This is a genomic window from Leeuwenhoekiella blandensis MED217, assembly GCF_000152985.1.
Lineage (GTDB): Bacteria > Bacteroidota > Bacteroidia > Flavobacteriales > Flavobacteriaceae > Leeuwenhoekiella > Leeuwenhoekiella blandensis.
Window position 1 is genome coordinate 2,299,605 of sequence record NZ_CH672395.1, and the last position, 57,671, is coordinate 2,357,275.

Annotated in this window: 52 protein-coding genes, 1 tRNA gene and 2 pseudogenes (2 of these 55 cut by a window edge); 24 read left to right on the forward strand and 31 right to left on the reverse strand. The window is 37.3% G+C overall.

Annotation, left to right across the window (positions count from 1 at the left end):
• The 9 genes and pseudogenes from MED217_RS09865 to MED217_RS09900 form a co-directional block, all read right to left on the reverse strand.
• Nucleotides 1–797 carry the 5' portion of a glycoside hydrolase family 140 protein gene (locus MED217_RS09865; protein ID WP_009780367.1) on the reverse strand. 607 nt of this gene lie to the left of the window's left edge, so the window shows 797 of its 1,404 coding nt (coding positions 1–797); the start codon lies at nucleotides 795–797; its stop codon lies off the left edge, out of view.
• 103 nt (nucleotides 798–900) lie between these two features.
• Nucleotides 901–1,245, reverse strand: coding sequence for a hypothetical protein (locus MED217_RS09870; RefSeq protein ID WP_009780368.1), 345 nt, complete (start codon nucleotides 1,243–1,245; stop codon nucleotides 901–903).
• Between the two features lie 194 nt (nucleotides 1,246–1,439).
• Nucleotides 1,440–1,982: an NADPH-dependent FMN reductase gene (locus MED217_RS09875; protein ID WP_009780370.1), complete on the reverse strand. Its 543-nt coding sequence runs from the start codon at nucleotides 1,980–1,982 to the stop codon at nucleotides 1,440–1,442.
• 45 nt (nucleotides 1,983–2,027) lie between these two features.
• Nucleotides 2,028–2,678: an adenylate/guanylate cyclase domain-containing protein gene (locus MED217_RS09880; protein WP_230199257.1), complete on the reverse strand. Its 651-nt coding sequence runs from the start codon at nucleotides 2,676–2,678 to the stop codon at nucleotides 2,028–2,030.
• 39 nt (nucleotides 2,679–2,717) lie between these two features.
• Nucleotides 2,718–2,969 (reverse strand): annotated as a pseudogene (locus MED217_RS19370) (2Fe-2S iron-sulfur cluster-binding protein); the annotation flags it as partial.
• A gap of 33 nt (nucleotides 2,970–3,002) precedes the next feature.
• A complete protein-coding gene (locus tag MED217_RS09885; RefSeq protein ID WP_040533440.1) occupies nucleotides 3,003–4,445 on the reverse strand; it encodes an efflux transporter outer membrane subunit in 1,443 nt (480 codons plus the stop codon).
• Between the two features lie 10 nt (nucleotides 4,446–4,455).
• Nucleotides 4,456–7,587, reverse strand: a pseudogene (locus MED217_RS09890) (efflux RND transporter permease subunit).
• Between the two features lie 84 nt (nucleotides 7,588–7,671).
• The gene (locus MED217_RS09895; protein ID WP_009780375.1) at nucleotides 7,672–8,763 is read right to left on the reverse strand and encodes an efflux RND transporter periplasmic adaptor subunit; all 1,092 of its coding nucleotides are present in this window, start codon (nucleotides 8,761–8,763) and stop codon (nucleotides 7,672–7,674) included.
• A gap of 140 nt (nucleotides 8,764–8,903) precedes the next feature.
• Nucleotides 8,904–9,515, reverse strand: a complete 612-nt coding sequence (locus tag MED217_RS09900) for a superoxide dismutase (RefSeq protein WP_009780376.1) — start codon at nucleotides 9,513–9,515, stop codon at nucleotides 8,904–8,906.
• An 87-nt stretch (nucleotides 9,516–9,602) separates the two neighbouring features.
• On the opposite strand from MED217_RS09900, the gene MED217_RS09905 reads away from it, so the two are divergent.
• The 3 genes from MED217_RS09905 (at nucleotide 9,603) to MED217_RS09915 (ending at nucleotide 11,206) form a co-directional block, all read left to right on the forward strand.
• Nucleotides 9,603–10,232, forward strand: a complete 630-nt coding sequence (locus MED217_RS09905; RefSeq protein WP_009780377.1) for a helix-turn-helix transcriptional regulator — start codon at nucleotides 9,603–9,605, stop codon at nucleotides 10,230–10,232.
• Between the two features lie 249 nt (nucleotides 10,233–10,481).
• Nucleotides 10,482–10,976: a DinB family protein gene (locus tag MED217_RS09910; protein WP_009780378.1), complete on the forward strand. Its 495-nt coding sequence runs from the start codon at nucleotides 10,482–10,484 to the stop codon at nucleotides 10,974–10,976.
• Nucleotides 10,977–10,987: 11 nt separating this feature from the next.
• A complete protein-coding gene (locus tag MED217_RS09915; RefSeq protein ID WP_009780379.1) occupies nucleotides 10,988–11,206 on the forward strand; it encodes a hypothetical protein in 219 nt (72 codons plus the stop codon).
• 82 nt (nucleotides 11,207–11,288) lie between these two features.
• Here the strand turns inward: MED217_RS09915 and MED217_RS09920 are convergent, their stop codons facing one another.
• The 8 genes from MED217_RS09920 to MED217_RS09955 all read right to left on the reverse strand — a co-directional run bounded on the left by MED217_RS09920 (nucleotide 11,289) and on the right by MED217_RS09955 (nucleotide 18,196).
• Nucleotides 11,289–12,245, reverse strand: coding sequence for a helix-turn-helix transcriptional regulator (locus tag MED217_RS09920; protein ID WP_009780380.1), 957 nt, complete (start codon nucleotides 12,243–12,245; stop codon nucleotides 11,289–11,291).
• 286 nt (nucleotides 12,246–12,531) lie between these two features.
• Entirely contained in the window at nucleotides 12,532–13,272 is a 741-nt protein-coding gene (locus tag MED217_RS09925; RefSeq protein ID WP_009780381.1) for an SDR family NAD(P)-dependent oxidoreductase, read from the reverse strand.
• 76 nt (nucleotides 13,273–13,348) lie between these two features.
• Nucleotides 13,349–13,915, reverse strand: a complete 567-nt coding sequence (locus MED217_RS09930; protein ID WP_009780382.1) for a Crp/Fnr family transcriptional regulator — start codon at nucleotides 13,913–13,915, stop codon at nucleotides 13,349–13,351.
• Nucleotides 13,916–14,047: 132 nt separating this feature from the next.
• Nucleotides 14,048–15,706, reverse strand: a complete 1,659-nt coding sequence (locus MED217_RS09935; protein WP_009780383.1) for a S8 family serine peptidase — start codon at nucleotides 15,704–15,706, stop codon at nucleotides 14,048–14,050.
• A gap of 155 nt (nucleotides 15,707–15,861) precedes the next feature.
• The gene (locus tag MED217_RS19330; protein WP_009780384.1) at nucleotides 15,862–16,455 is read right to left on the reverse strand and encodes an acyl carrier protein; all 594 of its coding nucleotides are present in this window, start codon (nucleotides 16,453–16,455) and stop codon (nucleotides 15,862–15,864) included.
• Nucleotides 16,456–16,694: 239 nt separating this feature from the next.
• Nucleotides 16,695–16,768: transfer RNA gene (locus tag MED217_RS09945), tRNA-Arg, on the reverse strand.
• A 366-nt stretch (nucleotides 16,769–17,134) separates the two neighbouring features.
• Entirely contained in the window at nucleotides 17,135–17,422 is a 288-nt protein-coding gene (locus MED217_RS09950; RefSeq protein WP_009780385.1) for a hypothetical protein, read from the reverse strand.
• Between the two features lie 225 nt (nucleotides 17,423–17,647).
• Nucleotides 17,648–18,196 (reverse strand): Smr/MutS family protein, encoded by a 549-nt coding sequence (locus MED217_RS09955; protein WP_009780386.1) that lies wholly within the window; start codon nucleotides 18,194–18,196, stop codon nucleotides 17,648–17,650.
• A gap of 93 nt (nucleotides 18,197–18,289) precedes the next feature.
• On the opposite strand from MED217_RS09955, the gene MED217_RS09960 reads away from it, so the two are divergent.
• The 6 genes from MED217_RS09960 (at nucleotide 18,290) to MED217_RS09985 (ending at nucleotide 24,372) form a co-directional block, all read left to right on the forward strand.
• Complete coding sequence (locus MED217_RS09960) at nucleotides 18,290–20,257, forward strand: T9SS sorting signal type C domain-containing protein (RefSeq protein ID WP_154648930.1); 1,968 nt, start codon at nucleotides 18,290–18,292, stop codon at nucleotides 20,255–20,257.
• Between the two features lie 13 nt (nucleotides 20,258–20,270).
• Nucleotides 20,271–20,534, forward strand: coding sequence for a DUF2752 domain-containing protein (locus MED217_RS09965; RefSeq protein ID WP_316907022.1), 264 nt, complete (start codon nucleotides 20,271–20,273; stop codon nucleotides 20,532–20,534).
• Nucleotide 20,535: 1 nt separating this feature from the next.
• Entirely contained in the window at nucleotides 20,536–20,862 is a 327-nt protein-coding gene (locus tag MED217_RS09970) for a CCC motif membrane protein (protein WP_009780389.1), read from the forward strand.
• Between the two features lie 137 nt (nucleotides 20,863–20,999).
• The gene (locus MED217_RS09975; protein ID WP_009780390.1) at nucleotides 21,000–22,286 is read left to right on the forward strand and encodes a mechanosensitive ion channel family protein; all 1,287 of its coding nucleotides are present in this window, start codon (nucleotides 21,000–21,002) and stop codon (nucleotides 22,284–22,286) included.
• Between the two features lie 59 nt (nucleotides 22,287–22,345).
• Nucleotides 22,346–23,434 carry an endonuclease/exonuclease/phosphatase family protein gene (locus MED217_RS09980; protein WP_009780391.1) on the forward strand — a complete coding sequence of 363 codons (1,089 nt, stop codon included), beginning with the start codon at nucleotides 22,346–22,348 and terminating at the stop codon, nucleotides 23,432–23,434.
• A gap of 11 nt (nucleotides 23,435–23,445) precedes the next feature.
• Nucleotides 23,446–24,372, forward strand: coding sequence for a mechanosensitive ion channel family protein (locus MED217_RS09985; protein WP_009780392.1), 927 nt, complete (start codon nucleotides 23,446–23,448; stop codon nucleotides 24,370–24,372).
• Here the strand turns inward: MED217_RS09985 and MED217_RS09990 are convergent.
• From MED217_RS09990 to MED217_RS10000, 3 genes are read right to left on the reverse strand one after another with little or no spacing between them, the layout of a single operon-like run.
• Nucleotides 24,369–25,715 (reverse strand): GntP family permease, encoded by a 1,347-nt coding sequence (locus tag MED217_RS09990; RefSeq protein WP_009780393.1) that lies wholly within the window; start codon nucleotides 25,713–25,715, stop codon nucleotides 24,369–24,371. The genes MED217_RS09985 and MED217_RS09990 overlap by 4 nt on opposite strands.
• Nucleotides 25,716–25,718: 3 nt before the next feature.
• Nucleotides 25,719–26,201: a gluconokinase gene (locus tag MED217_RS09995; RefSeq protein WP_009780394.1), complete on the reverse strand. Its 483-nt coding sequence runs from the start codon at nucleotides 26,199–26,201 to the stop codon at nucleotides 25,719–25,721.
• Complete coding sequence (locus tag MED217_RS10000) at nucleotides 26,198–27,091, reverse strand: DUF72 domain-containing protein (RefSeq protein WP_009780395.1); 894 nt, start codon at nucleotides 27,089–27,091, stop codon at nucleotides 26,198–26,200. The genes MED217_RS09995 and MED217_RS10000 overlap by 4 nt, the downstream gene beginning before the upstream one ends.
• A 189-nt stretch (nucleotides 27,092–27,280) precedes the next feature.
• On the opposite strand from MED217_RS10000, the gene MED217_RS10005 reads away from it, so the two are divergent.
• Entirely contained in the window at nucleotides 27,281–28,021 is a 741-nt protein-coding gene (locus tag MED217_RS10005) for a hypothetical protein (protein WP_154648931.1), read from the forward strand.
• A gap of 231 nt (nucleotides 28,022–28,252) precedes the next feature.
• Nucleotides 28,253–28,486: a hypothetical protein gene (locus tag MED217_RS10010; RefSeq protein ID WP_040532730.1), complete on the forward strand. Its 234-nt coding sequence runs from the start codon at nucleotides 28,253–28,255 to the stop codon at nucleotides 28,484–28,486.
• Nucleotides 28,487–28,491: 5 nt separating this feature from the next.
• On the opposite strand, the gene MED217_RS10015 is transcribed toward MED217_RS10010, so the two are convergent.
• A complete protein-coding gene (locus tag MED217_RS10015; RefSeq protein ID WP_040533446.1) occupies nucleotides 28,492–29,133 on the reverse strand; it encodes a protein-L-isoaspartate(D-aspartate) O-methyltransferase in 642 nt (213 codons plus the stop codon).
• Between the two features lie 190 nt (nucleotides 29,134–29,323).
• Between MED217_RS10015 and MED217_RS10020 the strand changes: the two genes are divergently transcribed.
• From MED217_RS10020 to MED217_RS10045, 6 genes are all read left to right on the forward strand, one after another.
• Complete coding sequence (locus MED217_RS10020; protein ID WP_009780399.1) at nucleotides 29,324–30,283, forward strand: Gfo/Idh/MocA family oxidoreductase; 960 nt, start codon at nucleotides 29,324–29,326, stop codon at nucleotides 30,281–30,283.
• 25 nt (nucleotides 30,284–30,308) lie between these two features.
• A complete protein-coding gene (gene gldF / locus MED217_RS10025; RefSeq protein WP_009780400.1) occupies nucleotides 30,309–31,034 on the forward strand; it encodes a gliding motility-associated ABC transporter permease subunit GldF in 726 nt (241 codons plus the stop codon).
• The gene (gene gldG, locus MED217_RS10030) at nucleotides 31,031–32,710 is read left to right on the forward strand and encodes a gliding motility-associated ABC transporter substrate-binding protein GldG (RefSeq protein ID WP_009780401.1); all 1,680 of its coding nucleotides are present in this window, start codon (nucleotides 31,031–31,033) and stop codon (nucleotides 32,708–32,710) included. Before gldF ends, gldG begins: the two co-directional genes overlap by 4 nt.
• 139 nt (nucleotides 32,711–32,849) lie before the next feature.
• Nucleotides 32,850–33,968: a DNA polymerase III subunit beta gene (gene dnaN, locus MED217_RS10035; RefSeq protein ID WP_009780402.1), complete on the forward strand. Its 1,119-nt coding sequence runs from the start codon at nucleotides 32,850–32,852 to the stop codon at nucleotides 33,966–33,968.
• Between the two features lie 182 nt (nucleotides 33,969–34,150).
• Nucleotides 34,151–34,750 (forward strand): hypothetical protein, encoded by a 600-nt coding sequence (locus MED217_RS10040; RefSeq protein WP_009780403.1) that lies wholly within the window; start codon nucleotides 34,151–34,153, stop codon nucleotides 34,748–34,750.
• Nucleotides 34,741–36,090 carry a S1 family peptidase gene (locus tag MED217_RS10045; protein ID WP_009780404.1) on the forward strand — a complete coding sequence of 450 codons (1,350 nt, stop codon included), beginning with the start codon at nucleotides 34,741–34,743 and terminating at the stop codon, nucleotides 36,088–36,090. Before MED217_RS10040 ends, MED217_RS10045 begins: the two co-directional genes overlap by 10 nt.
• A gap of 50 nt (nucleotides 36,091–36,140) precedes the next feature.
• Here MED217_RS10045 and MED217_RS10050 read toward each other — a convergent pair whose 3' ends face one another.
• The 3 genes from MED217_RS10050 to gltB form a co-directional block, all read right to left on the reverse strand.
• Nucleotides 36,141–36,578 carry a hypothetical protein gene (locus tag MED217_RS10050; RefSeq protein WP_009780405.1) on the reverse strand — a complete coding sequence of 146 codons (438 nt, stop codon included), beginning with the start codon at nucleotides 36,576–36,578 and terminating at the stop codon, nucleotides 36,141–36,143.
• A gap of 110 nt (nucleotides 36,579–36,688) precedes the next feature.
• Nucleotides 36,689–38,155, reverse strand: coding sequence for a glutamate synthase subunit beta (locus tag MED217_RS10055; protein ID WP_009780406.1), 1,467 nt, complete (start codon nucleotides 38,153–38,155; stop codon nucleotides 36,689–36,691).
• Between the two features lie 7 nt (nucleotides 38,156–38,162).
• On the reverse strand, nucleotides 38,163–42,674 hold the full coding sequence (gene gltB, locus MED217_RS10060) for a glutamate synthase large subunit (RefSeq protein WP_009780407.1): 4,512 nt from the start codon (nucleotides 42,672–42,674) through the stop codon (nucleotides 38,163–38,165).
• Between the two features lie 473 nt (nucleotides 42,675–43,147).
• Here gltB and MED217_RS10065 point away from each other — a divergent pair, with 473 nt between their 5' ends.
• Genes MED217_RS10065 through MED217_RS10075 form a run of 3 tightly spaced genes read left to right on the forward strand, consistent with a single transcriptional unit; the run spans nucleotide 43,148 to nucleotide 45,935 of the window.
• On the forward strand, nucleotides 43,148–44,260 hold the full coding sequence (locus MED217_RS10065) for a porin (RefSeq protein WP_040532733.1): 1,113 nt from the start codon (nucleotides 43,148–43,150) through the stop codon (nucleotides 44,258–44,260).
• A gap of 18 nt (nucleotides 44,261–44,278) precedes the next feature.
• The gene (locus MED217_RS10070; protein ID WP_009780409.1) at nucleotides 44,279–44,617 is read left to right on the forward strand and encodes a P-II family nitrogen regulator; all 339 of its coding nucleotides are present in this window, start codon (nucleotides 44,279–44,281) and stop codon (nucleotides 44,615–44,617) included.
• Nucleotides 44,618–44,651: 34 nt separating this feature from the next.
• On the forward strand, nucleotides 44,652–45,935 hold the full coding sequence (locus MED217_RS10075; protein ID WP_394330428.1) for an ammonium transporter: 1,284 nt from the start codon (nucleotides 44,652–44,654) through the stop codon (nucleotides 45,933–45,935).
• Nucleotides 45,936–46,099: 164 nt separating this feature from the next.
• Here the strand turns inward: MED217_RS10075 and MED217_RS10080 are convergent, their stop codons facing one another.
• Nucleotides 46,100–46,486, reverse strand: coding sequence for a DUF4870 domain-containing protein (locus MED217_RS10080; RefSeq protein ID WP_009780411.1), 387 nt, complete (start codon nucleotides 46,484–46,486; stop codon nucleotides 46,100–46,102).
• A gap of 95 nt (nucleotides 46,487–46,581) precedes the next feature.
• On the opposite strand from MED217_RS10080, the gene MED217_RS10085 reads away from it, so the two are divergent.
• Complete coding sequence (locus tag MED217_RS10085) at nucleotides 46,582–47,895, forward strand: hypothetical protein (RefSeq protein ID WP_050759324.1); 1,314 nt, start codon at nucleotides 46,582–46,584, stop codon at nucleotides 47,893–47,895.
• 44 nt (nucleotides 47,896–47,939) lie between these two features.
• Here MED217_RS10085 and MED217_RS10090 read toward each other — a convergent pair whose 3' ends face one another.
• The 4 genes from MED217_RS10090 to MED217_RS10105 are packed head-to-tail and all read right to left on the reverse strand — an operon-like array spanning nucleotide 47,940 to nucleotide 53,465.
• Nucleotides 47,940–49,409: a lipopolysaccharide biosynthesis protein gene (locus MED217_RS10090; RefSeq protein WP_009780413.1), complete on the reverse strand. Its 1,470-nt coding sequence runs from the start codon at nucleotides 49,407–49,409 to the stop codon at nucleotides 47,940–47,942.
• Nucleotide 49,410: 1 nt separating this feature from the next.
• Nucleotides 49,411–50,694, reverse strand: a complete 1,284-nt coding sequence (locus tag MED217_RS10095) for a glycosyltransferase family protein (RefSeq protein WP_040532736.1) — start codon at nucleotides 50,692–50,694, stop codon at nucleotides 49,411–49,413.
• 40 nt (nucleotides 50,695–50,734) lie between these two features.
• Nucleotides 50,735–53,176, reverse strand: a complete 2,442-nt coding sequence (locus MED217_RS10100) for a YfhO family protein (protein ID WP_009780415.1) — start codon at nucleotides 53,174–53,176, stop codon at nucleotides 50,735–50,737.
• 28 nt (nucleotides 53,177–53,204) lie between these two features.
• Entirely contained in the window at nucleotides 53,205–53,465 is a 261-nt protein-coding gene (locus MED217_RS10105) for a DUF4834 family protein (RefSeq protein WP_040533453.1), read from the reverse strand.
• Nucleotides 53,466–53,640: 175 nt separating this feature from the next.
• On the opposite strand from MED217_RS10105, the gene MED217_RS10110 reads away from it, so the two are divergent.
• Together MED217_RS10110 and MED217_RS10115 are read left to right on the forward strand one after the other, a co-directional pair.
• A complete protein-coding gene (locus MED217_RS10110; RefSeq protein WP_009780417.1) occupies nucleotides 53,641–54,531 on the forward strand; it encodes a transporter in 891 nt (296 codons plus the stop codon).
• Between the two features lie 40 nt (nucleotides 54,532–54,571).
• Complete coding sequence (locus MED217_RS10115; protein ID WP_009780418.1) at nucleotides 54,572–55,690, forward strand: GNAT family N-acetyltransferase; 1,119 nt, start codon at nucleotides 54,572–54,574, stop codon at nucleotides 55,688–55,690.
• Between the two features lie 28 nt (nucleotides 55,691–55,718).
• On the opposite strand, the gene MED217_RS10120 is transcribed toward MED217_RS10115, so the two are convergent.
• Together MED217_RS10120 and MED217_RS10125 are read right to left on the reverse strand one after the other, a co-directional pair.
• Complete coding sequence (locus MED217_RS10120; protein ID WP_009780419.1) at nucleotides 55,719–56,399, reverse strand: SIMPL domain-containing protein; 681 nt, start codon at nucleotides 56,397–56,399, stop codon at nucleotides 55,719–55,721.
• Between the two features lie 44 nt (nucleotides 56,400–56,443).
• Complete coding sequence (locus MED217_RS10125; RefSeq protein WP_009780420.1) at nucleotides 56,444–57,094, reverse strand: rhomboid family intramembrane serine protease; 651 nt, start codon at nucleotides 57,092–57,094, stop codon at nucleotides 56,444–56,446.
• A 124-nt stretch (nucleotides 57,095–57,218) separates the two neighbouring features.
• On the opposite strand from MED217_RS10125, the gene MED217_RS10130 reads away from it, so the two are divergent.
• Nucleotides 57,219–57,671, forward strand: the 5' portion of a protein-coding gene (locus MED217_RS10130; protein ID WP_262494761.1) for a lysophospholipid acyltransferase family protein. It continues 435 nt past the right edge of the window; the window shows 453 of its 888 coding nt (coding positions 1–453); it begins with the start codon at nucleotides 57,219–57,221; its stop codon lies off the right edge, out of view.

Sequence of the window (57,671 nt, forward strand, 5' to 3'; positions counted from 1 at the left end):
TAACGCCAGTTATCTTCACCAAAACCTTTTTCTGAATCATCCTGATCATAGGTTCTATGCCCCGACTGAAACATATTAAAATCTAACCAAGATGCTGTATGAAACCAGTCTGAAGATTGCTGTCTGCCTCGCGGATGAAAAGTTTGTAAAAGCTGTGGTGTTTCCGCGTGAATACTCGTCCCCAAGGCATTCCATACTTCCTTATACTGATCACCAAAAGTATCCCCCCCATTAAGCCAAATTATATTGTTATTTTTAAATCGATTTCCTAAAAAGCGTCCATACTCTTCTGCTTGTGCTACAGACACTTTACCAGAGTTCACATTCCCACCCCAAACCGGAACTAACGCCACATACAAACCTTTTTGCTCTGCAAGATCAATTGCATAAGCCATATGGTCCCAATAATCGTAAGAAGCTGTATTTAGACTATCACCCGCTATCACATTGGGAGTGTTTATTTGATCCTCAATCAACGCCTTTGAACCATATACATTTTCTACATCTAATGTATGCAGCACCATCACTTGAATGACATTAAAACCTTTTTTCTTACGGTCATCAAAGTATGCAGCAATAGCTTCTCGATCCAATTTTTTTAATAATAACCAAGCGGTATCGCCCAGCCAAAAGAAGGGATCACCATTTGCTCTTTTAAAAAAATGCGCATTATCTGCAATCTCGATAGGTTGCAAGGTCTCAGGTTGTTCATGACCTTGCGATTCCCTCTTGTCTTTGCAACCTAAAAGCACTAAACTAACCAACAGCCATCCGGCAATTACGATCCTTTGTATCATATAGTTAAACCTTTTATACAAAGTAACAAAAAGATAACAAACAGGAATTGAGCGATTTAAAATCAGAAAAAGACTTAGGTGCTAAACCACAGTATTTAATCTATCAATTATAAAAGGTCATTTTGATGATTGTAATGTCAAGATCTTCGGTCACTTTTATGGGCTGAGAAAGACACTTTATTAAAAAGCCATCTACAAAAATTAAATACACTCCTCTTTCAAAGCCCGTTACGAGATCATCACCATCAAATTTAGAGTCTATTCCAGTTGTTTTTAAAAATGAAGAAAGCGATGCAATAGAATTATCGATTCTACATTGTTCTTCTTCAGCCCTGTAACGGTCCAAAATCAATTCTTGAACATTTTGTGGAAAACTGGGAGTTAAATAACTAATTCTACTCGTTTTGCTTTCTCCTACATTGCGCAGATTTAGGGTTATTTCGTGCATATGTGAAATTGAATTCGTTAAAAATCAAGTTCAATTTTTGAATGTCACAAGAACCTACTTTTCTCGCGAATTCAAAAACCGATGATGAAACCAATCACCAAGCTATGTACGATTTTAGGACTTACCTGGTTTTCAAAATAGGATGGAAAGAATGGGAGCATCTCAGCTTTTAAATATAATCAGTCGCTTAAAAGCTATGCTATAGTTATTTGTGACCGAAGCAAAAGCTCACTTATGCGCTGAAATTTCTCTTCATAAATTATCGAAAATCGATCTTCTTCATATAAATATTCTCTTGCAATGGGGACGCTATACGGCAATGCCCACGCACGCAAAGTGGCTACAATATTTCTTAAACTATCGATCCCTGTTGAAGCGTTTGCACCATAACCCCAGCAAATGAACGCAATAATTTTATGCGTTAAATATGGATTTTCGTCTTTTGAACTTAAAATTAACCAGTCCAGACAATTTTTCATCGCGCCAACCATTCCGCCGTGATATAACGGACTAAGCCAAATGTGCCGATCGTATTCTTTAAAAACTTGCAACATTTTTGTCACCGAATCTGGAACTTCTGAAAAATCTTCCTCAAAAAAGGGAATATCATATTCAGATAAATTAAAAATTACCGACGTTGCTCCCAGCTGCAACAAGTATTCCTTTAAATAATTCGCAATTTCCTGCGACGTATCATTAGATTTATTGAGTGTGCCGTTAAATATTAAAACTTTCATTTTTTAGCATTCGTTTTAACTGGTTAATTCTTCTGAATCAACTTTTCATTTCTCCTTTTTATACTGAAAATGTTCTCCTATTTTATACAATATGAAGGCTTCTTTTACACCTTTCATCTTCTCGCTAGAAACTTCTGCTTCTGGAGGAACATCCAATAGTTCATAAACCGCTTCAGAAATCACAAAACTGTTGTCTAGCTTTTTGGTTAATTCCTGAATTCTCGCGGCAACATTCACCGCATATCCCATCACGATTTGATGCGGTCTATTTTCCAACAACAAATCACCGGTGGCAACTTTCCCTAGATGTGCACCAATCCCTACTTCGATCTCTTCATTAAAATAGCGCTGAAAATATTCAGTATTTAGTCGTTTTAATTCCTTCAGGATCGCAAAACCACAGTTTACGGTATCCAGTACACTGGCTTTAGTTGTCTTTTCAAATCCAAAAGCAACATACAGTCCGTCGCCATTGGTTTCAATAATTTTTCCTTCAAATTGCCGAATGATCTTTTCGAAATTAAAGAACAGCTTCCGTATGATATGAATCACATCAAAAGCCAAATGCTGCTCGGCAAAAGGCGTAAAATTCCGAACGTCTAAAAAAAGTAAACACAAGCGTAATTCTCTACCAATATTCTCGTTTTTATTCAGCTTATTTCTAAGGTATAACGGGTAATCACTCTCATCGTTCATAATCCGTTTTATTTTTACTGAACCCGATTTCACGTAGGTCTGGCAAGCCAATCGAACATTTTTAGGAAGCTCAAAGTAAGTTCTCAGTTTTGCTTCCGCAGCATTAATTTCTGAAAGGTTTTCTTCGCCCTTCACAATTAAGATCCTGCAGGTAGAACATCTGGCTTTGCCCCCGCATTCACAGCAAAATGGAACGTTCTTCTTTAATGATGCCTCTAAGATTGATTCTTTAGAATTGATCAAAAATGAGGCATCATTAACAAGGTTAATATGGTGATAAGATTTTACCATCCCACATCAAGTTTATATTGGTTAATTTTTACCCTAATTTTTATTTTCTTCGGAAATAATCTCGGCATTCTCGCTATTCCAACCGCCGCCCAGTGCTTTGTAAAGATCGATCAGCGCCAGTTTTTCGGCCAGAACATCATTGATGTTATTGATCTCGGCACGCAGCAAACTTTGCTCAGCCGTTAGCACATCGGTATAATTGGTTTGCGAATTATACTGAAGTAACTTTTTCGTATAATCAACCGACTTATTCAAGGCTTCTAACTGCAAAGCGCGTTTACTAATCTTAGAGTTGGCTGTTTTAAAAGCAAACACTGCATCTGAAACTTCTTTCCCGGCATCCAGCAAAGCTTCCTGAAAATTATTAAAGGCGATTTGTTGCTCGGCTTTGGCCGTTGCTAAATTCGCTTTATTGATCCCCTTGTTGAATATCGGCTGCATTAAACCGGCAGCGATATTCCCAAAAAGCCCTATGTTTTTAGTAAAAAGATCGTCCCACTCAAAACTTGAAAACCCGGCACTTCCTGAAAGTCCAAATGAAGGATAGAACTGTGTTCTTGCAACATTGGTTAATTCGAACGCACGACGATACTCCAGTTCGGCCTGCATCACATCTGGGCGATTTGCCATTAGATCTGCAGGATCTCCTATCGAAAGTTCAGGCATATTCATTTCAGCAAAATCATCAAAACCGCTACGCTGAATTTCACCTGGCTTTCTAGCCAGTAAAATCGACAACGCATTTTCAATTTCTCTAATTTGCTGTTTCACATCTGGAATTAAAAGTTCGGCTTCATATTGGTTGGCTTCGCTTTGCACCACGGCAGCACCGTTAACCATATTTGAGCTTTTAAGCTTCTTCATCGTTGCTACATAAAATTTTCGGTTTTCCGCAGTTTCTTCTAAAGTTTCCAGTTGCTTATCCAGAGCAATTAATTGATAGTAATTTATCGCAATATTGGCTACGAGCTGTGATTCGATTGCTTGTTTAGAAGCCTGAGTTTGCAAAAGCGCAGCTAAACTGGCACGTTTTGCGCTACTCAATTTCCCCCAAACATCAGCTTCCCAGGAAGTCGAAATCCCAAGGTCGTATTGCGTTACATCCTTAATAAATCCAAATCCTTGAGTGTAAGATAATCGAGATTTAGCCACAGATGCACTTCCTTCCAAACTGGGTAAGAATGCTTTTTTACTCTGCTTCAGCAAAGCATTGGCGCTGTTTACACGCTGTATCGCATTCTTTAGACTATAATTTTCAGTTAAACCTTCTTCAATATAATTCAGCAGATAAGGATCTGAAAAGAATTGATCCCAATGCATCAAAGGTGCTTCCGGCACTTCAACTTCAGCTGCCATTTCTTTTCTGAAAAGTGCCTCAGTATCTGCTTCCGGTTTTTCGTAATCTTTGGTTATTCCGCAGGAAACCAAAAGAAAACTAAGACTGAAGGCGTATATATAAATGATATTAGATCTCATAACATTAAATTTATTCTTCATTAGTTGCAGGTTTACCACTTACTTTTTCCTGTAAAGACTGGAAAAGCATAAAGAGCGCCGGGATCACAAAAATTCCGAATAAAGTCCCGGTAAGCATTCCACCAACTGCGGCTGTACCGATAGATCGGTTACTTACTGCTCCTGCTCCAGAAGCCAACATCAACGGCACTAATCCGAAAATAAAAGCAAATGAAGTCATCAAAATAGGTCGTAAACGTGCGCGTGCTCCCTCAACTGCTGAAGTAAATAAGCTTTCCCCATTTTTACGGTGCATAAGGGCAAATTCGACAATTAGGATCGAGTTTTTTGCGAGCAGACCAATAAGCATTATCAAACTGATCTGAAGGAAAATATTGTTATCGATCCCGAATAATTTTGCGAATAAAAAGGCTCCTGAAAGTCCGAAAGGTAAAGGCAACAATACCGAAAATGGTAGAATATAGCTCTCGTATTGAGCAGCCAGTAAAAAGTACACAAATACCAGACAAAGTATAAAAATGTAAACCGTCTAGCTACCACTACTTACCTCTTCCCTACTTAAACCGGCAAACTCATATCCAAATTGTTTTGGTAAATTCTCATCGGCAACTTCCTGAATCGCTTTCACCGCATCACCCGAACTGTAACCCGGCGCCGGAACACCCGTTACATTTGCTGACGTATACAAGTTGAAACGTCTAATAAATTCAGATCCATAAACCTTTTTAAGCGTTACAAACTGCGTAATGGGCACCATTTCTCCCTGAACGGTTTTTACCATCACTGCGTGAAGATCTTCTGGTTTGGCACTAAACACAGGATCAGATTGAACCATAACACGATATTGTTTATTAAACCGGTTAAAATCTGAAGCGTAAATTCCGCCATAATATCCTTGCATTACGGCTAACACCTGATCTGGCGTGATCCCTGCCATTTCGCATTTAGCGATATCAACTTCCAGCTCAAATTGTGGGAAATTGTTATTAAACGAAGTGGTCGCATATAAGATCTCGGGACGTTGGTTTATCGCTCCCAAATAATTTTGCACCACACCGCTAAACTGATCCATATCGTTTGCTGTTCTATCCTGAAGATTGAACTCAAATCCATTTGTGTTTCCAAATCCCTGAAGCGTAGGCGCTGCAAAGAAGATGATATTGGCTCCTTTTATTCCAGAAGTCTTATTGAATAAATTATTCACTACACTTTCGATATCCTGGCCTTCACCAGCACGTTCTTCCCAATCTTTTAAACGAATGAAAAATGCACCGTAAGAACCACCGGCACCACTAATAAGATCCTGCCCCGCCATTCTGGTTGAAGATTCAACTTCAGGAACCGTTCTAATAATACTATCGATTTGATCGGTTAAAGCTTCGGTTCTTTCTAGAGAAGCTGATGGTGGTAAGATCACATTTCCGAAGATGGCTCTACTATCTTCCGCAGGAACAAATCCTGTAGGTGTATTTTTGATCAGGAACCACGATAACACAGAAAATGCTGCAATACTTCCCAAAGCCAGCCATTTTCTTTTCAGTAAAAACTGAACTCCTTTTACATATTTTGCGGTGATCGCATTAAAGGCAATATTAAATCCTGCATAAAAACGTTGAATTCCGGTCTTCTTTTTATGATGATCTTCAGAATGTGGTTTTAAGAAAATCGCACACAAAGCAGGACTCAGCGTTAAGGCATTTACTGCAGAAATTACAATAGCAATTGCCAGTGTAAGACCAAATTGCTTATAAAAAACTCCAGCTGAACCACCAATAAAAGATACCGGCACAAACACGGCGGCCATCACAAGCGTGATCGAAACGATCGCACTGCTAATTTCGCTCATTGCACTCAGCGTTGCTTTTCTAGCAGATTTTGCACCTTCATCTAACTTAGCGTGAACTGCCTCGACGACCACAATTGCATCATCTACAACAATACCAATAGCGAGCACCAGTGCGAAAAGTGTAAGTAGGTTAATTGTAAATCCAAAAACTTTTAGGAAAAAGAAGGTTCCTACAATTGCCACCGGAACCGAGATCGCCGGGATTAACGTAGATCTAAAATCCTGTAAAAAGATAAACACCACGATAAATACCAAAATAAAGGCTTCGATAAGTGTGTGCTCCACTTTTTCTATGGAAGCATTTAAAAATTCGTTGGCATTCAAAAACGGTGAATACTCAATTCCTGAAGGAAAATCTTTAGAACTCTCCTCAATAATGCGCTGGCATTCGTTGATCAATTCATATGCATTAGAACCTGCTGTTTGACTCACCGCAATCGAAGTACTTGGATAACCCTGAGTTGTGGTGCTACTGCCATAACTTAAAGCACCCAATTCTACTTTTGCAATATCGTCTAATCGCAAAATATGCCCATCTTTATCGGCTCGTACAATGATATTTCCAAACTCTGATGCGGTTTGTAATCGTCCTTTATATTTGATAGTGTATTGAAAAGCCTGATCGCCATTCACACCAAACTTACCCGGAGCCGCTTCAATGTTTTGCTGGCGTAATTTTGCGATCACATCATTAGGAACTAAACCATAAGAAGCCATCACATCTGGCTTCAGCCAAATCCGCATCGAGTAATCACGAGCCCCGTAGATAAAGGCATCGCCAATTCCGTTTACACGTTTCAGTTTTGGAAGGATATTCAGGTTTACATAATTCTGCAAAAAGTTTTGATCGTAGGTGTCTTTGGTACTATGCAAACTAAAAATATACACCAGACTGGTTTGCTTTTTACTGGTAGAAACTCCCGCTCTAATCACCTCTTCTGGCAATAAACTATTGGCTTTATTCACCCGGTTTTGAACGTTCATAGCAGCCAGGTCTGGATCTGTACCCAAATCGAAATAGATCGTGATCGTTGCACTACCATCGTTACCCGCGGTAGAGGTCATATACTGCATATTTTCTACCCCATTAATTTGTTCTTCTAAAGGGATCAAAACACTATTTCTAACCACATCTGCATTCGCTCCCTGGTAAGAGGCAGTCACTTCTACCGTAGGCGGTGCGATATCGGGATATTGCGAGATAGGAAGGGTAAACAATCCCAGCAATCCCAGGATCACGATGATGATCGATATCACCGTAGAAAGCACTGGTTTACTTATAAATTTTTGTAACATATTTTTAAATTTAAGACAATAAGCATCCAGGATCGACTATGTAAAAAACATAGCAATCAAACACTTAATCGTATTTCAAATAATTTACTGGGTAATGATATTCGGTTTAATTTGAAGGCTGTCGCGAAGTGTTCCTGCGCCTTCAAAAACGATGATATCTCCTTCTGAAAGTCCTTCGGTTACCACAAATTTGTTGTCTACGGTGGTTGGCATCGTTTTAATTTCTGAAGTAAAAACGCGATCGTCTTTTACTTTATAGACCATTCGTTTATCCTGAAGTTCGAAAGTAGATTTCTGCGGAACCATTATTGCTGAAGAAAATGCCTGCGGAATAAGGATTTTTCCACTACCACCACTACGTATTCTCTGATTGGCATTTGGAAAAACCGCGGTAAGTCGTGCCGATCCTGTTTGCTGATTTAATAATCCGCTAATCGCTGTAATTTCACCTTCGCTTTCTAAGATACTACCGTCTGAAAGCTGAAGCTTCACTTTAGGGAAAGATTTCAGTTTATCATCAACCGAGTTTCCTTCGTGATCAGCGTAAAATTCTAAATATTCTTTTTCGTCCATAGAAAAATAGACTTTCACATTATCGATGTCAGAAACTACGGTTAACGGCGCGACTACTTGCGGACTTATCAAACTTCCTGTACGATACGGAATTGCACCAACAACTCCATCAACCGGACTTTTAATGAACGTATATCCCTGATTGGCCTGCGCCTGAGCTAAAGAAGCTCTTTGTGCTTCCAGATCTAGTTTAGCAGCATCCAGTTCGTATTGATTTATAATGCCTTCTTCTACAAGCGGAGTAGCTTTTTGAACTTTTAATTCGGCATTTTTAACAGCAGATTGTGCGGCTTTTACCACTTCGTTATACTGCGGAGCATCAATCTTAAAGAGAAGATCTCCCTTTTTTACTCGGCTTCCTTCTTCAACATAGATCTTCTGTAAATAGCCATCAATTCTGGGACGAATTTCAATATCTTCTTCCCCTTGAATAACCGCAGGATATTTTCGCTGAAGTGTAGTTGGCGCTTCTGTAATTTTTAAAACCGGATATTGCGGAACAGCCTGCGCCATATTCTGGCTGCTTTCTTCTTTACAGGAAGACCACAAAGCTCCAAAAAGGATGAGCATCAAAAAGCTGATCCTGTTGTTATAGTTTATCATTTTCTTAGGTGTTTAGGTTCGAAAAACACATAGGAGTGGCTGTCAAGAAAACAAACTGTTTTTTGATTACACGGTTTTTCGTGATTTAAAAAGAATTAAATCCGGCTTTTTGAACTCACCGAATTTATAGGATAGTGAACTTATTTTATTGCTTCCTGGTAGCGTTTCTCTACTTCGTCCCAGTTTACAAGTTTCCAGAACGCACCAATATACTCAGGTCGCTTATTTTGATAGTTTAGGTAGTAGGCGTGCTCCCAAACGTCTAATCCCAAAATTGGAGTACCATTATCATCAGCAACATCCATTAATGGATTGTCCTGATTAGGAGTAGAAGTCACTTTTACTTTTTTGTCTTCTCCTACGATGAGCCACGCCCATCCAGAACCAAAACGCGTTGCAGCTGCAGCATCAAAAGCATCTTTAAACGCTTCAAAAGAACCGTAAGCATCGTTAATTGCTTTTGCTACTGCTCCTGTTGGCTCGCCGCCACCCTTAGGACTTAAAATGGTCCAGAATAGCTTGTGGTTATAATATCCTCCTCCATTATTTCTAATTCCTTTAGGAAGTTCTGAGACCTTTGTAAAAAGGTCTTCTAAGTCCTCATCTATAAGTTCTGCTTCTTCCAAAGCAGCGTTGAGTTTAGTGGTATAGCCTTGATGATGCTTTGTATGATGAATTTCCATCGTAGCTGCATCTATATAGGGTTCTAATGCAACATAGGCATAAGGTAATGCCGGCAATTGATAACTCATATCTTTGTAGTTTTGAAAATTAAACTTTTAATTACATTACAAAAGTAGTACTTTTGAATAATAAACCAAATAATTACTTTGTTTATTATGGAAAATAACATTTCAGATAACGAAAAGGCGGTTTCGATACTTAAAACTAAGGGCGAACAAACGATAAAAGAAATAGCAAATGAGCTCGGCGTTACCACTGAAGGCGCACGTTTTCAGCTATTAAAATTATCTAATGAAGGACTGATAAAATCTGAAAGCAGATCAAAAGGTCGCGGAAGACCTCAGCAGGTGTGGTCGCTTACGGCAAAAGGTCACGCACGTTTTCCTGATACACATTCTGGGCTTACCGTAAAATTGATAGAAAAAATCAAACAGAATCTTGGTGAGGAAGCTTTAAACGAAATTATCTATGCCGCTGGTCAAGACAATATTTTGAGATATAAAGATCAAATTAATGCCGATGACAGTCTTGAAGATAAGCTTACAAAGCTAGCAGCCATTAGAACTTCTGAAGGCTATATGGCTCGATTTGAAAAGGATGAAGATGGGAGCTTTATGCTTATTGAGAACCATTGCCCTATTTGTGAAGCAGCAAAAACCTGCCAGGGATTCTGTAAATCTGAGCTTAAAACTTTTAAAACTATACTTGGAGAAAACGTTCAGATCAAACGCGTACACCACATTCTAGAAGGTGCACGCCGCTGTGCATATAAGATCGAAGAGTGATGGGTAGGTTTTTGCCTGAGCCTGTTCTACTCACTGGCATTCTATAATTTGATTCTGGAATATCCTCTAGTCAAAATTCAACCGCTTTATATGATTCTCATTTAAAGATTAAAGTTTGTACCCTAATCTTTTTAGAACAGACCTTTTTATAAATAAAAATTAGCTGAGCTATTTTGCTACTGACAAACCCTTGTCACCCTGCCTCAATACTTTTGATTTAAATATAAAAACAACCTAATATTTTAAATTATGAGTATTCAACAATCACACTTGGAGCAAAATCAAGTACTTACATCAGATGAATTATTAGCGCACTGGCAAGGACATCGCAATCTTACACGTAAGCTTATTGAAGTGTTCCCGGAAGATCATTTTTTTAAGTATAGCATTGGTGGTATGCGCACTTTTGCAGAAATGACGACTGAACTTTTGGCTATCGCGGGACCGGGATTAAAAGAAATTGTCACCGGTCAGACCCAAGAATTCCAAGAGCATATTGATCACCAAAATAAAAAAGACCTACTCCTAAAACTATGGGACGAGACTACTGTAGCGATTAATATGTATTTTCCGCAAATAGCTTTAGACAGCTTTTCAAAAACTATTAAAACCTTTGGTCAATACGAGGGTACGGTGATATCTTCTATTTTATATTTTATTGATAACGAAATTCATCATCGTGGACAAGGTTATGTGTATTTGAGGAGTCTTGGTATAGAACCGCCCTTCTTTTGGGAACGCTAATACCTTTGGTTATGAAAAAAGTATTGGTATTTAAGACTTCAGTACATCAAGAAAAAGACATCAAACAGTTACAACCTGTTTTAAATGCATTAACACCTAATGCTGATGTTTGGAACTTTGATCTTGAAGATTGTGATAATATTCTAAGGATAGAGACTAAACATTTAGAAGCAACAAGCGTTTGTGACACCTTGCAAAAGCAAGGCTTCCTCTGTGAGGAACTGCATTAAGAACTTTACTTTAATGATTAAGAATGTAGTTTTGGATCAAAAATTACATTCTTAATCATTAGTTCAAAAATCTATGTACTCTCTAATTATTAGCTAAAATAGCTTTAGATAAAGCATTAATCCTGTCTTTTAACTCCGGTGGTTCTATAATCTTAGCATAATCTCCAAACATCATATACCATCTTGCAAAACCATCTTCTATATTTCGGGGTTTAAAGACCATTTCTACCTGATCACCCAAGTCTTCTTCAGATATAAAGCCGTAAAACTTGCGTCCACTACGAATGTAGTTAACGATGCTTTTATCTACCCGAATTCGTACCTCAACATCAGATTCTTCAACATTATTTTTTAAATAACGCTCTACTGAATTGTGCTTTTTTGTGAAGCTATTTTGGGAACGTAAAATCTTTTGAATTCTATCCATTCTGAATTGTCTGTAGTCCATTCTTAAATGACAATAAGCCAGCATATACCAAAAATTAGCCTCGTGAAACAAACCTACAGGTTCTATTGTACGTTGTGTTGGACTGTCTGCATCTTGTGCGAGATAAGTGAGTTGTACTTGCTTTTTCTCTGCAATGCTCTCAAAAATGATTTCTAAGGCATCCGGAACATGTGAATTAAATAAGGTTTGTTCAGGGTCTATAAGAATCTGTGATTCAATAGATGCGACCCAGTCCTTTTCATCACCTTTCAGGACCGATTTTAACTTGAACATTGCTGATTCAAAATAAGATCCAAGTCCTTTATCAGTGAACTTTTGCATAAGTTTTTCAGCAGCTACAAAACTCCCGGCTTCCTCTTTGGTAAACATAACAGGAGGTAAACGATAGCCTTCCATTATTGAATATCCTATACCCGCTTCACTGGTTATAGGTACACCCGAAGCCTCGATAGTTCGTATATCTCGGTAAATGGTACGTAGACTTACCTCAAAACGATCGGCCAACTCTTGCGCTTTTACGATACGTTTTGATTGAAGCTGTATGAGAATAGCTATGATTCTATCAAATCTTTTTGGAACTTCGGTACTCATTCTAGGATGTGAATTGACCAAAAATACTATTTAAAAACAAAGTATTTTCTTTGCTGAACGATAAAAACTTTACCTCATTTACGGTCGTAGGGGGCTTAGAATCATGTTATTTAGCTCACCCGCTACGAATTCCTAAATACTGAATTTCACTGAAACTTTAGTCTTACCATCTACCACGTTTCTTGAGATCAAAAAACACCTAAACTTTCCTCTTTTTATCTTAACAAGTACTAGAGCTATAGCATAATCGCTTTATTTCAATTTTGGTTCGGCGCTTTATTTTAAATCACCAAGGAATCATTAAGGTTTCAGGATTTGTTTCTTCGCTAAAAAATTTTCCTGTTGGTCCACTTTTATCAAGTGTTGCATATCGAACTACTCTTCTTGCCGCAATTTCTACATCTCCCCCATTTCCAAAGGTAAAATCTGTAGCAGTAAGACCCGGGCATACTGCATTCACCTTAAAATTGGTATGCTGCAACTCATAAGCTAAATGTACCGTGTACATATTTAAAGCGGCTTTAGAAGCTGCATAAACAGCGTATTTAGCGTGGTCATAAGCCGGCCAGTTGGTGTCACTTTGTAAGGTAAGCGAACCTACGCTCGTACTCAAGTTTACTATTCGAGGAGCTTCAGAATTAGTTAGAAAACTCATAAAAGCTTGAGTAACCCTAGATACCCCTATGACATTGACCTCAAATGCAGCTTGAAACTCATCTGGTTTAGCCGTAAGCGCAGTATAAGGTTCATTCCCCCCGTTAATACCTGCATTATTAATTAAAACATCAAGTACATCTGTCTTTTTACTAAGAAGCTCACGAGCTGATTTAACCGAACTATCCTTGGTGACATCAATCTGCACGCATTCTACATTCTTTAAACCATCTGCTTTAAGCTCTTGGATTGCTGAAATTCCGTTGTGAAAATTTCTACTGCCCAAATACACATAATATCCTTTTTGTAATAATAACTTAGCTGTAGCAAAACCAATTCCTTTATTTGCTCCAGTGATAAATACTTTCTTCATTTTACTGCTTTCTTAATTATGAACAAAGCTCTATCGATTTGAGGAGACTGGATTTACCATATGGTAAAAAGCATTTTTAGCTAAGGCTTTTCCTAATACGACTAAGTGATTGTTGGGTTACACCTAAATAGGACGCTACATAAGCTAGTGGAATACGATTGACTAAATAAGGGTGATTATCTAGAAACTCTAAATAGCGAGTAGTGGCGTCTTGAGAAATAACAGGATTTTTTCTAGACTTTTGATGCATACACAATTGTACCATCTTGCTCTTTATAGCATCCCAGGGTTTCATGATTTGTGAAAGCTCTTCCCATGATTGTTTAGAAAAGACTAAGAGCTTGCTATCAGTACAAGCTTGGATATATTCTGATGATGCCGTTTGGGCTTCAAAATTTATATAATCACACATGATACTTTTCTCTTGAATAAAGCAACGTGTAACTTCTTCTCCCTGCTTATCATAATACCAGCCTCTAAAAACTCCATCTACGACAAAAGCAACCTCTCCTGGTGTTTTACCTGCTTTTGAAAAATAAGAACCTTTTTTAAGTTCTACTACTTCAGTTTGTTCTTCAATGAAACTGATCTGTTGGGCAGTAAGGTTTCCAAATTGAAATATGTATTCTATCAGTTGTTCCATTGCTGCAAGTTGAGAAGTTTTAAAGATTACTGAGGCAAAATTAAAATTGCTACCTGCAAAACAATTAGAGTTTTAAAACGATTCGTAGCTATGAGCTTTCAAAATAATTACCGATTTAATTACCTTATAAATTTATTTTGATGAAGACACTTCTTTAGCCAATTTAAGTGCATTGTATGCATTAAGTATACCTCCCGATTGAGAAACTCGTTCAAAATTTTGGTTTTTTTTATTTTGTTTTAGACCTAATGATACCTCTCCCTTAATTTTGGTTACCGAACTAAGTAAAATTTCCTTAACCTCTTTGGCCGTTAAATCGGGGAAATATGATAAAATTAATCCTATAGTCTTACTTACAAGAGCTGTACTCACCGAAGTACCAGATTGGATCTCATAATCTCTATTGGAATTAGTAATAAGTATGCGCTCTCCTGGTGCAAATAAGTCTACATTCATTTTTCCATAATTAGAAAACTTGGAGACCAAATTATTATTGATTTGTACAGCTGTAGATCCAACAACTATAAAATTATTTACGGGGTAACTTTCATCATTTGGGTATATTTTATTTTCCTCTATATCTATATCTACACCGTCATTTCCGGCTGAAGTTACAATCAAAACATTGTGATCATTAGCATATTCAATAATAGTTTTAATTATTTCCGGATTTGTAGAAAAATTTTTACTAAAACTCATATTTATTACTCGAGCCCCATTGTCTACTGCATATTTTATGGCATTATAAATATCCTTATCGTATTCATCTCCTAGAGATGAAACCACCAGTGGCATTATTTTGAGCGTAATATCGTTATTGATTTTTCGATCTGATATAAAATTTGTCATTAAAGCTCCATGGTCTAAATAATGAATAGCATTATTCAGCTTAGCGTTACCCTGGGTGAATGTTGGCTTTGCAGTCGTAGTATTCAATCGGTCGTCCGCCAATAGAATTCTATCCTCATACTGTGGATTTAAGAGAAAATTTAATCTACCCTTTGCTTTAAAATAGTAATCTCTTATGTAGGACTCTGTAAAACCATACTTTTTGAAATTATATAGTCTTAAAATGGAATTGCTCATCAGCGTATCTTCTTTAAATATAGGCTTCAAACTATCCAACTCATTTAAAGAATAATTTTTAGATAAATAGTCTTTCAAGATTATTCTACTATCGTACAATATACGTTCAATCATTTCTGCATAGGCCACTTCTTCATTAGCATAATTTATTTTTTCAATATAGCGTTTTGACGCACGTACGAGGTCTTTGTTATCACTGTAGGAATTTATGCTGTCAAGTGATTGCAATTTATAAATAGGTAAAGGTGACAAGTATTTGTCTAGAATGCGCGTGTAATCATATTTACCAAATATTTGTTGATTTCCACTAACCTCTCCTAAAAAATTCCAACCGTTGACATCATCAATGTACCCGTTGAGATCATCGTCCTTCTGATTATCGGGTATTTCATCAGTATTAATCCATAAACTTAATTCTTGGCTAAGTCGATCACTATCAACAGGCATATCTAGTACTGCTACAGTAATATTTTCCTTGTATTTTAAATTTTGACCAAATCTTATAGCTTTATTATAACTAATTCCCATAACAGCATCATCATAAATGTCCTTGAGATACCATAGGTCTGTCTTATCATTCAATTTAGGTTTGATGCTATTAAATTGAGTAGAATCAGCAATTTCAAGTGTATAATTACGCTGACCAAAAGCATACTGAGATACCACAGTAATAATGAACGACGTCAAAAACCTTTTAAAAATCATATCTATTTTAAATAATTATAAGCTTGAAAATATACTTTAAATTAGTTAGGGAAGTATTAGTTGTGATGGCCTGGAAGTACATTTATAGAATTTATACTAAAAATTTAAATTTAGGTTTATTTTCTCTTTATGAATCTGTTTTTGTAAAACGTTCATTAATCTATCCCTAGATCATTAGTAAAAGAATGATGTACTTCTATTTCGCTTATAGGAACACCTATTTTATCTTCTATCATTCCACAAATAATACGTTCAACTTCATACTTACTAGATATTTTTTCAATATCGATTAAAACATCTCGGTTCAAAGAGATTATCCAATCTACAAGTTGCTTGATCGTGCCTTGAGAAACAGGAGTATCTCGTTTTATGGTTTTAATTCCAAAAACTTTTACGTGCGTGCCTAAATTTGGATTAAAATCAAGTGCCACTAATCGCGGCAATCTAAGAGCTAAAAGCATTTCAAATTGATACCATTTCTCCTTTAGCTCTAATAAATTGAAAAATTCTAAAATCTTCATATTAGGCGTAATTTTCTTTTCATCTGAAATCAAAGTGCTCAAGGCTTTTCTGATTTTAAAAAATACTATTTGGCTCAGACATTTATTTGTGGGATTAAAACTTATTTTACTGAAAACAATATCGGCAAACTCTTGCACCGTATAAATTTTTTCAGCCTCTGAATCTTCAATTCGTATCCCAAATTTATCCTCAACAGACATAATCAATTCAACTGAATCTAAACCCATCCTTTTTAATATTAATATTATTACTTAGGTATAATTGATCACTATAAAAATAGAAGAAATTAGAAACATGTAATCTTGCTTAATCCGTAAGCTATCCTAAAGAGTTTAACAGCAAGCTTCAATAAGCCTGTTATATGCGTAGAGTTGGAATGTCGATAGCTTTTAGATAATCATGTTATTTGTAAAACAAAAAACCCTTAATATCGATGATATTAAGGGTTTAAGCTTAGATTGCTATGTGATCGCGACAGGATTCGAACCTGTGACCGTCTGCTTAGAAGGCAGATGCTCTATCCAGCTGAGCTACGCGACCTTTTTGCGGGTGCAAATATAATGCTTTAACTAAAATTTAAAAGCATTACACCATTAAAAAAGTAAAAAAATATTCACGCCCCTGATACTGGATTGATTACCTAAAAGTTTAAAGCATTTTATAGCCTGCTCGAAAATATAATTATTCTATATAAAATGAAAAACCCGCGCTTACGCAACGGGCCTTTCTCCCAACTTAAAACTTTTATCAACTACGATTTGGGGAATCGAATATAAAATTTCATCAATACGGCGGTTTATGATTTGGGGATTTAAACAATCGCCGTATTTAATGAAATTGGGTGTATTATATTTTAATCAATCATGATTTGGGGTTCATTATGATTTGGGGAAATCAAATTTGATATTAAACAGTTTTTACAGGACTTTTAATTTTAGCTAACTCTAATGGCTTGTGCGTATAAATCATCTCACCTGTGAATTTTATTTTTTCTAATTGATATAATCTTAGAATCGCTTCAGGTAAAGTATGTTCAGTGAGGTTAACTTCTATAAGATTATTATCAAATACAACTTGAGAAAGTTGGGCTAGCTGATTCGTTTCCTTTGCTGTTTTTGTCTTCTCTCCTGGCGTACTTGCAAAAATTGCTGAAGAGGAAAACAGAAGAATTAGAAGTAGTAATTTTTTAAGCATGAAGTGGGTTTTGTTGTATTACAACGCAAATATAAAACCATTCATCCTTAAAAAGCTAATTTATTCGATGAAATACACAAATTTTAAAAATTATTGGTGATTTATTCCATATTCAGGTTATTTATCTAAAAAATCACATCGCTAAACATTACGTAAAACGCTTTACTAGTGTAAAATCTTAAAATAAATTTAAGGAATATTCCTACAAATATTGTTATCTATTGCTTATTCTGGGTTTTGATAAATATAAACTTCTGTCGCTCCCAATCCATAACGCTGATAGTTCGCGTCATAAAATTTTATGGTATCGTATCTTGAAAAAAGATATTCCAGCTCTGCCTTTAGCACCCCTTCTCCAACACCGTGTATGAAAACTACCCGCTGAATTCTTTTGTTTATGGCAAATTCTAACTTGCGTCTCGCGGTATCTATCTGAAGGTTTAACTTATCATGCGCTGTCATCCCTCGTTCTGATTTTGTAAGTTGATGAATATGTAAATCAACTTCCATTGGAGGGACTACTCCCTTCGCTTTGGCTACAGGCTTTTTCCTTTTCTTATAGAAAGATTCTTTTTCTTTAATTAAAGAATCTAAATTTTGATCAAAATCAAGATCCAGCGTTTTATCAGGCACAATTTCGTGTGCATTCACATCAAACTCAAATCCATCTGAGGTTATTATTGAAATCGCTTCTGCAGAGATTTGAGTGATTATACCAGACAAATCATCATCCAAAAGCGTAACAGACTGACCTATTTTGAATTGAGTTCGCATAATTTCTTCATTAACTCGATAAAAAGCGTTAATTCTTCTTTGAATTACGTAATCGGTATTGTAAATTTAGTATCTTCGCAAAAATATTTCAATATGAGAAATTTTTACTCCAAATTGTTTTTTTTATTACTACCTGCTTTGGCTACCAGTCAATTATATGTAGGTACAGCGAGCGACAGTTCTTTTGTTTATAACAAAGGTGAAATAGTATTTGTCAATCAAGACATCAACCTTGCTGGAAGCCCTGATGAAACAGAGGGTAACTTTTATTTGCGTAACGAGGGACAGCTGATACAAGGCGATGATGCAAGTGCTAACTCAGGTAACGGTATCGTCTCTGTATATCAGACCAATACACAAAATCAATGGGATTACCATTATTGGGCTTCACCGGTTGGAGACCCTGGAAAATCTGCTACGAGCAATGGTAACTCAGGAAACGTAAATTTCTATTTAAGTGATGATGATAATGGTGGTTTATATAAAACAGATGCTAATAGCGAAATTGTAGCAACTCCTGTAACATTTACAACCAATTATAACAGTTCTATCACAAGCGCAAACGAATTTAGTCTATCTAGTTATTGGTTGTATAAATTTGTGGCTACAACAGGTTACGGTAGCTGGTCAAAAATAACTGCTTCAAACCCTTTAGGTGCTGGTGAAGGATTTACGATGAAAGGTCTTGGCAACGGAACTTCCCCGGCCGGTCTTGTTCCTATAGACTTTAGAGGAAGGCCTAATAACGGAACCATCAATGTCACGGTTGCTAATGAAAACTTGACCTTGGTTGGAAATCCTTACCCTTCAGCAATGAATCTAAGTTTCTATTTGTTAGCTAATTCTCTTCCTAGCACTACTGATCTAAGTGGATGTTTGGGCACATATTCTGGGGCTCCTACAGCTATTGGTGAAAACATTACCGGTGTAGCCTATTTCTGGGAATCTGATCCCAATGTAAAATCGCATTATATTAAAGATTATGAAGGTGGCTATGGTACATTTTCACCTGAAGCCAACTGCAATTCAACCGGCACTTATGAATCTCCAGTTTTTATTGAATATGATAATGAAGGGCAACCTGTTTTAGATATTAATGGTGATCCAAAAGAAACAGGAGTTAATGGAAGCGCTACAGAAAGACATTTTACACCTGTAGGTCAGGGCTTTTTTGTTGAAGGAGCAACTAATGGTTCTGTTACAGCTAAGAATGAATTTAGAGTTTATATAAAAGAATCAGAAAACCCTTATTCTAATTTTAAAAGCAACTCAGGTTCCAAATCGAAGTCTGCTAGCACAGAGAGTAAAAACAAGACAACTCCTAAAGCTGGTGAATTTACACTCAATGAGCACGGTGTCGTTGTTTTATCAAAATTTCGTTTAAAGACACTTGTCAATAAATCGTATACTAGAGCTCTAACAGGTGTTATGTTAGATGATGCTACTTTAGGATTTGATGTTGCAGGTGATGGTAATAATGTGTCAGAACTTCCGTCTGACATTAACTTTCTAGTAGAAGGTAGTGATGATGCTTTTCTTATCAACTTATTTCCGTATGATATAGAAGTGAAATTACCTCTTAAAGTGACTGGGTCTGCCGAAACAAATACCTTTGAAATGCAAGTTTCTGGCTTGAACTTCACCCCAGATGAAAGCATTTACTTACACGATAAGCAAACCGATGAGTATCACGATATTTTGAATCAGTCGTATGAGTTTGAATTAGAAAAAGGGACGTATACAGACCGCTTTGAAATAGTATTTCAAGATGAAAAAACATTAGATGTCGAAGAGGTTGAAGAAGTAAAAAGATCTTTTAATATCTATCAGAATAACGGCCGTGCAGAACTTACAGTTTTAAATCCGCTTCAAACCGAGCTTAAAGAGATTACTGTTTTTGACATTAGCGGACGCCTTTTAGTTTCAAAAATTAATGAAGGAACTAACGAAAAAGTGGTTATTCCTTCTAGCGCTTGGAGCGACGGAGTTTATATTGTTCGTGTTACCACAAAAGACAATATTGAATATTCTAAAAAAGTTTCTGTACGCAACATAAAATAATATGGAAAAATACATGCTTCCCTGCCTTACCAAAAAGTACTTAGGCTTTGAATGCATGGGTTGTGGTTTACAACGATCTTTAGTGGCCCTTTTACAGGGCCATTTTTCGGAAGCCTTTACTTTGTATCCTGCTATTTTCCCATTAGCGCTTTTGGGATTTATGGTGACATTAAATTTTATGTTTACAATTAAATTCGCTACTAAAATCATTTCATTTTTGGCAATCTTATCGGTATCTACTATTATTGTAAGCTATATACTTAAACTAACATCCTGATATGGAACAACAAAAACTACCTAACGTAACCATTTCTTTAATCTTAGGAATCGTCTCTTTTATTGCCTGCTGCTTTAGCTCTGGTTTTGGGGGATTATTATTTTCTGGAATCGCGCTATACCTTGCTAATAAAGACAAAAAATTAGCAGCACCTAATCCAGAACTTTATGAAAATTATGGTCAGCTTAAAACAGCTCGAATCATTGCCATTATTGGTTTGGTTCTAGCGATTATCATTTCTATATTCTGCATCATACTATTTATAATATTTGGAAGTGCAGAAGCAATTCAACAATGGGCTTTAGAGATGCAAAACGCACAAGCTTAAAAATAACAACATATTTTATCTACAAGCCTGAGTTTCTACTCAGGCTTTTTCTTTGGAAGATTTTGAGTAAAATCTTAATACTTTACTTAGATTTAATTGAAATCTTTATTCCTACTTTTGCGCCTGAAATTTAGAACATGGCTTACCAAATAGATACCTATTTAAAAGATTTTAGCTCTTACATTGAAAGCGCTGGAGTAACCTCTTTCTATGCTGAAATGTTGACGGTATTTATAAATGCCTTCATTTTTATATTACTTCTTGCTTTTTTAGATAAACTGCTAAAAAAAATAATCGTAGAGGTTTTTAAGGTATTTAGCAATAAGACCAAAACCTCTTTTGACGATTTTCTGATTCTTACCAATTTCCCAAGATATGTAGGTCATATAATTCCTCTGGCAATTTTTAAATGGTTTTTTGTTGAACTTCTCGATAATTACCCTACAACATTATATTGGCTTTTAAAGGTTTTTGACCTATATGTAATCTTACTTATTTTAAAGATAATTCGCAGTTTACTTCGTACGTCAAGAGACTATTTTCAGACTAAAGAGCAGTTTCATGATAAACCTTTACAAAGTTATCTACAGGTAACCATGCTTTTTCTTTGGGGTATTGGCGTGTTCTTCTTCATTCTTGAGATATTTGATCAAAATGCAATGGATTTTGTATTGCAATTGGGAGCGGCTTCAGCGGTTATTCTTTTGATTTTTAAAGACACCATTTTGGGTTTTGTTGCCTCAATTCAAGTTTCTATAAACGATATTGTACGTATTGGTGATTGGATCACTTTCAGTAAATATGGCGCTGATGGAACCGTCACCGAAATCAATCTTGCGACGGTAAAGGTTCAAAATTGGGATATGACTTATACCACCATTCCCACGTACAGTTTGATCTCAGACTCGTTTCAAAACTGGCGCGGAATGCAGGAAAGCAGTGGCCGACGCATTAAAAGAGCTGTTTACATCAAGCAAAACTCAGTTAAATTTTTAACCGAAGATGATCTAAAGGAACTTAAACGAATTCAGCTTGTGGCTCCATATATTGAACATATGGAAAAAGAGGTTGTTCGTTCTAATCGAAGACACGAGGTAGATCAAAGCATTGCAATAAATGGTCTTAATCAAACCAATCTAGGCGTTTTTAGAAAGTATATTGATGCTTACCTCTATGAAAATCCTGCCATAAACAAAGACCTGTTCTTGATGGTGCGCCACTTACCTCCTACTTCGCAGGGAATCCCGATAGAAGTGTTCTGCTTCAGCAACGATAAACGTTGGGAAAATTATGAACATATTCAAGCTGATATTTTTGATCATATCATTGCTGCTGTTCCTTTTTTTAATCTTGAGATCTTCGAAGAGCCTTCATCTAAGGATATTACCAGTTTCTTAACGCAACAACAGGATTTAAAAGGGTAGCTTACTAACCACCCCCTTTTGGTTCCATATAGGAGTTGAAAGAAACTAACCTAACCCTGATGACATTTAAAAATATACTCCAAATCCTTGGAGGCATCGCTGTTGTGCTTACGCTCGTCCCTTTTATAGCTGCCGACTTTTGGTGGATTCGCATTTTCGATTTTCCTCACCTACAGTTAACCATTTTTACAGCAATAGCAACACTCGCTTATTTTATCAAATTCGATATCAAATGGGCCAAAGATTATGCATTTGTAAGTATTATGACTGCTTGTCTGGTATTTCAAATACTAAAAATCTATCCATACACCCCGCTAGCGGAAAAGGAAGTTTTAGACGCAACAATAGACAACAGCGACAATAGCTTTAAAGTTATGGTGGCAAATGTTTTACAGAAGAATAAAGATCATAATAAACTACTTCAAGAAGTTGAGTCAAAGAATCCGGATATTTTATTGCTGCTGGAAACCGATCGCGTTTGGCTTAACGCAGTAAATTCAACTTTATCAGAAAAATACACCTATTACAAAGGCGCTCCTTTAGACAATACTTATGGAATGCTCTTGTATTCAAAATTACCAATGCAAAATGCAGAGATTCACTATCAGATAGACGATAGTATTCCTTCAATAGAAACTAAAGTAAAACTTCCTTCTGGAGCGTATTTTCAGCTTTATGCGATTCACCCGACACCGCCAATGCCCCAGCACAATCCTATGTCAACCGATCGTGATGCCGAAATGATGAAAACGGCTTTTAAAAGTCGGAATAAGCAAATCCCGGTTTTGGTTATTGGTGATTTTAATGATGTTGCTTGGTCTGAGTCGACGCAATTATATAAAGAAGTAAGTGAATTACTTGACTTACGCATTGGTCGAGGCTTGTTCAATACGTTTAGTGCAAATAGCAAAATTATGCGTTGGCCACTTGATCATATTTTTGTTTCCGAACATTTTAGGGCCAAAGAAGTGCTGCGTGGAAATGATGTAGGTTCTGATCATTTTCCTGCTTATGCCGAATTGACTTTGGAATCTGATAAAAAAGACGAGCAAACTCCGTCGCCGCCTAGTGAGAATCAGTTAAAAAGAGCCTACCAAATCATTGAAAAAGAAGCGACGCAAAAAGACACGCGTAAAGAATCAAACTAAAAACCTCTTTTATGGAAAATGATTCGACAATATCTGAAGCCTTTCAAAATTTCTATAATAGTTTTATAGCGCAATTACCCGGTATAGGGCTGGGCGTTCTCATTATAATTTTAGGTTCCCTAATTGGCGCTTGGGTGGGCAATTTTGCACGACAACGCATATCGCAGCGCACACAAGACCCATTGATGAGCCGCTTTTTGGGCAAGGCCATTCGCATTACCTTTTTTATAATTGCAGTAATGCTTGCTCTAAGAGCCGCTGGTTTAGGTGCCATCGCTACCGGTATTCTTACTGCTGCAGGTGCCAGTGCAGTAGTTTTGGGCTTTGCGTTTAAAGATATAGGTGAAAATTTTATCGCCGGGATTATACTGGCTTTCAACAGACCTTTTAATGTTAACGATACCGTAGAGATCGGAGCAAATTTTGGCAAAGTAAAAGCACTAGAATTTCGCTATACAAAACTCAAAACTTTTGACGGAAAAGATGTGTACATCCCCAATAGTGATGTGCTTACAACACCCGTAACTAACTATACTGAAGACGGATTTTTTAGATGGACTTTTACCATTGGTATTGCTTATGAAGACAATATTGACGGTGCAAAAAAAGTGGTGATGGATGCTTTGCGTGCCGAACCCAACGTCATTGAAGATGAGGAACACGAGAACTTTGTGATTGAGGATGAGTTAGCTACAAGCACTGTAAATCTGAAGGTCTATTTTTGGGTAGATACCAAAGACTTCCGTAGAATGGCTTTAATTACCAAAGGTAGCGTGGTGCGCAAGGTGAAAGAAGCTTTAGAAGATCACGGTTTCTATATGCCGGCAGATATTCAGGAAATCAAGTTGTACGGCGCTGCAAAAGATAGTCCGTTACGTTTTGAACAAACTACACAAAGCGCTGTGCAAAATTCAGAAGCAAAAAAATCAGATGCTTAGACCAGAAACCAAAGGAGTGTAGATACCAAAAGCCCTGCAACTGCAATGAGTGTGGTAAGTAAAGACCAAGTTTTAAAAGTTTGCTTTTCGGTTAGACCTAGATATTGTTTGACGAGCCAAAATCCGCTATCATTAACGTGCGAAAAAATAGAGGCTCCCGCTGCAATCGCAATAACAAGAATTGCAAGTTGGGGATCACTCAGGTTACTTTGAGCGACTAAAGGCGCGGTAATTCCTGCAGAAGTGATCATTGCAACTGTAGAAGAACCTTGCATAACACGCACCAGCGCAGCTAAAATGAAACTGAAAATAACCGGCGGAAAATAATCACTATTCAGAGCTTCAGCAATCATCTGCCCTACTCCGGTATCGATTAAAATTTGCTTAAATGCTCCACCGGCACCGGTGAGTAAGATGATCACACCTGCGGGCTGAAGCGATTTTGAAGAGACTTCTAGAAGTTCTTCTTTTGAAGTATTTCGGCGAATGCCTAAAACATACCAGGCGATTAAATTGGCAAGAATTAATGCTGAAAACGGATGTCCCAAAAGTTGAGCTGCATTTATCAAACCTTCCGGTAAATTCCATTTTTCTCCCATCGGACTCGTCAAAACCGTGTTGAATACGATCAGAATGATAGGTAAAAAGATGATCGCAAGAATCGTAAACGGATTTGGTGGTTGCTGCGTTGAAGTTTGTTGCTTTATCTGCTCATCAGGTGCTTCAATATGAATTTTCTTAGCAATTTTTTTAGCAAAAAATGGCCCTGCGATTGCCGCCGTAGGAATACCCGTAATAAAACCAAAAACAATCACCCATCCTAAATTTGCATTTAGAATATCGGCTACAGCAATGGGACCCGGTGTAGGCGGAATAAATGCATGTGTTACCGCTAATCCCGCCAACAAGGGTAAAGCATAGAGCAACAAGGATTTTTTGGTATCCCGCTGCAAAGCATAAATCAACGGAATTAAAATGATAAACGCCACATCAAAAAATACGGGAATGGCCACAAAAAACCCGGCTAGCATAATGGACCATGGTGCGTTCTTTATTCCGAATTTTTTCAATAAAAAAGCGGCTATCACTTGCGCACCACCGGAATGTTCTAAAACCGCTCCAAAAAGTGAACCTAGACCTACAACCGTCGCTACAAAACCTAAAGTGCCTCCTATGCCTTCGGTTATGGATTTGATTATGGCAGTACCTTCTAAACCGCTCAACAAACCTACAACGATTGCGGAAATTAATAAAGCAATGAATGCCTGTAGTTTTAACCTTAAGATCAAAAAAAGAAGCAGTGCAATACCTGAAAGAATAGCGAGTAAAAGATTGATCTCCATGTATTACTTAATTTGATCTAGAATATTAGATACGATTTCTTCCGGCTTTGGTTCTATGGAGACGTGTATACCATAATTTGCCTTCTCCAAAGTGTTTAGTTGGGATTTTAATAATTCTGCCTTAAAAAAGTGATTTTTGCGTGCTGTCATTCGAGATTCCAGCAATTCATAGGAACCTTCAAGAAAAACCCAAGTAACTTGATCATTTACGGTTAAGGTTTGACGATACGCTTCTTTAAGAGCAGAACACGCCAGAACTACACCATCTTCATGACTCCATTCTGTAAGTTTCTTAGCTAAAATATCCAGCCAAGGCTTTCGGTCTTCATCATTTAATGCCTGGCCGCTTTTCATTTTGTCAATATTCTTTTGAGGATGAAAGTCATCCCCATCTTTAAACGGAATCGATAATTTTTCGGCTACCAATTTACCTATTGTCGTTTTTCCCGAACCAGAAACTCCGGCAACTATAATAAGCTTACTCATAAATCTAATTTAGGATTACTGGTATCTTCGCCCGGTATATTGAGGTCAAAACCATACTTTTTATTCATTTTTTTGATAAAATAGGTAACCAACAATGGAGATTCTTTTTCTACATTTTGGTGAATGAAGAAGTCTATTTTTGAGATTCCATCTTCGATCCAAACACCCAGACGGTCGACCCAATCGTCTAATCGTTCATAATCTGAAGGATGATTAGCGCCTACAAAACGTATAAATGCTTCGGAATTGGTCATACGCATATGCATTATATCTCTGCGCCCTGCAGTATCTACCAAAACATTTGCGATATTATTTATCTCCAATAAATGGTAAAGCTTTTGTGATACTGTCTCTTCGTTAAACCAATCTGTATGTCTAAACTCGATTGCCAGCGGCACTTCTTGCGGCCAGGCTTCGACAAATTGCTCAACGCGATCCCAGTTCTTAGGCTGAAAATTATTATGCATTTGTAAAAAAATACATCCCAATTTTTCTTTCAATAAAAGCGTGTGATCTAAATATTCAGGAAGTAATTCTGGAGCATTGATGAGCCGCTTTAAATGACTAATATTCTGGGTCACTTTAGGAAAAAACCTAAAATCTGCCGGCACTTTTTCATACCATTTCTCAAATTGCTCTTTAGGAAATAAGCGATAAAAAGTAGCATTCAATTCAATTGAATTGAACTGGGAAGAATAATAAGCCAATTCGTCTTTTGTCCCACGTGGATAAAAGTTTTTTAAGTCCTGCTTATTCCATTTTGCACAACCTACATAAAGCTGTGGTTTTTCGTTGGTTGCTTTACTATTAAGCAAAACCTTAGTATCGGGATGATCTGGCGGTAATGTAAAATCAATGCTTCCGGGATCATCTACTTTTCCAAACTTCATATCTTCGTTCTTTATAATTTAGGAATACTTATGTGCATCTTCCATATTCCATAAATATATAATTTGAATGTGTAATCACGCGTTATTTATTCAAACTAAACAAAATTTTAGCAGTTTAGAATTTTATAAAACAAGCGCTACCGAAACCAATTAATGGTTAATTTCGCAACGACTTCTAGCAATACATCTATGAAAGCAATCAAACTTATTATTTGTTTACTCATCACTCCGTTTGCCTTTTCTCAAGAAGAGCTTATTGAGACCATGTACAACCAAACCGCAGATGAGATCATAACCAAGTATATAGATCGTACGGGCGGTATTGAAGCCTGGTCTGAGGTCAATGCTACAAAGATGAATGCTACCTTTACCCAAGGTGATCTATCTGTGCCAATATATATTTACAATACGCGTAGCGGAAAGCAAGCTGTCGTCTTTGAATATAATAAGAAGAAAGTCACCCAAATGGCATTTGATGGAGCCACAATGTGGACCACAAATTTTCTTACTATGGAACCGGAGATCTCTTCTGATGATATGAGAAAGAATATGCTTTTAAAGCGTAATGACTTTCCTTCACCGCTCTTACACTATAGAGAAAATGGCTACAAAGCCGAATATATAAGTACCGTTGCAAAAAATGGTATCGTAGCTTTTAAGATCAAACTTACTCAAGAGCCCAAATTTGTAAATGGAGAAGAAGTTCCTAATGAGAGTTTCTATTATTTTGATGCTCAAAATTACTACCCTATTGCTATTGAAACCACACAACTGGGCCAGCCTGTGAGTATCACAATGACCAATTATCAAGAAGTTGAAGGACTTTATTTTCCGTTCACAATAAGTCAGGGCGGGCAACCTATTGAAGTGAAAGAGATTCTTATCAATCCTGAAATCGACTATAATATTTTTTCATTTCCTGAAAAGTAAACGGCCACGAGGTAGGACACATTTTGTGATGCCACCAAACACCATTTTTCTAGTAAAAAATTAAAGTTCAGCTTGTTAATGCATTTCAGGTTTTTGGAGCTTTAGCTCAATTTATGTAAATTTTAAGGAATTATAGAAGCCATTAGCGCTGATATGTTTAGATGTTTCATCTTGATGAAGATCTGCTTAGCGCACAAAACCCTCGAAAAATCGAGTTCTAAAATTTCTATTATGAGTTCTTTAAAATTAAAAAAATACCTTAAAAATTATTCAAAGCAACTTGTGGCCAGCAGCCTAATTTGGCTGATTGGGATGGCGCTTGTCGCATATTCGATCGCAGACAGCTCTTCTTCAGAGCAATTGATCACCTTGAAATACATCCCTGTTTACACAGTAGCCTTACTGTCTACGCTTTGTGTAGGACTTTGTCATTATTTATATTGGCAAGAGGCACTTACCGAGTAAAGCGCCTAGTTTTTATCTTCAAGTAAAGGAACAAATCTGAATTCACCGTATTCCTTTTTCTCAAAATCGGTTTGGGTTTTACGTACGATGCGTATCATCGTTTGCACTTCGTCTCCAACAGGAATTACGAGCTTACCTCCTATTTTAAGTTGTGCTAAAAGAGGTTTTGGAATGTATGGTGCTCCTGCGGTAACAATTATTCCATCAAAGGGAGCAAATTCTGGCATCCCAAGATATCCATCGCCAAAAGTGAGACGCTTAGGTCTATATCCTAATTTGGAAAGAAAGTTTTTGGTTTTTCTAAAAAGTTCTTGCTGGCGTTCTATGCTGTATACTTTTGCCCCTACTTCGCAAAGAACTGCAGTTTGATAACCACTACCTGTACCTATTTCTAAGATTTTATCACCTTTCTTTATCTCCAACAATTCGGTCTGAAATCCTACGGTAAAGGGTTGAGAGATCGTTTGATCGGCAGCAATTGGGAAGGCTTTATCTTGATAAGCGTGATCTTCAAAACTGCTATCCATAAAAAAATGTCTAGGTATTTTTCTAATAGCATCCAGAACAGCGGTGTTAGAAACACCTTTTTTCTCTACAATTTGGGCGAGCAGGCGACGTTTGCCTTGATGACGAGTAGTATCCTTCATAATGCTAAAATACATAAACCGCAGGTGCACTTCCTAGTCAAAATAAGTCATTTTTTCAACAATACTGATATAGCTCTGATTGTGCACAAGAAAGTCTATTTTTGTATTGAAGAACAAAAAACCTTTCGGTGATTGTTTTCCTGAAAACTCAAAAAAACGTACCCTTCCTAAAGGAAAAATATAAAATACTATGCTTAAAGCCGGCGTACTAGGTGCAGGTCACCTGGGCAAAATTCACTTAAAACTTTTACAACAATCAGAACGCTATGAACTCGTAGGTTTTTATGATGAGTCAGATGCAATGGCAACCAGCGTGGTTAAAGAGTTTGGTTATCATCGTTTTGAAAGTATAGAAGCGCTTATCGCGGCTTGTGATATGGTAGATGTGGTCACACCAACTACGCATCATTTTGAGTGCGCAGAGCAAGTGATCAAAGCAGGTAAACACTTGTTTATAGAAAAACCTATAACCCAAACCGTAGAGCAAGCTGTTGCCATTAGAGAACTAGCTAAAAAACACGGTGTTCGCGGACAAGTAGGACACGTAGAGCGTTTTAATCCTGCTTTTACAGCTGTTAATCATCTGATAGACAATCCTATGTTTATCGAGGCACATCGCCTTGCAGAGTTCAATCCACGCGGCACAGATGTTCCCGTGGTTCTTGACCTGATGATTCACGACATAGATGCTATTTTGAGTGTGGTAAAAAGTGATGTAAAGCATATTTCGGCTTCAGGCGTTTCTGTTATAAGCGACACTCCAGATATTGCTAATGCACGTATTGAATTTGCAAACGGATGCGTAGCCAACCTTACAGCAAGCCGAATCTCCATGAAGAAAATGCGTAAAGCCCGATTTTTTCAAAGAGACGCATACATTTCTGTAGACTTTCTTGAGAAAAAATGCGAAGTGGTACGTATGAAAGATGCTCCTGAAAATCCAGATGATTTTGCAATGATCTTACAGAATGCTGAAGGAATAAAAAAACAGATCTATTTTGATAATCCTGAAGTTGAGCCTAACAATGCCATACTTGATGAGTTAGAAGCTTTTGCAGATGCGATACAACATAACACTACCCCTATCGTTAGTCTTGCAAATGGCACCGAAGCCCTTCGTGTTGCAATGAAAATAATAGCTGATCTATAACCTGCTGTAAAGACTGCTTTTGCCTATGTTCGCAATTCTGAAAAAAGAATTTCATTCATTTTTCGCTTCTCCTGTTGGCTACTTGGTAATAGGATTATTTCTTGTTTTAAACGCTTTATTTCTATGGGTTTTTGACAACGATTTTAATCTGTTTGATTATGGCTTTGCCGATTTAACTCCGTTTTTCCAACTCGTCCCCTGGATTTTCATCTTCCTGATTCCTGCGGTAACGATGCGCAGTTTTAGTGACGAGTTGCGACTAGGCACGCTCGAACTGTTGCTTACGAGACCTATCACCACCTTAGAATTGGTTTTAGGAAAGTTTCTTGGAGCTTTAGTTTTACTGCTTTTGGCGCTTTTGCCCACACTGGTATATGTTTACGCCATTGATCAATTAGGTAATCCTCAGGGTAATTATGATCTAGGCATCTTGGCAGGTTCTTATTTAGGTCTTCTATTTCTGGCTACGGCATACTGTGCCATCGGTGTTTTTGCTTCAACACTTTCAGAAAATCAAATCGTGGCGTTCTTGATCGCTGTATTCATCAGTTTTTTATTCTACTACGGTTTTAATGGTATCGCCGAAACCTTGAATATTGATTTTCTTAGAAGTTTGAGTCTTCAGCGCCATTTTGAAAGTATCGGTCGCGGTGTATTAGACAGTCGGGACCTTATCTATTTTTTAAGTGTGACTTCAGTATTTATTGCGTTGACTGTTTTTAAACTAGAATCAAAATCAGTAAAAGGATGAGTAAACAAAAATTACGATATATAGTCTTTTTTGCTGGTGTAATTGCGGTTCTTGCTGTATCTAACTGGTTTAATTTTAGAGTTGATTTAACCGCAGACGGAAGGTATACACTTTCTGACACGTCAAAAAATATTATCCTTAAAGCACAAGATCAAGTCGTGGTTGATGTATTTCTCTCAGGAGAACTACCTGATGCTTTTAATAAATTACAAATTGAAACGCGTCAATTACTAGAAGAGTACGCTGCAGAAAATCCCAATATCAAATTTGCTTTTGTAAATCCGGTTCCAGAAGGTGCAAATCCTGATCAAATTGCTCAAGATTTTAACAACCGCGGGATGCGGCCTGAGCAAGTTCAATTGCGAGATAATGGTAAGGTGAGTCAAGAATTTATTTTCCCTTGGGCACTGGTTTCTTATCGCGGAAAAACCGTTCCTGTTTCGCTTTTAAAAAAGACGCTGGGAGCTTCTCCTGATGAACTCGTAAGCAGATCTGTACAAAATTTGGAATATGCATTCTCTAGCGGTTTTTACAAAGTACTAAACCCGAAAAATAAGCGTATTGCAGTGCTTAAGGGGAACGGCGAACTACAAGACAAATACATCGCAGATTTCTTTAAAACACTTAGAGAACGTTACTTTATTGCTCCTTTTCCTTTAGACTCTTTGAGTGCTAGTCCCGATACGGTGATGACAGCCTTAAATAAGTTTGATCTGGTTGTCGCTGCAAAACCCACCATCGCCTTTAGTGATGCTCAAAAGTATGCGTTAGATCAATTCACCATGCAGGGCGGAAAATCGCTCTTTCTAATCGATCAGGTGGCGATGGAAACCGATAGCCTTTATCAACGGGATGGGATGGCCTTAGCAACTGGTAGAAGACTTAATCTTGACGATTTATTTTTTAAATATGGGATACGTATAAATCCTGTTTTGGTTGAAGATTTATATGCAGCTCCTTTAGTCTTAGCTAGTGGTAAAGCATCAAATTCTCAATATACACAGTTGCCTTGGTTTTATTATCCGCTAGTTACTTCTAAGGAAAATCATCCTATAAATACCAATATTGACAATCCTGTGGCTTTTGAATATACCAATCAAATTGATTTGCTTGACACCGAAATACAAAAGACGGTTTTGCTACAAAGTTCGGTACTTTCAAAAATAGATGGTGTTCCTGCTCCGGTAAGTTTAGAAACGATCACCACAGAACCACGTCCTGAAAATTATGCTGCAGGACCTCAGAATCTAGCGGTTTTACTAGAAGGAGCGTTTACTTCAGCATTTAAAAACAGAATTCTTCCTATAGAAAAAAGTGTGATTCCCTTTCGCGAAAGCGCAAAACAAAAAACAGCAATGATTGTTATTGCTGATGGGGATTTGATCAAAAATGATCTGGATCAAAACGGAAGACCGCTTGAACTTGGTTTTGATAAATTCACATTTAAAGAGTACGGAAATAAAGAATTTTTACTCAATGCGGTCAATTATCTCCTAGACGATAATGGTCTTATTAACATTAGAAGTAAAAGTATTGTACTTCCAGCACTCGATATTCAAAAAACCACAAATGACCGCGCCACTTGGCAGGCCTTGACAATAGGGCTTCCGCTAGCGATTCTTTTACTTTTCGCACTTATTTACACCTATCTCAGACGGCGTAAATACAGCCGCTAAGTGTTGATAAGTTTGTTTCGGCAAAAAATGCTATTACGATATCTTTGTGAAGCTGTGTGACAGCTTAAATTAAAAAATTCACAACCAATTTGAATTCTAGTTTTGACCTCGTGTCAAATAGCATAAATAGCTACTTCTTATGAAATTTATTGTATCAAGTTCATACCTTTTAAAACAATTACAGGTTTTAGGTGGTGTAATTAGCAATAGCAACACGCTTCCAATTTTAGATAATTTTTTATTTGAATTAGAAGAAAATGTACTCAAAGTCTCTGCTTCAGATTTAGAGACAACCATGATTGCTACTCTTGAAGTAGAATCTGAAGACAGTGGAAATATCGCCGTTCCTGCGCGTCTCCTGTTAGACACTTTGAAAACCTTTCCTGAGCAACCTTTAACATTTGTTGCGGGAGATAACAATACTATAGAGATTAGCTCTAATCATGGTAAATATGCATTGGCATACGCTTCTGGTGAAGAATTCCCGAACGCTGTAGAACTTGATGACCCAAGTAAAGTAACTATTCCTGCAGGTGTTTTGGCAACAGCGGTAAGCAATACCATTTTTGCTACAGGAAATGACGACCTAAGACCGGTGATGAGCGGAGTTTTCTTTCAGTTTGATACTGAAGGTTTAACTTTTGTTGCTACTGATGCACACAAGTTGGTTAAATACGGGCGTACTGATGTACAAGCCAATCAAACGGCTGAATTTATTATGCCTAAAAAACCATTGAACTTATTAAAAGGAATTTTGGCATCAAGTGACGACGACATCAATGTAGAGTATAACGACTCAAATGCTAAATTTAGCTTTGATAATGTGCAGTTATTATGTCGTTTAATCGATGGGAAATACCCTAACTATGAAGCGGTAATCCCTAAAGAGAATCCAAATAAATTGATCATCGATCGTAACCAGTTTTTAAATTCTGTACGTCGTGTATCTATTTTCTCAAATAAGACTACGCACCAAATAAGACTTAAAATCGCCGGTGCCGAATTGAATATTTCTGCAGAAGATGTTGACTATAGCAATAAAGCAGAAGAACGTCTAACCTGTGATTATCAAGGAGATGATATGCAAATAGGTTTCAACAGTAGATTTCTCGTTGAGATGTTGAATAATTTAAATGCTAATGATGTTTCTTTAGAAATGTCACTTCCTAACCGTGCCGGTATTTTAACTCCGGTAGACGGTCTTGATGAAGGTGAAAAAGTAACCATGCTGGTGATGCCGGTAATGCTTAATAACTAAGAGTAAGAAGGATAAGTAAGTACCTTTTATTTAAAAGCGTTCTTGTGAGTAATTGCAAGAGCGCTTTGTTATTTTACAAGAACTTGTTTTACAGCGATTTATTGCAAGTTTGCTATTTTCACACTACATTTAAAATCCCATTAGATCATTTTATAATTCCCCTGTAATCAAAGTTTCTTTTTATGAAAAGAGATCTCATTTCAGGATTTGCACTAGGCTTGCTGGTTGGCTTGCTTATCGGGTTATCGATCGCCCAAGTTACCGGAATCATTTTAGGAGCACTCACTTCACTTCTTGCTGCATTCTTTGGCCTTCGACCAGATAAAGAAGGTGAAACAGGAAATAAAGTGGTCATTGGTGCATTTAGTTTCAGTTGTTTTTGCGCGTTGTTTCTAGGGATTTATATGCGCACACATGACGTTCTTGCCCCATCCTTAGAAAAAGAGATTGCAACCTATAAAGCAGCCAACTTTTCTGAAGATGAAATAAAAGAATTGATCTATTTTAAAAAATTTGGTCTTGTAGCGAACCAAAAATATAGTTTTAGCAAAGAAGCAGCCTCTGCAAACGCTGTAAAAAGTACATTGCTTATGGCTGAAGATGTCGATCTACCTATCTGTGATGTAGCTTTAAACGAACTTTCTATTCAGGAAATTGAAGAAGCATTTACTTCATCGGGAGGAGCCTATCAAAGGTTGTTTCAATCACTCTCTAAAAACAGCATAGACGATGCGCAGTTAAGAGTAACATTAATGCAAATACAAAAGCTGTTATGCGAATAATTCTGTTTGTATTAATAACGCTTTTATCGTTATCAAATGTTCACTCCGGTATTAAAGAGGAAGTGAGTAAAACCATCGTTCGCGTTAAATCGGGCAACAAATTCTCAACAGGGTTTTTCTTTGAAAGCGGAAAACAAATTATTGCTACGCTTCATTCCATTGGCAATCCCAACCAAATCGAAGTCTATCTTCCCAGCCAAAAATCGTGGTGTAATGTTCAGTTGTCAAGAATTTCAAAAAAATCTGATCTCGTTTTGCTTTCGCTCAAAAATTGTGAATCCGACCACTATTTAAAGACTGAAAATATTGCTAAAACCACAATAGATTCTAAAGTCTTTACAGTAGGTTATTATGGAAGTAATGATAAGTATCAGGATCGGGATTTTACGGTAGGACTCATCGAAGGCAAACGTCTTAAAGACCTTTTAGAAGCTTCGGCTGAGCAAGAAATACGCTCGTTGGGATTTCCATCTCTTGATACTGAAATTGTGTATCTAAAAGGGCAATTACTTCATGGATTTTCAGGATCTCCTATTGTAGATCTAAACGGAAAAATCATCGGTGTTGCAGACGGGGGATTAGAAAATGGAGCCGCCGGAATAAGCTGGTGCATTACTTCTTCCGCCTTAAAAGAACTTATATATGCAACCGATACATTTCCTGTAAACAGTCTACAAAAAGTAAACACGCTTTTTGCTGAAGAAATCGCAGCATCTGATGCAAAGTCAATAAGCAATGAGCAATTTACGTTTCAGTTGATAAAATCAAGAACATTTGATGAACTCAATGCTACCGGAAACTATACTGAATATCCTGAAATGGGTATGTATCAAGTCTTACAAGCCCTGGATCAAGAAGGTATTGTTTATAACAATTTTAGCTTCGATATATACCTTGAAGCTACAACTGGAGCAACAATCGCACTGCCCAAAGGAATGGAATTAAAGCAAGAGGACGGACTTTTCTATGCAACTACTTATGATAATCAAATAGTAATCTTAATTGCGTTATATGAGACTTACGACGTACAACAAATGTCACTAGAGTTTGAGAATATGCTACAGGCGGCCACGGGAGTTTACAGCTGGCAACTAGACTCAAGAATGTCGTTTTTGATTCCGTATTATAGACCAGACAATGTGGTCATCAACAGGAAAGCTTTTTTTAATTATCAACCCAACAGATATCTTCTAGAAGCTCTTGCCGCAAAAGACTATACTTTTTTTGGAGTAGCTATGGTTTTTAAAGAAGCTTTTGATTTTAATTCGTATGAGTTTATTGACGATAATCTCGCGGCTAAATATATCCTGGCTCAGCAATTAACTACGTTTACCAACTAAAAAAGGTTCAACATATATGTTGAACCTTTTTTACCATTTATAACTGTGTTTTATTCAAACGTATAGAATAAGCCAGGGCCATCACAACTTTGCCAAGTACTTTTAACGCTATCTGAGCTCGTATACATAAGCAATTCTACAGCATCTCCTGTACAATTACCCACCAATTCATTATTTGAATTATGCGTGAACTGAAGGTATTTGTCACTATTGATCATCACAATATCAAAGGTACCTTTAGATTCTAAAGTCTCGCCATCGCGTTCTCGCACCTTTGTAAAGCTCATTCCCGGTCCTAGGATATAATATTCTTGCCATTCCATCTCAGCTCCTGTTTGTTCAGAATTTTGAATAGAACCCGTCATTTTAACGAGAGAAAGCTTTACTTGTGAAGTTTCCTGAACCAAATCGGCAGTTGTATTGTTATCATCACTGCAAGAAACAATACTTCCAAAAATTAAACTGAAAACTAAAAGTCGTAAGATCATTTTTAAACGTTTACCAATAGATGCTAGAAACTCAAAAAGGTTGCGTTTATTACATAAAAAAACCGAAGATTTATAATCTTCGGTTTTTTAGATACTTAAAATCTCATATTTTATACTCTTGGTAAATCTCCATCACCTTTGAGCGGTAAATCTGAACTTCCCATCAAGTAAGTATCAATGTGATGTGCGGCTTGTCTACCTTCAGAAATTGCCCAAACAATTAATGATTGACCGCGACGAGAATCTCCAGCTGCAAAAACACCCGGCACATTAGTCGAGTAATCTTCAATTGACGCCTCGATATTAGTACGTGCATCCATTTTGATTCCCAGTTGCTCTGCAATTGTAGGTTCGCTTCCTGTAAAACCAAGTGCTAAAAGTACCATATCGGTCTTCCATTCCTTTTCGGTTCCCGGAACTTCAGAGAGATTAGGTCGCTCTCCTGGTTTGTGGGTCCACTCCACTTCAACAGTAACCAAACCGGTTAAGTTTCCATCGTCATCTCCTACAAACTTTTTTGTAGAGATTGAGAAAAAACGCTCAGCACCTTCTTTGTGTGAGGTACTTGTGCGAAGGCGCATTGGCCAATATGGCCACGGCTGATTTTCAGGACGCTCAGGCGTTCCCTTACTCATAATCTCAAAATTCTTAACGCTGTTTGCTCCGTGACGAATTGAAGTTCCTATACAGTCACTTCCAGTATCTCCACCACCAATTACAATTACATCCTTTCCAGTCGCTTTGATCTCTTCACCTTTCCATTCTAAACCATCTACACGACGATTGTTTTGCGGTAAGAAATCCATAGCCTGATAAACCCCTTTAAGATCTGCGCCCGGAATTGGTAAGTTGCGACGTACAGTAGCTCCTGTAGAAAGTACAACTGCATCAAAGTCATTTTTTAAATCATCTGCTTTTACATCCTTACCAACGTGAACACCACATTTAAAGATTATTCCTTCTTCCTCTAAAACTGCTAGTCTGCGGTCTATGATATGTTTTTCCATTTTAAAATCAGGAATACCATAACGCAGTAAACCTCCCGGTTTTTCATCACGCTCAAATACAGTTACAGTATGCCCGGCACGGTTAAGCTGCTGCGCAGTAGCAAGACCAGCAGGTCCTGAACCTATAACGGCAACTGTTTTTCCTGTACGCTTTTCAGGTGGATTTGCTTTTACCCAACCATTTTTAAAGGCTTCTTCTGCAATATTTTTTTCAATATTCTCAATGGTCACAGGATCTTCATTGATCCCAAGTACACAAGCTTCTTCACAAGGAGCCGGACATAATCTTCCCGTAAATTCAGGGAAATTATTGGTTCCATGTAAAATAGATGCTGCTTCCTCCCACCGCTCACGATAAACCGCGTCGTTAAAATCTGGAATTAAATTACCCAGTGGACAACCACTATGGCAAAATGGAATTCCGCAATCCATACAACGGGCACCTTGCTTTTTTAATTCAGGTTTTTCTAGCGGAATGGTAAACTCCTCATATTTCTGAATCCGTTCCTCAACAGGTTTGTACGGTTCATTTTTTCTATCGTATTCTAAAAATCCGGTTACTTTTCCCATGATTCTATTATTCCGTTAAATCTGTTAATTTTTCTTCTTCTTCCAATCTTATCAAAGCCTGACGGTATTCTTCCGGTAGCACTTTAACAAACTTGGTGATGTAAGAATCCCAATTCTCAAGAATACGCTGCGCCAATGCACTTTGCGTATAATTGTAATGATTGGTTATTAATTCTTTTAGTTGCTGTACGTCATCTTCTTCGGTTACCGGATCAAGATTTAGATCTTCGGCATTACATTTTGACTTGAATTTCTCATCCTCGTCTAAAACATAAGCAATACCACCACTCATACCGGCACCAAAGTTTCTACCCGTAGAACCTAGAATGACAGCTACACCACCGGTCATATATTCACAACCGTGGTCACCGATTCCTTCAACAACAGCAGTAGCACCACTATTACGTACACAAAAACGCTCACCAGCAACACCATTAAAGTATGCCTCTCCACTCGTTGCGCCATAAAGTGCTACGTTACCAATTATGATGTTTTCATTAGCTTCAAAAGAGGCCTCTTCTGGAACTTTGATAATTAAGCGAGCTCCTGAAAGTCCTTTACCTACATAATCATTAGCGTTTCCATCTATCTTAAGCGTAAGACCTTTAGTGGCAAATGCACCAAAACTCTGTCCGGCAGATCCTTTAAAATTCACCTTTAGAGTATTGTCAGGAAGACCTTGCTCGCCATAAATCTTAGATATTTCATTACTTAAGATCGCACCAACTGCACGATCCAAGTTGGTAATACGCATATCTAAAGTTGTCTTCTCTTTTCTGAAAAGCGCCGTGTGCGCCAACTCTATGATTTCAAAATCGATAGACTTTTCTAAATGGTGATTTTGAGTTTCTGTATTATAGATTTTTACACCTTCTGGAACCTGAATATTATGCAAGATTGGTGAGAGATCAATTCCTGCAGCTTTGTAATGCTCAATCGCCTTGTTTCGGTCTAACTTATGCGCTTGTCCAACCATCTCATCAACAGTTCGGAATCCTAACTGAGCCATAATCTCTCTTAATTCTTCTGCAATGAAGTACATAAAGTTCACAACGTGCTCGGGTTGACCTTTGAATTTCTTACGTAATTCTGGGTTTTGTGTTGCGATACCTACAGGACACGTATTTAAATGACACACGCGCATCATAATACACCCTGAAGCAACCAATGGCGCCGTTGCAAAACCGAATTCTTCTGCACCTAGTAAACAGGCTACGGCAACATCACGGCCGGTTTTTAATTGCCCGTCACATTCTAAACGAATACGGCTACGTAAATCATTAAGAACTAAGGTTTGTTGTGCTTCGGCAATACCTAATTCCCAAGGTAAACCTGCGTGACGCAGTGAGGTTAATGGTGATGCACCGGTTCCTCCGTCATAACCTGAAACCAGAATTACATCTGCCATCGCTTTTGCAACACCGGCAGCTACCGTACCAACACCAACTTCAGAAACAAGTTTAACATTTATACGCGCTTCACGGTTAGCAGATTTTAAATCATAAATCAATTGTGCTAAATCTTCAATCGAATAGATATCGTGATGTGGTGGTGGTGAAATCAAACCAACGTATGGCGTACTCTTACGCGTTTTGGCAATAAATTTATTTACTTTTTCACCAGGAAGTTGCCCACCTTCTCCGGGTTTTGCACCCTGAGCCATTTTAATCTGTATTTCTTTGGCACTACTCAAGTAATTACTCGTCACACCAAAACGACCAGAAGCTACCTGCTTGATCGCTGAGTTTCTCCAATCGCCATTAGGACTCTTATAGAAACGTTCTGCATCTTCTCCTCCTTCTCCACTGTTACTTTTACCACCTATACGGTTCATCGCAACAGCAAGATTCTCGTGTGCTTCTTTACTGATAGACCCATAAGACATTGCTCCGGTTTTGAAACGCTTTACAATTTCAGTCCACGGTTCTACTTCTTCAATTGGAATTGGATCGTAATTTGAAAATTCAAAAAGACCACGTATCGTCATTAATTGTTTAGACTGCTCGTTGATCAGTTTTGAGTATTCTTTATACGTCGTTGGATTATTACGTCTAACAGCCTCTTGAAGTTTAGCAATTGATAACGGATTGAACATATGTCGTTCTCCATTACGTCTCCATCGGTATTCTCCACCTGCATCCAGACTAAGATTTCCAGAAATATTTTTGCTGTCAAATGTACGGCTGTGACGCTTGGCAATCTCTTGCTCTACTTCATATAATCCAATTCCTTCAATTCTACTTGGAGTATTTGGGAAATATTTTGAAATGAGTTTAGAGTTGAGCCCTAAAGCTTCAAATAATCGAGAACCACGGTATGAATTCAAGGTAGAAATACCAATCTTATTCATAACCTTTACAACTCCTTTACCAATGGCTTTGTTATAATTCTCAACTGCAGTTGTAAAATCAATTCCGTCTAGGTTACCAGCTTCGATTTCCTTTTGAATGATCTCATTTACCATGTATGGGTTAATCGCACTCGCACCATAACCAAACAATAATGCAAAGTGATGCACTTCTCGAGGTTCTGCAGATTCGACGATTATACTCATTTTAGAACGCTGTCCACTTCTGAACAAACCACTGTTTAGGTAGGAACAAGCCAGCAAAGCAGGAATTGGCGCCATTTCGGCATTTACTCCTCTATCTGATAAAATTAAAATGGTATGGCCATCATCAATACTTTTTGAGGCCATCGCTACCATTTTATCTAAGGCATCTTCAAGACCATTCAAACCGCGTTTTGCTTCGTAAAGCATCGGTATTGAAGTGTTCTTAAAATCAGGATTGTCAAAATTCTTTATTTTATCAAGATCCTCTTTAGATATAACCGGGTTTTGGATTCTGATTTTTTTACAATAATCAGGCGTGATCTCCATTAAATTGGTATCAGGACCTAAAGTAAGGCTCAAATCAGTGATAAGTTCTTCTCGAATTCCATCGAGAGGCGGGTTAGTTACTTGAGCAAATAATTGCTTAAAATAGTTATATATAAGTTGAGGACGATCTGAAAGAACTGCAAGAGGCGTATCAGATCCCATAGATCCAATAGGCTCTTTACCTTTTGTAGCCATCGGAAGAATGATGGTGTTTACATCTTCTTTTGTATAGCCAAAAGCATTTTTGCGCAGATCATAAACGGTATCTTCCAGTTTAAAATCTACGTCACGATATGGAATATCCTTTAAATGAACTCGATTTTGATCAAGCCATTCCTGATATGGTTTTTGAGTAACAATACTTTCTTTAACCTCTTCATCGTTTACGATGCGACCGGCTTTCATATCAACCAAGAACATTTTTCCCGGCTCAAGACGACCGTGGAATGCCACATTTTTTGGATCAATCTCTAAAACTCCAGTTTCAGAAGACATGATTACATCTCCAGATTTGGTTACCGTATAACGAGAAGGTCTTAAACCATTACGGTCAAGCACCGCTCCAATATAGTCTCCATCTGTAAATGGAATAGACGCAGGACCATCCCAAGGCTCCATAATACAACTATTGAACTCATAGAATGCCTTTTTCTCATCGGTCATATCTTTATGCTTCTCCCAAGCTTCAGGAACAAGCATCATCATAATTTCGGGTAACGATCTACCAGACATAAGAAGTAATTCAACCACCATATCCATCGAAGCTGAGTCTGATTTTCCCGGTAAAATAATTGGGAATAGCTCTTTAAGCTCATCGCCAAACCAATCACTTTTTAAGAGTTCTTCTCTACTGCGCATACGAGAGACGTTTCCGCGAAGCGTATTGATCTCCCCATTATGACACATGTATCTAAAGGGTTGCGCTAAATCCCAAGTTGGGAATGTATTGGTAGAGAAACGTTGGTGTACAAGCGCTAAACGTGTAGTAAGCTTTGGGTCTAAAAGATCTACATAGTAGTACTTAATATCTTCAGGCATCAGAAGTCCTTTAAATATAAGTGTCTTGTTAGAAAGACTTGGTAGATAAAAGAAGCTTCGCTCAGACAACTTACTATTTAATATAGTATGCTCTGTTATTTTTCTAGCAGTGTAAAGTTTAATCATAAACTCACGCTCCTCCATTTCAACATCGTCTGGCTTACCAACAAATATTTGCTCTATATGTGGCTCTACACTAGCAGCAATAGCACCAAGATAACCAGTATCTACCGGCACGCGTCTCCAGCCTAATAATTTTAGACCTTTACTTTTAATTTGCTCTTCAAATATCTTCTTACAATATGCACGTTGATTTTCTTTTTGAGGTAAGAATACATTACCCATTGCATACTCCCGTGCTGCTGGAAGATCAAAATCGCAATTCTCTTTAAAGAAATCGTACGGTATATCTATAAGTATACCCGCACCATCTCCTGTTTTTCCATCACTACTTACCGCACCTCTGTGTTCTAGTTTTTCAAGAATTTCAAGAGCCTTATGAATTATTCCATTAGACTGCTTTCCTTCAAGACTACAAATAAACCCAGCACCGCAATTTTCGTGCTCCCATTCTGGTGAATATAAACCTTGTTTTTCCATAAAATTTTTGCTCAATATTAAAGACAGAAGGATAAAGCTATTCAATAAACTGAAATGCCAATAATTTTCAAGAATAAGATTTTTATTATTTCGATTTTATCAAAAAAATCTCTTAAAAATAAGAAGTAAAGAAAAAAAATGCACTCTTATTAATGAAAATGAAATGCATTTTCGGCAAAAATGAGTCAAATCTACATTTAGTGATTACATTAAAAATCTTAAGCGAATGTTAACAATTGACGTTTTTGGTAGTTTTTCACCCCTTTATTTACCAAAAATTAACAAAAAAGCCATATTCACTACAATAAAATTCACAATTTAAAACTTCCGAAATCGGTTTCGAGTGCTATACCCTAAAATTTTAGGGGGTATAATTACAGAAATAACAAAAATTTGTAGTTACCCCCTATTTTTTTGGGGGTGATTTTAAATAATACCTAGTTTAGCACCTCACCAATTAATCAATTTAAAAAATGAAAAAATTAATTTTACCTGTAATGTTGTGCTTAGGACTTGCAACCTTTGCTCAAGAAGAAGAAACCTCTTGGACTGATGGATTTTCACTTTCTGGATCTATCGACGCGTATTTTAGACAGAATATTACGACGCTCAACAAGATGACTGACGAAGGCTATCCTGCACCGGGATCTTCTTTTGCTAATCAGCCAGGTTTCGCTTTAGGTATGGCCAATGCAGTTTTAAGTTATGAAAAAGGTAGCGTAGGAGCTGTAGCAGACCTTGTGTATGGTCCTCGTGGTACAGATGCTGTTTTTGCATCTACAACTGCAAGTTCAAGTATTGTTAACCAATTATATGTGTATTGGAATGTAAGCGAAAGTGTTACTTTAACTTTTGGTAACTGGAACACGTATTTAGGGTATGAAGTTATTTCACCAGCAGCAAACTTCAACTACTCTACCTCTTACATGTTCTCTTATGGACCATTCTCACATTCTGGTCTTAAAGCAGATTTTGCTTTAGATGATAACTGGAGTGCAATGCTTGCTGTAATGAACGCAACAGACTTTACAGACTTTAACCCTTCAGGAAGTTATACGTTTGGAGGTCAGTTAGGATACTCTACAGACAGTGGTAGCACTTTCTTAAACTTTTTGTACGGAGATCAAGACGGAGACTACACAGACCAAGGTATGGGAGAAGGCGTAGGATCTACTTTTCAAGTTGACTTGACTACAGGTTATGATTTAAGCGACTCTTTTTATTTAGGATTGAATACTACTTATAACTCTACGGCTGTAGACGGAGCAGATAGCTTTGGATTCTATGGTGTGGCTCTATATGCGCAAGCAGCATTAAGCGATTCATTCTCATTAGGACTTCGTCCAGAATATTTTAGCGAGTTTGAAGGCGGTGCAGGTGCAATTGGCGGATATGATGCTGAAGGGGATGCTAATGTATTTGCAGTTACTTTATCTGGTAATGCAAAAGTTGGTCCTTTGACAATTATTCCCGAATTTAGATTAGATTCTGCAAGTGAAGATGTATTTCTTGACTCGTATGACGGAACTCCTACTTTCACTGGTAGCTTAGGTTCTTTCTTACTTGCAGCCGTATATTCATTTTAACCTAAACTAAATTTTACAATGAAAAAAATTGAAGCGATTATTAGAAAATCAAAATTCACAGCTGTTAAAAAGGCTTTACATGACAAAGGAGTGAACTTTTTCTCCTATTGGGATGTAACAGGTCTTGGTAACGAAAAAGAAGGTCATGTTTATCGCGGAGTATCTTACAGTACAAGTGATATTCAGCGTAGATACCTTTCTATAGTTGTAAATGATGATTTTGAGCAGGCTGCTGTTGCTGCAATTCTTGATGCTGCTGCTACCGGAGAGGTGGGAGATGGTAAAATCTTCGTATCTGATGTGCAAGATGCTTACCGCATAAGAACAGGCAAAAAAGGGCCAGACACGCTAAACTAAAACTAATCAAACTAAAATAAATCAAATGAATTTTATGGCTAATATGTTATTACAAGAACCGGCTGATGCAGTACAAGCTGCTGTAGATGCCGTTAATGCAGATCTTGGTATTCTTTGGATCATAATTGCCGCCATCTTGGTGTTTTTTATGCAAGCAGGATTTACCTTGGTAGAAACTGGTTTTACAAGCGCAAAGAATGCCGGTAATATAATCATGAAAAACTTTATGGACCTCGCAGTAGGATCTGTAATGTTTTGGGTTGTTGGTTACTCTATTATGTATGGAGGCGAGACTATTCTAGGTGGTTTTATGAGAGATCCATCTGATCTTGCTTTCTTTAGTGAAGATGACTGGCACAACCTGTTTTTCCAGACGGTGTTCTGTGCGACTGCAGCAACAATCGTTTCTGGTGCTGTTGCAGGACGTTTTAAGTTCTCATCTTACTTAATCATCTCTGCAATTCTTACTACGTTTATCTACCCTGTTTCTGGTAGCTGGTTATGGCCTTTTGATGATCAAGCTTGGTTAAATAACCTAGGTTTTATTGACTTTGCTGGTTCTACAATTGTTCACGCTGTAGGTGGTTTTGCCGCTTTAGTTGCTGCAAAACTTGTAGGTCCTAGAATTGGAAAATACGGTCCTGACGGACAAGTAAACGTAATTAGAGGTCACAACTTACTATTAGGAGCTCTTGGTGTATTTATCCTTTGGTTAGGATGGTTTGGCTTTAACGGTGGTTCTCAACTTGCCTTTGGTGGGGATGATTCTATCGCAGTAGGTAGTGTGATCATAAATACAAACCTAGCAGCTGCTTTAGGTGCGATCACAGCATTATTCTTTACTTGGGGTAAATATGGTAAGCCAGATATCTCAATGACTCTTAATGGTGCACTAGCCGGACTTGTAGGTATTACTGCTGGTTGTGGTAACGTTGATGCTTTTGGAGCTGCGGCTATTGGTTTAATCAGTGGTTTTGTAGTTGTGCTTTCAATTGAATTCATTGACAAGAAGCTTAAAATTGACGATCCTGTAGGTGCAATTTCAGTACACGGAGTATGTGGATTCTTAGGAACCGTACTTGTTGGTGTATTTGCGACTGAAGGCGGAGTGCTTTACGGCGGTGGTTTTGGTCAATTAGGTGTTCAAGTATTAGGTTCTCTATCTATGATCGCTTGGGCGCTAGTTGCAACCTTTATCGTATTGTTTATCGTTAAGAAAACAATTGGTTTACGAGTAAGCGAGAAAGAAGAGCTTGAAGGACTAGATGTTCACGAGCACGGTACTGCTGCTTACTACAATGGCGAAGACGAAGAATAAACTTCCTATTTGATATAACTAAAAACCCGCGGCTAAAACCGCGGGTTTTTTATTGACTCCTGCAAAGGATTTAACACTTCAAAGATTGCTTCGAAAGTGAAAATTCGTTTCCAATCAATGCCTCATTGCCCTCAGGTAGTTTACTCTTAATAATTTCCGTTCTACTATTTTAAAAATTGAATAGATAACGGGTAATACGTAGGTTCACCATTAGAAGCTTTAATCGCATTAATTATGGGAAAAATTAATACTAGAAGCCCAAGTGCTATCAAAGCTAAAATACCTAATCCAAACAAAAAGATTAGCGGAATACATATAATTGAATAGATAAATGCACTTATCTGAAAATTCAATATCTGTTTTCCATGCTCATCCATATTTAAGACCTTATCGCGCTGGGTCAACCATAAAATAAGCGGGACAATAAAACCTCCTATTCCCGTAACTAAGTCTAGCAATTGACTTAAATGGGCAACAACTAATAAATTTCTATCTTCTCTAAGCATCATAATTTGTTTGATTTTTTGATTGTTCACTCTATTGGTATTCATTTATTAAAAAACGTTACAGTCTCTGGCCTTAAAGCTATTTTCTGATTCTGGCACGCTCCTTGTATTCAATTAAGCGTACCATCCAAAATAGTTAAATGAGTACAAACAATCTAAAACAAGAAATTATGAGAAACTTAATTTACCTTTTCGTTGGCTTGCTTGCAGGACTCAGTTCTGCGACAGCAAAAAATTTGGATGATACCTCAATTAATAGATACTATGACGGTAGTCGATACATATTTGTAGAAGGTGGTGTAGAATTTTCAGTTTATCCTGATGGTGAATTTGACTTTGTATTAACTCAAATCGCACAAGGCGTTAACGTTAATGTAAACGCTGGTCCCGTAAACATCAGTTATAATTCTGGATTTAATTATGATCCTTATGTTCAATATGATGATTATGGTGCTGTAATTCAAATTGAAAACGTACCTGTTTACTATGATAATTGGGGAAGAATCATTCAAGCAGGTAACGTATATATCAATTATCAAAATAACAGAATCGTTAATGTTGGCGGTTTACACGTTTATTATAATGCAGGTCGTTTTTCACACGTAAGAGGTTATATAAACATCTATAATAGAAGATATGTATATCACCCTTATCATAACTTTTTCTATAGACCATTTTTTGATAGATGTTTAGTTTATACAACCCCGTACAGACGATACTACAGACCGGTACGTTACGATTATGCATATCATAGAAGTCATTATTTACAAGGATACCGTAACGGGTACAGAAATGCATATCATGATTTTAAAAGACCTAGAGGTCGTGTAGCACACAATAATGCACGTAGAGGAAGTTATTCTAAAGCAAGGGCTCGAGTAAATAATAACAGGTCAAATACTGTACGCTCCCGCTCAAGTCGAAGTGTTGCAAATAATAGAACTACACGTAGCGCTAATACCAATAGACAAGTAAGACGTGTTAACGATTCTAGAGCTGTAATAAATAATAGATCTAATAGTGTTTATACTAATTCGCGTGGTAATACTACAGCAAGAAGTGCAAATCGAAATGCAAATAGTGCAACCCGAAGCAGCAATTCTGGCCGAAATGTAGTTAAAACTCAAAGAACAAGTAATTCTAGTCGGAATAATGCGATAAAAAGGTCAAATCAACAGCGTTCTATAGCGCAAAGAAGTTCAAATAATCGTAATATTGCAAAGTCTAGAACTGCAAGAACGCAAAGAGCAACAAATACGCGTTCTTCAAACCCTAGAAATGTTTCTAAAAGTGTAAATACACAGCGCTCAGTAGTTAAAAGAGCTACTCAACCGCAAAGAAACGTTCAGCGGTCACAAAGCTCTCGCAGCAGTAATGCAGCTCGAGCTTCAAATACAAGAAAAACTAGTTCCGCAAGAACTTCAAGAGGAAATTCTAGAGGTCGTGGAAACTAAATAAAGATTTTTTGGTTGGTTAGTTGGAAGGTCCCGTATCTGATTTATTCAGATCGGGATTTTCTCGTTAATAGATTGTTGTTAATCCAATTATTGATCTCTGAAGAAATATTCAGTTTATAAATAATCAGCAAATACGCACAACTCAAAATTGCTGCTTTCAAACCAATGGCAAGAATAGGATTCCATTGAAAATCCCAGAAGAAAAAACTCAAACTGAATAACAACAATATAATAGTAAGGTATCCGGTTTCTCGAGAGAAAGGATGCATTTGAAATTTTTTATAGACAACAAGTATTTTTGAGGAACTATACACCACCGAAGCTAAAAAAGTTGCAATCGCCGCACCGTTAATTCCTAACGTAGGAATAAAGATCAGGTTTAATACGACTGCTACGATCACCAACAAAACCCCCAAAATCAGAACCAAACGGTAATAATCACTATTGAATAAAATAGCATTATTATTCCCCATAAGATTGTCGACCAGTTTGGCTAAAGAAATTAAAAGCACCACATACAAGCCCTTGCTGTACGCAGGATCTAAAAGGAAATAGAGACTTTTTATGTTACAAATGATCATCAAAAAAATAAGTCCGGAAACAGCATACAATGTAATAGAGCTCTTTTTGTAAAGATCTTTAAGCTCTATAAATCGTCTCGTGTTTAGGTAAGTTGCCGTAAGCGGATACAATATTTGATGCATTGCTCGCGCAGGCACAGCAATAACTGCGGCCACATAGATTCCTACGGAATAATAAGCTACATTTTCTATGGCAACCAATTTCCCCAACATAAACATATCGATCTCCAAAATCATCACAGAAATAGAACCTGCTATTATAATTAAAAGGCTATACTTAAAAATCGATTGCCATTCTTGAGGTATCGCAATTCTAAATTTCGGCCTTTTCAAATGAAAAGCATACCCCATCATCACAAGCATACGCAACACATAAACAGCAGCCACTCCATATAAAAACAGGTTAACTGAAAGTAGATCAAACGCAAAAGCGATAAGCAAAAGCATAATTCCGAAGCGATGAAAAACCTCATTCATCAGGTTACCAAATACACTTTGTAATTGTGTTTTTGCCCAGGCGTAACTTATTTCAAAGTAAGCCATTGCTACAGCTATAATCGCAACTAAATAGGCATAGGGTTCAACGATTTCGTTTTTTGAAGCTAAAAATCCGGTGAATTGATCGTAATAAAAGTATATAAATACTACAGCAGGAATAATTACAAAAAGCGGCATGATTAGCATGAAACTCATAAAATTACGCTGCTTTACTCCCGTATACGTTGAATAAAATTTGATCAATGTATTCTGAACTCCAAAAGCCACAAAAGGCATAGCTAAAGTCGCGGCACTGAGTAAAAAACCAACAAGACCGTAATACTCATCCTCGAAAAACTGCACATAAAGGACCAAGGTGTTTAAAGCTCCTATCCCAAAACCTAAATAAGTCGTAATTAAATTCTTAAAAGATTGTGACGCAACAATTCCCATATTACATAGCGTGAATTACTTGAGCCAACTGCTCGGTTAAATGTCTGCGTGTAAATTGCTTAAGATCACCGGTCGTGTTTGCAATTCCGCTCATTGAATACGCCTCGTATTTTTTACGTAATTCCTCCTTTAAGCCTTGTTTATCTGCATAGGTATAATAATGTCCTCCTTTTGCTTTGGCTATGATATCGGTTACATCAGAGTCTTTTGGACCTAATGCAATAATTGGTCTTTGCGCGGCTAAATATTCAAATAATTTCCCAGGAATAATCACTTGTGTTTCTTCTGAATCAATCTCTAAAAGCAGTAGTAATTGCGCGCTGCGCTGCTTCACAAGCGCCTCTTGATGCGAAAGATAACCGGGAACTTCTAAGTTTTTCTTCAGTCCAAATTTTTCAATCGTCTCAATTACCGAATCTCCTACTCTTCCTATAAGCTCAATTTTGAGATTGTGCTCAAAATCTGGTAGTTCGTGTTTTAATTCAGCTAAAACTTCCCACAAAATCAACGGGTTGCGATCTTCTAGTAACGAGCCTATATGGGCTAAACTAAATTTTTCATCTAATGGAGATTGCTCAACACGTTCTTCATCAAAACCATTGGTAATACTCGAAATTGGTGTTTGAGTGAGTCTACTAAAATCAGTCTTAGTTTTAGGACTGGTAACTAAAATATGAGTTGCTTCATTAAGAACTTCAGATTCTAATTTCTTGTGCTTTTGTTGCGCCTTAGCAGTAAGTTTCAATTTTTTATGATAGCCAATACTCGTCCACGGATCTCTAAAATCTGCTATCCAAGGTAATTTAAATTTCTTTTTTAATTCTAAACCTATTAAATGTAAACTGTGCGGAGGTCCGGTAGTAATAAGGCAATCCACTGTGTTATTTAAAAGATAATCTGACAAATAATTAACCGAAGGTTTTATCCAAAATTTTCGAGCATCAGGAATAAAAAGATTACCTCTTACAAAAAGCATAAGCTTTTGCAACCAACTTTGCTTTTCTTTAGCTTTTATGATGCCTGAGCTTATTTTTTTGGTCTCTTTTTTTGAAAACAATCCGGCAAGCGCATAAGGCTCCCAAATTCGATTCTTAAGAATTGTTATCCCTCTTGGAATCTCAGCGAGTAAACTTTCATCCCTAATGGGATAATCTGCATTCTCAGGAATATAAACCACAGGTTCAACATCGTAATCCCTCAAATATTTGACAAACTTTAACCAACGCTGAACACCGGGCCCACCTGCCGGAGGCCAATAATAGCATATGATCAACGCTTTTTTCACGAAATAGTGATTAAGATTAAAATGAAAATTTGATCACAAGTTAAGCTTCAGCTGTAGCAGTCTTCTTACGATAGCCATAAAACAAACCTCCGAGCACGATCAATATCAAAACGATATTACTAGCTAAACTTATCTTACTTCCGGTTTTTACCACTTCAGGTTCAAACTTAAATTCGATTATATGAGTTCCTTTAGGAACCATCATTGCGCGCAAAATATAATCTGCTTTAAAGTAATCTGCTTCCTCACCATCTACATAAACATTCCAGCCTTCAGGATAATAAACCTCACTGAAAACCGCCAGCTTTTCTGTGGCACTATTTGATTTATATTTTAGATAATTGGGTTGATGCGCAACGAGTTCGATAGAATCAGTTGAATCTACCGGAAAGATTTTAGAAGTAATTTCATTTGCAAACTTCTTTTGAACGATAGCAGTTTGACGCGTATTCAAACTATCTAAAGCTAAGATCTCGGTATCTGCATCGGGCACAATCTTTACATTTTGTACAAACCAAACATTCCCATTTGCCTGTGGATTGATCTGTACCTGCTCTGCTCCTTCTTCATTTTGAGTAATGATGTATTTTACATTAAGCAAATTGAGCGGTTGAATGTTTCCTTGATATAAATAAAATTCTGCCAAATCCTGTAATCGAGCCGGTTTTGCCCCGTGATATCCTCCTATTGAATTATGAAAATAACTCGTGCGCGCACCATTTAAACCTATGCTTTGCTCAAAAACCCGATAGCGTGTAGTGTCTTGTAGAATTTGTTTATCGGCTTGAGTAGCCTGAAAAGGTTGTTCTACCAAACGTGCTGCCATAAAATTTTCGGTATTCACATAACGACGGTCTACTTGCACCAAATCAAAAACTATAAGAATAGCCATCACGACAATGACTTGGGTTTCTGACAATTTCTTTTTGATATAGAACCAAATCAGTCCGGCTGCAATTAGCACCAAAATAAGTGTCTTAAGCGTATCCTTTATAAGAAGTGCTTTTCGATCATCTTTGACAGCACTTATAAACTCCATTCCAAAATTCTGAATGTAGTAAGCATCGTTCCCACCTGCAAAAGAAAAAAGCGTCCCGTTGAAGAGCAATATGATAAGTGAAACTCCCCCTGTAATTCCGGTGGTCCACTTCAAAGCTTTTAATTTATCCTCTTTTGCTTCGGTTTTCTGTAAAATTTTATAAAGACCGAAAACAGCCAATACCGGCACACAAACTTCTGCAATAACCTGTATAGAAGTTACCGCTCTAAATTTATCATATAGTGGGAAATAGTCGATCCATAAATCGGTGAACCAAGAGAGGTTGCCCCCGTAGCTTAAAAGAAGTGATAGAATAGTTCCTCCAAGCAACCACCATTTTAAGCGGCCTTTTACCATAAAAATCCCCAGAACAAAAAGAAAAACCACAACGGCTCCAAGATATGCAGGACCAGAAACTCCAGGCTGACTTCCCCAATAATACAAACGAAACTGACCAAAAATAGACTCAACCTGTGCTGGCGGCACTCCTTGTTTTAAGAGAAATTCGGTAAACGCGCTGTCTTTGTTATACGGTTCAGAATTTGATCCTCCGTAGAGACCGGCAATGAAGAGGTCTAAGGTCTCAGAAATACCGTAACTGTATTGGTTGATATATGCTTTATCAAGTCCGCTAGCATCTTGCTTTGCAGTCCCGTCAGGATTAATTGACAGCTCACTTTTTCCACGGGTACTAAACGCACTATATTCTGAAGTAGCCATTAAACTCGCAGCATTCGTCCCAATTGCCAGAACTACTGCCAGAACCAAAATCCCTACGCTTTTAAAAAAATGAGGTAATTCGTTTTTGCGAACTGCATCTATTAAATAGGCAACCCCGAGCACTAGAACAAGCAGCATTAGGTAGTAGGTCATTTGCACGTGATTGGCAACAATCTCCAATGCCATTGCCACTGCGGTGAGAATAAATCCCCAAATGTATTTTTTCCTGAATGTTAATATTATTCCGCTTAAAACCAGCGGCATATAAGCAATTGCGTGGGCTTTTGCATTGTGACCAACACCTAAAATGATGATGAGATAACTTGAAAAACCAAAAGCTAAGGCACCTAAACCGGCATATTTCCAATCTAATCTTAAGACTAAAAGTAATATGTAAAATCCTATGAAGTAAAGGAATAAATAATCTGCCGGTCTGGGTAAGAATCGAATACTGAGATCTAAACTCTTGATCCAATTATAAGGATATTTTGCTCCCAATTGATAGGTAGGCATTCCGCCGAAGGCTGCATCGGTCCAATAGGGCTCTTCACCCGTTTGCGCTCTATAGTCCATCTGTTCCTTAGCCATCCCACGATATTGTTGAATATCGCTTTGAAACATCTTTTTACCAGATAAAACCGGACTAAAATAAAGCAATGCAGTAACTATAAATACTAAAACCACAGCGAGGTGTGGCACTATTTTTTTGATTGAGAAGGTCATAAATGTAAGCTAAACTAAAGCGTGGAAATTAGTCAATTTCTTCATAATCGATATACTCTCCCACATTTTTATTTGAACGCTTTTCCCGGTTAGGTACTTGATCAATTATTGTTTCACCTTCCTTTTCTGAAGGAGCATTTTGCTGACCATAACCTTGAGCCATATTTTGAAAACGTTGCCCTACTTTTTTGGCCAAATAACGCATTATATAAGGCGATAGCAGTCTGAAAAGGATGCGTAAACCAAAAAATATAAGGAGAATTATAAGTAGTGTCTGTATAAACTTCATCGATACAAGATTTGAAGCAAAATTAACCAATAGCATACGTTTTAGCCTTAAAAAAAAGAATAAATCCTAAGGTCCCGCTTCTCTTTAATAGTTAGGCTATCTCTTATTTTTACATTATGTTTGTGAGGTTGAGGTTTTAAATCTCTAGCTCCTAATTTTAAGAAAATCAGAAACTATGCCGGTACGATTGCTATTTAGTTTATCGCTTTTGCTATGCTTAGCTACGCAACAGGCTAGCTCCCAGTATACTGAAACTATAAACTCAAACAGACCTGGGCAATCTCAAGGCGCTTTTGCAGTAGGACGCGGTGTTTTTCAAGCTGAATTAGGTGCCACAATGGGTCGAGAATCCCACAATTTACTGTTTACCGAAACAGATAATATTGGTGGAGAGTTTCAATTGCGATATGGAGCCGTGAAAGAACAACTTGAGTTTAACTTTAGTGGTTCTTACTTATATGAAGATATCACACCAACCTCAGGAAATGCTGAACCATATTCTCACAGTGGTTTTCCTATGGTTACGATAGGTGCAAAATATTTGCTTTATGATCCCTACAAAAATTATGAAGAGAAGATAAATCTTTACAGTTATCATGCAAACAGAGCTTTTAAATGGCGCACCTTGATTCCTGCTGTTTCGGTGTTTTCTGGAGCGAATTATGTTTACGAAGAAAACAATCCCTTTTTACCAGAAAGTCAATCTGGTTTCACACCCAAAGCCATGGTTATCACGCAGCATAACTGGGGACGTTGGGTATGGGTAAATAATTTTATATACGATCAGTTTTTAACCGATTATCCTACCAAAGCCTGGATCACAACAATGACCCACTCTTTTAATCCTAAAATCGCTGCTTTTGCAGAATTTCAGGTTATTATGAGCGATATCTATGCAGATGATATTTTTCGCTTTGGTGGTGCTTATTTAATTACAAAAGATTTACAAGTAGATATAAGCGCATTAATAAATTTTAAAGAAACTCCCAGCCGACAACAATTAGGTTTAGGTTTATCTTACCGGCTGGATTTTCACAGCAATGACGAATTGCTTCCGCAGAAATAAAAATACGGTTACCTTTACACGCTATATTAGTTAGAGTAGAATGATTACAATAAAAGAAATGAAAACAAAACAGGAACTGACGCAGTTTGTCAAGTTTCCGTTTTCACTTTATGATAAAAGCAGTAACTGGGTTCCGCCGTTGATCAACGACGAACTTGAAAGCATGGATCCTGAAAAAAATCCTGTTTTTAAAAATGCCGAAGCCCGCTTCTTTTTGGCTTTTAAAGGAAAAAAACCGGTAGGGCGTATTGCAGCCATCATTAATCATATCGAAATAAACGAGCAAGGAAAGCCTAAAATGCGTTTTGGGTGGTTTGATGCTATCGATGATCTTGAGGTAACCAAAGCACTAATTGCACAGGTTGAAGAAATAGGTCGTGCCAATGATCTTAAGTGGATTGAAGGTCCCGTTGGCTTTAGCAATATGGAAAAAGCCGGAATGCTCATTGAAGGCTTCGAGTATCTCAATACCATGATCACTTGGTATAATCATCCTTATTACAAAGAGCATTTTGAAAAACTCAATTTTGAGAAAGCTTCAGAATGGGTAGAATATAAAATTCAGATTCCTGAAAAGTCTCCAGAAAAAGTTGAAAAGTTTGCGCGTATTATCGTTGAGCGCTACAACTTAAAACTTATTCATTTTAAAAATAGTAAGGAGATTCTACCTTACGTAGACGATATGTTTGGTTTACTCAACAAAACCTACAATGATCTGAGTACTTTTGTTCCTATTCAGCAATACCAAATCGATCATTATAAGGATAAGTATATCAAATACATCAATCCACATTACATCAAATGTATTGAGAATGCTGAAGGTAAACTCATTGCCTTTGCGATCACGATGCCATCCTTTAGTAAAGCCCTTAAAAAAGCAAATGGAAGTTTATGGCCTTTTGGATTTATTCATCTATTGCGTGCACGTAAAAACAACGATACAGCCGCTTTCTATCTTATAGGTATTGATCCTGAATATCAAGGAAAAGGAGTTACCGCAGCGATCTTCCAGACGATGCAAGATTTATTTACTGCAAATGGAATTACTCAAGTAGAAACCAATCCTGAACTCGAAGAAAATAAGGCGATTCAACAGCTTTGGAAAAAATACGACCATCAGCTGCATAAAAGAAGAAGGACTTATAAACGTGATTTATAAGCCCTTCAGAAATTCATTCTTTATAGGATTACTCAAGAAGCATAAAGCTTACTTGAATTTTTGAGGTAATCGTTAATTCTCCAGGAGCTAAAGTGCGTTGTGTAGCATCAGCTGATTCTGCCATTGCAACTTTATACATAGGTTGTGGCTGTGGCGCGCTAGTTCCTAACTCTGAGATCGCAACAGCTTTTCCTATACTTTGACCTAAAACACCTGCATATTCTGTTGCTTTTTCTTTTGCATTTGCTACCGCCTTTTTGCGCGCTTCTGCTTCATAAGCTTCCATCTTTGAAGAAGAAAATTCTACACCGTTTATCGTGTTAATCCCTGAAGATACAAGACCAGCCATGATTTTGTCATAAGTAGACAAATCCTTCAGTTTTACAGAAATCGTCTGACTCGCACGGTAATTATACGTTTTTGTATTGTAATCGTAATTCTTGTTTAGATTAACATATTCGGTCTGCACCTGGTTCTGCGGAATATTCATTTTCAATAAATAATCAAGCACTTTATCAACACTTGTATCATTTTCCGCCTTTACCGTTTTAGCATCTTTACCTTCGGTTTGAACTCCCATTCTAATAGTAACTTCATCAGGAACAGCAATTACTTTTCCTTCTCCTGTTACATTTACTGTAGGTTGAATTGATTGTGCGCTAGCCATACTTGTCACAGCAGTTATGGCAAGAATTAAAATAGATTTCATAATAGTTGTTTTTTATTTATCACATAAAAGCAAGACCTATGCCATTAAATCTTGCCGGTCTTGTTCAGGATAAATAAAATTACAATAGGAATCGCTAACAAGCCTACCATCAAGGTGTTAATCTGAAGAAGCACAGGAGCCATTAACAAAGTAATAACATAACCACCCACTGCTCCGCCAAAATGAGCATCGTGACCTATGTTATCATTGTTAGCACGCATCCCATAAATGGAATACAACAAATAACCTATTCCAAAAATATACGCCGGGATGGGAACCGGTATAAAAAACATATACAAACTCATATCAGGATTAAGTAAAATCGCTGAATATAAGATGCCGGAAACGGCGCCACTTGCTCCAACCGCCGAAAAATGGTACTCATCCTTATGAAAATAATAGGAAAGCAAATTTCCTAAAACTAAACTTCCTAAATACACCACAATAAACTCCCAATTTCCTAAAAGACCAATAACGATTGGCGCAAAGAAATAGAGCGTCAACATATTAAAAAACAAATGGGAAGTACTTACGTGCAAAAAGCCAGAAGAAAGAATGCGTATGTGTTCACCACGACGCACCGCTCCGGTGTTAAACTTATATTTTTCAAAAAAAGAATAATCGTTAAAACCCTTCATTGAGATCAATACATTGATCCCTATAACGACTACGGTAATTAAATTTAAATCACCCATAAAAGCTCAAATTTTGCTTTCAAATATACCTATATTTGCGCACTAAGTGCCGCTAAAATCAAATGGTTTACAAATAGCCTTTTTCCAACAAAAGGAGTCCTTTTTTTGAGCACGACAGATTAGAATCAAAAAATCATCGCACATGCAACGCCTACTCTACTGGCTGGTATATCCCCTCTTGTGGATAATTTCAAAACTTCCGTTCTGGCTGTTCTACAAAGTATCTGATGGAATTTTTATCCTTGTTTACTATGTTGTTGGTTATCGTAAAAAAACCGTGCGTTTTAACCTAAAAACAGCATTTCCTGAAAAGTCTGATGCTGAAAGAAAAGCCATTGAGAAAAGATTCTACAAACATATGTGCGATATGTTTCTTGAGATGATCAAATCTATTTCAATCTCTGCAGAAGAATTGAAGAAACGCTTTCAGTTTGACGATCTAACCATTGTTGAAAAATTGGTCAAAGAACAACGCAGTTCGCTGATTATGATGGGACATTATGCCAGTTATGAGTGGCTTACTGCACTTCAGTTTTATTTTGAACATAACGGCTACGGAATTTACAAGCGCATAAAA

What these genes read in the sequence shown, in the direction of transcription:
- MED217_RS10120 (WP_009780419.1), bottom strand. Translation starts at nt 56,399, where the DNA reads ATGAAATCTATTTTAATTCTTGCCATAACTGCTGTGACAAGTATGGCT.
- MED217_RS09925 (WP_009780381.1), bottom strand. Translation starts at nt 13,272, where the DNA reads ATGAAGAAAGTATTTATCACTGGAGCAAATAAAGGAATTGGTTTTGCT.
- MED217_RS09910 (WP_009780378.1), top strand. Translation starts at nt 10,482, where the DNA reads ATGAGTATTCAACAATCACACTTGGAGCAAAATCAAGTACTTACATCA.
- MED217_RS09875 (WP_009780370.1), bottom strand. Translation starts at nt 1,982, where the DNA reads ATGAAAGTTTTAATATTTAACGGCACACTCAATAAATCTAATGATACG.
- MED217_RS10040 (WP_009780403.1), top strand. Translation starts at nt 34,151, where the DNA reads ATGAAAAGAGATCTCATTTCAGGATTTGCACTAGGCTTGCTGGTTGGC.
- MED217_RS09980 (WP_009780391.1), top strand. Translation starts at nt 22,346, where the DNA reads ATGACATTTAAAAATATACTCCAAATCCTTGGAGGCATCGCTGTTGTG.
- MED217_RS10080 (WP_009780411.1), bottom strand. Translation starts at nt 46,486, where the DNA reads ATGAATACCAATAGAGTGAACAATCAAAAAATCAAACAAATTATGATG.
- MED217_RS10055 (WP_009780406.1), bottom strand. Translation starts at nt 38,155, where the DNA reads ATGGGAAAAGTAACCGGATTTTTAGAATACGATAGAAAAAATGAACCG.
- MED217_RS09920 (WP_009780380.1), bottom strand. Translation starts at nt 12,245, where the DNA reads ATGAGTACCGAAGTTCCAAAAAGATTTGATAGAATCATAGCTATTCTC.
- MED217_RS09885 (WP_040533440.1), bottom strand. Translation starts at nt 4,445, where the DNA reads ATGAGATCTAATATCATTTATATATACGCCTTCAGTCTTAGTTTTCTT.
- MED217_RS09905 (WP_009780377.1), top strand. Translation starts at nt 9,603, where the DNA reads ATGGAAAATAACATTTCAGATAACGAAAAGGCGGTTTCGATACTTAAA.
- MED217_RS09975 (WP_009780390.1), top strand. Translation starts at nt 21,000, where the DNA reads ATGGCTTACCAAATAGATACCTATTTAAAAGATTTTAGCTCTTACATT.
- MED217_RS10065 (WP_040532733.1), top strand. Translation starts at nt 43,148, where the DNA reads ATGAAAAAATTAATTTTACCTGTAATGTTGTGCTTAGGACTTGCAACC.
- MED217_RS09965 (WP_316907022.1), top strand. Translation starts at nt 20,271, where the DNA reads ATGCTTCCCTGCCTTACCAAAAAGTACTTAGGCTTTGAATGCATGGGT.
- MED217_RS10050 (WP_009780405.1), bottom strand. Translation starts at nt 36,578, where the DNA reads ATGATCTTACGACTTTTAGTTTTCAGTTTAATTTTTGGAAGTATTGTT.
- MED217_RS09995 (WP_009780394.1), bottom strand. Translation starts at nt 26,201, where the DNA reads ATGAGTAAGCTTATTATAGTTGCCGGAGTTTCTGGTTCGGGAAAAACG.
- MED217_RS10110 (WP_009780417.1), top strand. Translation starts at nt 53,641, where the DNA reads ATGCCGGTACGATTGCTATTTAGTTTATCGCTTTTGCTATGCTTAGCT.
- MED217_RS09985 (WP_009780392.1), top strand. Translation starts at nt 23,446, where the DNA reads ATGGAAAATGATTCGACAATATCTGAAGCCTTTCAAAATTTCTATAAT.
- MED217_RS09900 (WP_009780376.1), bottom strand. Translation starts at nt 9,515, where the DNA reads ATGAGTTATCAATTGCCGGCATTACCTTATGCCTATGTTGCATTAGAA.
- gldG (WP_009780401.1), top strand. Translation starts at nt 31,031, where the DNA reads ATGAGTAAACAAAAATTACGATATATAGTCTTTTTTGCTGGTGTAATT.
- MED217_RS09960 (WP_154648930.1), top strand. Translation starts at nt 18,290, where the DNA reads ATGAGAAATTTTTACTCCAAATTGTTTTTTTTATTACTACCTGCTTTG.
- MED217_RS10100 (WP_009780415.1), bottom strand. Translation starts at nt 53,176, where the DNA reads ATGACCTTCTCAATCAAAAAAATAGTGCCACACCTCGCTGTGGTTTTA.
- MED217_RS10085 (WP_050759324.1), top strand. Translation starts at nt 46,582, where the DNA reads ATGAGTACAAACAATCTAAAACAAGAAATTATGAGAAACTTAATTTAC.
- MED217_RS10125 (WP_009780420.1), bottom strand. Translation starts at nt 57,094, where the DNA reads ATGGGTGATTTAAATTTAATTACCGTAGTCGTTATAGGGATCAATGTA.
- MED217_RS10115 (WP_009780418.1), top strand. Translation starts at nt 54,572, where the DNA reads ATGATTACAATAAAAGAAATGAAAACAAAACAGGAACTGACGCAGTTT.
- MED217_RS09935 (WP_009780383.1), bottom strand. Translation starts at nt 15,706, where the DNA reads ATGATTTTTAAAAGGTTTTTGACGTCGTTCATTATTACTGTGGTATCT.
- MED217_RS19330 (WP_009780384.1), bottom strand. Translation starts at nt 16,455, where the DNA reads ATGGGTTTAGATTCAGTTGAATTGATTATGTCTGTTGAGGATAAATTT.
- gldF (WP_009780400.1), top strand. Translation starts at nt 30,309, where the DNA reads ATGTTCGCAATTCTGAAAAAAGAATTTCATTCATTTTTCGCTTCTCCT.
- dnaN (WP_009780402.1), top strand. Translation starts at nt 32,850, where the DNA reads ATGAAATTTATTGTATCAAGTTCATACCTTTTAAAACAATTACAGGTT.
- MED217_RS10090 (WP_009780413.1), bottom strand. Translation starts at nt 49,409, where the DNA reads ATGGGAATTGTTGCGTCACAATCTTTTAAGAATTTAATTACGACTTAT.
- MED217_RS10070 (WP_009780409.1), top strand. Translation starts at nt 44,279, where the DNA reads ATGAAAAAAATTGAAGCGATTATTAGAAAATCAAAATTCACAGCTGTT.
- MED217_RS10045 (WP_009780404.1), top strand. Translation starts at nt 34,741, where the DNA reads ATGCGAATAATTCTGTTTGTATTAATAACGCTTTTATCGTTATCAAAT.
- MED217_RS10000 (WP_009780395.1), bottom strand. Translation starts at nt 27,091, where the DNA reads ATGAAGTTTGGAAAAGTAGATGATCCCGGAAGCATTGATTTTACATTA.
- MED217_RS09880 (WP_230199257.1), bottom strand. Translation starts at nt 2,678, where the DNA reads ATGAACGATGAGAGTGATTACCCGTTATACCTTAGAAATAAGCTGAAT.
- MED217_RS10015 (WP_040533446.1), bottom strand. Translation starts at nt 29,133, where the DNA reads ATGAAGGATACTACTCGTCATCAAGGCAAACGTCGCCTGCTCGCCCAA.
- MED217_RS09970 (WP_009780389.1), top strand. Translation starts at nt 20,536, where the DNA reads ATGGAACAACAAAAACTACCTAACGTAACCATTTCTTTAATCTTAGGA.
- MED217_RS09870 (WP_009780368.1), bottom strand. Translation starts at nt 1,245, where the DNA reads ATGCACGAAATAACCCTAAATCTGCGCAATGTAGGAGAAAGCAAAACG.
- MED217_RS10005 (WP_154648931.1), top strand. Translation starts at nt 27,281, where the DNA reads ATGAAAGCAATCAAACTTATTATTTGTTTACTCATCACTCCGTTTGCC.
- MED217_RS09930 (WP_009780382.1), bottom strand. Translation starts at nt 13,915, where the DNA reads ATGGAACAACTGATAGAATACATATTTCAATTTGGAAACCTTACTGCC.
- MED217_RS09955 (WP_009780386.1), bottom strand. Translation starts at nt 18,196, where the DNA reads ATGCGAACTCAATTCAAAATAGGTCAGTCTGTTACGCTTTTGGATGAT.
- MED217_RS10020 (WP_009780399.1), top strand. Translation starts at nt 29,324, where the DNA reads ATGCTTAAAGCCGGCGTACTAGGTGCAGGTCACCTGGGCAAAATTCAC.
- MED217_RS09990 (WP_009780393.1), bottom strand. Translation starts at nt 25,715, where the DNA reads ATGGAGATCAATCTTTTACTCGCTATTCTTTCAGGTATTGCACTGCTT.
- gltB (WP_009780407.1), bottom strand. Translation starts at nt 42,674, where the DNA reads ATGGAAAAACAAGGTTTATATTCACCAGAATGGGAGCACGAAAATTGC.
- MED217_RS10105 (WP_040533453.1), bottom strand. Translation starts at nt 53,465, where the DNA reads ATGAAGTTTATACAGACACTACTTATAATTCTCCTTATATTTTTTGGT.
- MED217_RS09915 (WP_009780379.1), top strand. Translation starts at nt 10,988, where the DNA reads ATGAAAAAAGTATTGGTATTTAAGACTTCAGTACATCAAGAAAAAGAC.
- MED217_RS09895 (WP_009780375.1), bottom strand. Translation starts at nt 8,763, where the DNA reads ATGATAAACTATAACAACAGGATCAGCTTTTTGATGCTCATCCTTTTT.
- MED217_RS10010 (WP_040532730.1), top strand. Translation starts at nt 28,253, where the DNA reads ATGAGTTCTTTAAAATTAAAAAAATACCTTAAAAATTATTCAAAGCAA.
- MED217_RS09950 (WP_009780385.1), bottom strand. Translation starts at nt 17,422, where the DNA reads ATGCTTAAAAAATTACTACTTCTAATTCTTCTGTTTTCCTCTTCAGCA.
- MED217_RS10075 (WP_394330428.1), top strand. Translation starts at nt 44,652, where the DNA reads ATGGCTAATATGTTATTACAAGAACCGGCTGATGCAGTACAAGCTGCT.